General features: G+C 56.7%; 58 protein-coding genes (1 of these 58 only partly in view). 23 read left to right on the plus strand and 35 right to left on the minus strand.

Annotated elements, in window-relative coordinates:
* Window positions 1-816 precede the first annotated feature (816 nt).
* A complete protein-coding gene (locus AC13E3_RS02675; RefSeq protein ID WP_227497828.1) occupies window positions 817-1170 on the plus strand; it encodes a helix-turn-helix domain-containing protein in 354 nt (117 codons plus the stop codon).
* A gap of 495 nt (window positions 1171-1665) precedes the next feature.
* Here AC13E3_RS02675 and AC13E3_RS02680 read toward each other — a convergent pair whose 3' ends face one another.
* From AC13E3_RS02680 to puuE, 7 genes are all read right to left on the minus strand, one after another.
* The gene (locus tag AC13E3_RS02680) at window positions 1666-2493 is read right to left on the minus strand and encodes a metallophosphoesterase family protein (RefSeq protein WP_273084903.1); all 828 of its coding nucleotides are present in this window, start codon (window positions 2491-2493) and stop codon (window positions 1666-1668) included.
* 93 nt (window positions 2494-2586) lie between these two features.
* Entirely contained in the window at window positions 2587-2964 is a 378-nt protein-coding gene (locus tag AC13E3_RS02685; RefSeq protein ID WP_092034452.1) for an antitoxin Xre-like helix-turn-helix domain-containing protein, read from the minus strand.
* Window positions 2964-3203: an AbrB/MazE/SpoVT family DNA-binding domain-containing protein gene (locus tag AC13E3_RS02690; protein WP_008170035.1), complete on the minus strand. Its 240-nt coding sequence runs from the start codon at window positions 3201-3203 to the stop codon at window positions 2964-2966. Before AC13E3_RS02690 ends, AC13E3_RS02685 begins: the two co-directional genes overlap by 1 nt.
* 16 nt (window positions 3204-3219) lie before the next feature.
* Entirely contained in the window at window positions 3220-3456 is a 237-nt protein-coding gene (locus AC13E3_RS02695; RefSeq protein WP_273084905.1) for an HNH endonuclease family protein, read from the minus strand.
* A 136-nt stretch (window positions 3457-3592) separates the two neighbouring features.
* On the minus strand, window positions 3593-4084 hold the full coding sequence (locus tag AC13E3_RS02700; RefSeq protein WP_008170033.1) for an ureidoglycolate lyase: 492 nt from the start codon (window positions 4082-4084) through the stop codon (window positions 3593-3595).
* A 20-nt stretch (window positions 4085-4104) separates the two neighbouring features.
* On the minus strand, window positions 4105-4953 hold the full coding sequence (locus AC13E3_RS02705) for a bifunctional allantoicase/(S)-ureidoglycine aminohydrolase (RefSeq protein WP_273045038.1): 849 nt from the start codon (window positions 4951-4953) through the stop codon (window positions 4105-4107).
* A complete protein-coding gene (puuE, locus tag AC13E3_RS02710; protein WP_008170031.1) occupies window positions 4950-5885 on the minus strand; it encodes an allantoinase PuuE in 936 nt (311 codons plus the stop codon). Before puuE ends, AC13E3_RS02705 begins: the two co-directional genes overlap by 4 nt.
* 285 nt (window positions 5886-6170) lie before the next feature.
* Here puuE and AC13E3_RS02715 point away from each other — a divergent pair, with 285 nt between their 5' ends.
* From AC13E3_RS02715 to AC13E3_RS02725, 3 genes are all read left to right on the plus strand, one after another.
* On the plus strand, window positions 6171-6917 hold the full coding sequence (locus AC13E3_RS02715; RefSeq protein ID WP_008170030.1) for an aspartate/glutamate racemase family protein: 747 nt from the start codon (window positions 6171-6173) through the stop codon (window positions 6915-6917).
* 131 nt (window positions 6918-7048) lie between these two features.
* Complete coding sequence (locus AC13E3_RS02720) at window positions 7049-8419, plus strand: NCS1 family transporter (protein ID WP_273045040.1); 1371 nt, start codon at window positions 7049-7051, stop codon at window positions 8417-8419.
* A 29-nt stretch (window positions 8420-8448) separates the two neighbouring features.
* Window positions 8449-9909, plus strand: coding sequence for an NCS1 family nucleobase:cation symporter-1 (locus tag AC13E3_RS02725; protein WP_008172327.1), 1461 nt, complete (start codon window positions 8449-8451; stop codon window positions 9907-9909).
* A gap of 67 nt (window positions 9910-9976) precedes the next feature.
* Here the strand turns inward: AC13E3_RS02725 and AC13E3_RS02730 are convergent, their stop codons facing one another.
* The 4 genes from AC13E3_RS02730 to AC13E3_RS02745 all read right to left on the minus strand — a co-directional run bounded on the left by AC13E3_RS02730 (window position 9977) and on the right by AC13E3_RS02745 (window position 12792).
* Window positions 9977-10720, minus strand: a complete 744-nt coding sequence (locus AC13E3_RS02730) for a GntR family transcriptional regulator (protein WP_008172329.1) — start codon at window positions 10718-10720, stop codon at window positions 9977-9979.
* 465 nt (window positions 10721-11185) lie between these two features.
* The gene (locus AC13E3_RS02735; RefSeq protein WP_476158812.1) at window positions 11186-11596 is read right to left on the minus strand and encodes a hypothetical protein; all 411 of its coding nucleotides are present in this window, start codon (window positions 11594-11596) and stop codon (window positions 11186-11188) included.
* A 257-nt stretch (window positions 11597-11853) separates the two neighbouring features.
* The gene (trxC, locus tag AC13E3_RS02740) at window positions 11854-12294 is read right to left on the minus strand and encodes a thioredoxin TrxC (RefSeq protein WP_008172333.1); all 441 of its coding nucleotides are present in this window, start codon (window positions 12292-12294) and stop codon (window positions 11854-11856) included.
* Between the two features lie 114 nt (window positions 12295-12408).
* Window positions 12409-12792 (minus strand): DUF2750 domain-containing protein, encoded by a 384-nt coding sequence (locus tag AC13E3_RS02745; RefSeq protein ID WP_008172335.1) that lies wholly within the window; start codon window positions 12790-12792, stop codon window positions 12409-12411.
* Window positions 12793-13321: 529 nt separating this feature from the next.
* Between AC13E3_RS02745 and AC13E3_RS02750 the strand changes: the two genes are divergently transcribed.
* Window positions 13322-13441 carry a DUF2860 family protein gene (locus AC13E3_RS02750; protein ID WP_008172339.1) on the plus strand — a complete coding sequence of 40 codons (120 nt, stop codon included), beginning with the start codon at window positions 13322-13324 and terminating at the stop codon, window positions 13439-13441.
* A 32-nt stretch (window positions 13442-13473) separates the two neighbouring features.
* Here AC13E3_RS02750 and AC13E3_RS02755 read toward each other — a convergent pair whose 3' ends face one another.
* Together AC13E3_RS02755 and AC13E3_RS02760 are read right to left on the minus strand one after the other, a co-directional pair.
* Window positions 13474-14523: a mechanosensitive ion channel family protein gene (locus AC13E3_RS02755; protein ID WP_482901677.1), complete on the minus strand. Its 1050-nt coding sequence runs from the start codon at window positions 14521-14523 to the stop codon at window positions 13474-13476.
* 76 nt (window positions 14524-14599) lie between these two features.
* A complete protein-coding gene (locus AC13E3_RS02760) occupies window positions 14600-16156 on the minus strand; it encodes a BCCT family transporter (protein WP_482901678.1) in 1557 nt (518 codons plus the stop codon).
* A gap of 87 nt (window positions 16157-16243) precedes the next feature.
* Between AC13E3_RS02760 and AC13E3_RS02765 the strand changes: the two genes are divergently transcribed.
* The 3 genes from AC13E3_RS02765 (at window position 16244) to AC13E3_RS02775 (ending at window position 18604) form a co-directional block, all read left to right on the plus strand.
* Window positions 16244-16756, plus strand: coding sequence for an MFS transporter (locus tag AC13E3_RS02765; protein WP_254775558.1), 513 nt, complete (start codon window positions 16244-16246; stop codon window positions 16754-16756).
* A gap of 67 nt (window positions 16757-16823) precedes the next feature.
* Window positions 16824-17888 (plus strand): 5-histidylcysteine sulfoxide synthase, encoded by a 1065-nt coding sequence (gene ovoA / locus AC13E3_RS02770; protein WP_199185495.1) that lies wholly within the window; start codon window positions 16824-16826, stop codon window positions 17886-17888.
* Window positions 17849-18604: a putative 4-mercaptohistidine N1-methyltransferase gene (locus tag AC13E3_RS02775; RefSeq protein ID WP_482901679.1), complete on the plus strand. Its 756-nt coding sequence runs from the start codon at window positions 17849-17851 to the stop codon at window positions 18602-18604. The genes ovoA and AC13E3_RS02775 overlap by 40 nt, the downstream gene beginning before the upstream one ends.
* Window positions 18605-18647: 43 nt before the next feature.
* On the opposite strand, the gene AC13E3_RS02780 is transcribed toward AC13E3_RS02775, so the two are convergent.
* Together AC13E3_RS02780 and AC13E3_RS02785 are read right to left on the minus strand one after the other, a co-directional pair.
* Complete coding sequence (locus tag AC13E3_RS02780; RefSeq protein WP_273083081.1) at window positions 18648-19298, minus strand: dimethylsulfonioproprionate lyase family protein; 651 nt, start codon at window positions 19296-19298, stop codon at window positions 18648-18650.
* A gap of 111 nt (window positions 19299-19409) precedes the next feature.
* The gene (locus tag AC13E3_RS02785; protein WP_092034330.1) at window positions 19410-19667 is read right to left on the minus strand and encodes a cupredoxin domain-containing protein; all 258 of its coding nucleotides are present in this window, start codon (window positions 19665-19667) and stop codon (window positions 19410-19412) included.
* Window positions 19668-19928: 261 nt separating this feature from the next.
* Between AC13E3_RS02785 and AC13E3_RS02790 the strand changes: the two genes are divergently transcribed.
* Entirely contained in the window at window positions 19929-20669 is a 741-nt protein-coding gene (locus tag AC13E3_RS02790) for a DNA-3-methyladenine glycosylase family protein (RefSeq protein ID WP_482901680.1), read from the plus strand.
* Between the two features lie 48 nt (window positions 20670-20717).
* Here AC13E3_RS02790 and AC13E3_RS02795 read toward each other — a convergent pair whose 3' ends face one another.
* Window positions 20718-21584, minus strand: coding sequence for a DMT family transporter (locus AC13E3_RS02795; RefSeq protein ID WP_092034327.1), 867 nt, complete (start codon window positions 21582-21584; stop codon window positions 20718-20720).
* 201 nt (window positions 21585-21785) lie between these two features.
* Here AC13E3_RS02795 and AC13E3_RS02800 point away from each other — a divergent pair, with 201 nt between their 5' ends.
* Both AC13E3_RS02800 and AC13E3_RS02805 read left to right on the plus strand, forming a co-directional pair.
* Entirely contained in the window at window positions 21786-22445 is a 660-nt protein-coding gene (locus AC13E3_RS02800; RefSeq protein ID WP_273156107.1) for a DUF2238 domain-containing protein, read from the plus strand.
* Between the two features lie 114 nt (window positions 22446-22559).
* Window positions 22560-23093: a pilus assembly FimT family protein gene (locus AC13E3_RS02805; RefSeq protein WP_008172356.1), complete on the plus strand. Its 534-nt coding sequence runs from the start codon at window positions 22560-22562 to the stop codon at window positions 23091-23093.
* Between the two features lie 34 nt (window positions 23094-23127).
* Here the strand turns inward: AC13E3_RS02805 and AC13E3_RS02810 are convergent, their stop codons facing one another.
* The gene (locus tag AC13E3_RS02810) at window positions 23128-23541 is read right to left on the minus strand and encodes a hypothetical protein (RefSeq protein ID WP_008172358.1); all 414 of its coding nucleotides are present in this window, start codon (window positions 23539-23541) and stop codon (window positions 23128-23130) included.
* A 125-nt stretch (window positions 23542-23666) separates the two neighbouring features.
* On the opposite strand from AC13E3_RS02810, the gene AC13E3_RS02815 reads away from it, so the two are divergent.
* A complete protein-coding gene (locus tag AC13E3_RS02815) occupies window positions 23667-24236 on the plus strand; it encodes an NnrU family protein (RefSeq protein WP_482901681.1) in 570 nt (189 codons plus the stop codon).
* A 20-nt stretch (window positions 24237-24256) separates the two neighbouring features.
* Here AC13E3_RS02815 and AC13E3_RS02820 read toward each other — a convergent pair whose 3' ends face one another.
* From AC13E3_RS02820 to AC13E3_RS02830, 3 genes are all read right to left on the minus strand, one after another.
* Complete coding sequence (locus AC13E3_RS02820; protein WP_062781481.1) at window positions 24257-25222, minus strand: zinc-binding metallopeptidase family protein; 966 nt, start codon at window positions 25220-25222, stop codon at window positions 24257-24259.
* Window positions 25223-25337: 115 nt separating this feature from the next.
* The gene (locus AC13E3_RS02825) at window positions 25338-25964 is read right to left on the minus strand and encodes an NAD(P)H-dependent oxidoreductase (protein WP_092033325.1); all 627 of its coding nucleotides are present in this window, start codon (window positions 25962-25964) and stop codon (window positions 25338-25340) included.
* Window positions 25965-26088: 124 nt separating this feature from the next.
* Window positions 26089-26985: a LysR family transcriptional regulator gene (locus tag AC13E3_RS02830; RefSeq protein ID WP_008172363.1), complete on the minus strand. Its 897-nt coding sequence runs from the start codon at window positions 26983-26985 to the stop codon at window positions 26089-26091.
* Window positions 26986-27107: 122 nt separating this feature from the next.
* On the opposite strand from AC13E3_RS02830, the gene AC13E3_RS02835 reads away from it, so the two are divergent.
* Both AC13E3_RS02835 and AC13E3_RS02840 read left to right on the plus strand, forming a co-directional pair.
* On the plus strand, window positions 27108-28025 hold the full coding sequence (locus AC13E3_RS02835) for a DMT family transporter (RefSeq protein WP_227497797.1): 918 nt from the start codon (window positions 27108-27110) through the stop codon (window positions 28023-28025).
* Between the two features lie 121 nt (window positions 28026-28146).
* Window positions 28147-31422: a carboxyl transferase domain-containing protein gene (locus AC13E3_RS02840; protein WP_482901682.1), complete on the plus strand. Its 3276-nt coding sequence runs from the start codon at window positions 28147-28149 to the stop codon at window positions 31420-31422.
* A gap of 9 nt (window positions 31423-31431) precedes the next feature.
* Here AC13E3_RS02840 and AC13E3_RS02845 read toward each other — a convergent pair whose 3' ends face one another.
* The 3 genes from AC13E3_RS02845 to AC13E3_RS02855 all read right to left on the minus strand — a co-directional run bounded on the left by AC13E3_RS02845 (window position 31432) and on the right by AC13E3_RS02855 (window position 35997).
* Window positions 31432-33132: a BamA/TamA family outer membrane protein gene (locus AC13E3_RS02845; protein WP_405416916.1), complete on the minus strand. Its 1701-nt coding sequence runs from the start codon at window positions 33130-33132 to the stop codon at window positions 31432-31434.
* A gap of 52 nt (window positions 33133-33184) precedes the next feature.
* A complete protein-coding gene (locus AC13E3_RS02850; protein WP_405416918.1) occupies window positions 33185-35068 on the minus strand; it encodes a monovalent cation:proton antiporter-2 (CPA2) family protein in 1884 nt (627 codons plus the stop codon).
* A gap of 68 nt (window positions 35069-35136) precedes the next feature.
* Complete coding sequence (locus tag AC13E3_RS02855) at window positions 35137-35997, minus strand: LysR family transcriptional regulator (RefSeq protein WP_482901683.1); 861 nt, start codon at window positions 35995-35997, stop codon at window positions 35137-35139.
* 191 nt (window positions 35998-36188) lie between these two features.
* On the opposite strand from AC13E3_RS02855, the gene AC13E3_RS02860 reads away from it, so the two are divergent.
* Window positions 36189-36464 (plus strand): hypothetical protein, encoded by a 276-nt coding sequence (locus AC13E3_RS02860; RefSeq protein WP_227519286.1) that lies wholly within the window; start codon window positions 36189-36191, stop codon window positions 36462-36464.
* Here AC13E3_RS02860 and AC13E3_RS02865 read toward each other — a convergent pair.
* The 4 genes from AC13E3_RS02865 to AC13E3_RS02880 all read right to left on the minus strand — a co-directional run bounded on the left by AC13E3_RS02865 (window position 36461) and on the right by AC13E3_RS02880 (window position 40509).
* On the minus strand, window positions 36461-37366 hold the full coding sequence (locus tag AC13E3_RS02865; protein WP_482901684.1) for a homocysteine S-methyltransferase family protein: 906 nt from the start codon (window positions 37364-37366) through the stop codon (window positions 36461-36463). The two genes, AC13E3_RS02860 and AC13E3_RS02865, sit on opposite strands and share 4 nt — an antisense overlap.
* Window positions 37367-37376: 10 nt before the next feature.
* Complete coding sequence (locus AC13E3_RS02870; RefSeq protein ID WP_482901685.1) at window positions 37377-39407, minus strand: alkyl/aryl-sulfatase; 2031 nt, start codon at window positions 39405-39407, stop codon at window positions 37377-37379.
* A 74-nt stretch (window positions 39408-39481) separates the two neighbouring features.
* On the minus strand, window positions 39482-39805 hold the full coding sequence (locus AC13E3_RS02875) for a hypothetical protein (RefSeq protein WP_062781459.1): 324 nt from the start codon (window positions 39803-39805) through the stop codon (window positions 39482-39484).
* A gap of 101 nt (window positions 39806-39906) precedes the next feature.
* The gene (locus tag AC13E3_RS02880; RefSeq protein WP_273156130.1) at window positions 39907-40509 is read right to left on the minus strand and encodes a pyridoxamine 5'-phosphate oxidase family protein; all 603 of its coding nucleotides are present in this window, start codon (window positions 40507-40509) and stop codon (window positions 39907-39909) included.
* A 107-nt stretch (window positions 40510-40616) separates the two neighbouring features.
* Here AC13E3_RS02880 and pdxR point away from each other — a divergent pair, with 107 nt between their 5' ends.
* Window positions 40617-42050 carry a MocR-like pyridoxine biosynthesis transcription factor PdxR gene (gene pdxR, locus AC13E3_RS02885; protein ID WP_273156133.1) on the plus strand — a complete coding sequence of 478 codons (1434 nt, stop codon included), beginning with the start codon at window positions 40617-40619 and terminating at the stop codon, window positions 42048-42050.
* The gene (locus AC13E3_RS02890) at window positions 42047-42775 is read left to right on the plus strand and encodes a class I SAM-dependent methyltransferase (protein WP_414673561.1); all 729 of its coding nucleotides are present in this window, start codon (window positions 42047-42049) and stop codon (window positions 42773-42775) included. The genes pdxR and AC13E3_RS02890 overlap by 4 nt, the downstream gene beginning before the upstream one ends.
* Here AC13E3_RS02890 and AC13E3_RS02895 read toward each other — a convergent pair.
* A complete protein-coding gene (locus tag AC13E3_RS02895) occupies window positions 42696-43598 on the minus strand; it encodes a LysR family transcriptional regulator (RefSeq protein WP_482901686.1) in 903 nt (300 codons plus the stop codon). The two genes, AC13E3_RS02890 and AC13E3_RS02895, sit on opposite strands and share 80 nt — an antisense overlap.
* A 104-nt stretch (window positions 43599-43702) precedes the next feature.
* On the opposite strand from AC13E3_RS02895, the gene AC13E3_RS02900 reads away from it, so the two are divergent.
* Window positions 43703-44335 carry a class I SAM-dependent methyltransferase gene (locus AC13E3_RS02900; protein ID WP_014578026.1) on the plus strand — a complete coding sequence of 211 codons (633 nt, stop codon included), beginning with the start codon at window positions 43703-43705 and terminating at the stop codon, window positions 44333-44335.
* 112 nt (window positions 44336-44447) lie between these two features.
* Window positions 44448-44651 carry a DUF3185 family protein gene (locus tag AC13E3_RS02905; protein WP_014578027.1) on the plus strand — a complete coding sequence of 68 codons (204 nt, stop codon included), beginning with the start codon at window positions 44448-44450 and terminating at the stop codon, window positions 44649-44651.
* A gap of 13 nt (window positions 44652-44664) precedes the next feature.
* Here AC13E3_RS02905 and AC13E3_RS02910 read toward each other — a convergent pair whose 3' ends face one another.
* The 4 genes from AC13E3_RS02910 to AC13E3_RS02925 form a co-directional block, all read right to left on the minus strand.
* Window positions 44665-45057, minus strand: coding sequence for a DUF2784 domain-containing protein (locus AC13E3_RS02910; protein WP_062781449.1), 393 nt, complete (start codon window positions 45055-45057; stop codon window positions 44665-44667).
* 16 nt (window positions 45058-45073) lie between these two features.
* On the minus strand, window positions 45074-46168 hold the full coding sequence (locus tag AC13E3_RS02915; protein WP_482901687.1) for a GGDEF domain-containing protein: 1095 nt from the start codon (window positions 46166-46168) through the stop codon (window positions 45074-45076).
* Window positions 46169-46276: 108 nt separating this feature from the next.
* Complete coding sequence (locus tag AC13E3_RS02920; protein WP_273156150.1) at window positions 46277-46921, minus strand: OmpA family protein; 645 nt, start codon at window positions 46919-46921, stop codon at window positions 46277-46279.
* 13 nt (window positions 46922-46934) lie between these two features.
* Window positions 46935-49442 carry a hypothetical protein gene (locus tag AC13E3_RS02925; RefSeq protein ID WP_482901688.1) on the minus strand — a complete coding sequence of 836 codons (2508 nt, stop codon included), beginning with the start codon at window positions 49440-49442 and terminating at the stop codon, window positions 46935-46937.
* Between the two features lie 262 nt (window positions 49443-49704).
* Between AC13E3_RS02925 and codB the strand changes: the two genes are divergently transcribed.
* Genes codB through codA form a run of 3 tightly spaced genes read left to right on the plus strand, consistent with a single transcriptional unit; the run spans window position 49705 to window position 52898 of the window.
* Entirely contained in the window at window positions 49705-50988 is a 1284-nt protein-coding gene (gene codB / locus AC13E3_RS02930; RefSeq protein ID WP_219120550.1) for a cytosine permease, read from the plus strand.
* On the plus strand, window positions 50989-51612 hold the full coding sequence (locus AC13E3_RS02935) for a PucR family transcriptional regulator (RefSeq protein WP_273156155.1): 624 nt from the start codon (window positions 50989-50991) through the stop codon (window positions 51610-51612). It abuts the gene before it with no gap.
* A 29-nt stretch (window positions 51613-51641) separates the two neighbouring features.
* Window positions 51642-52898: a cytosine deaminase gene (gene codA, locus AC13E3_RS02940; RefSeq protein WP_286810989.1), complete on the plus strand. Its 1257-nt coding sequence runs from the start codon at window positions 51642-51644 to the stop codon at window positions 52896-52898.
* Window positions 52899-52912: 14 nt separating this feature from the next.
* Here codA and AC13E3_RS02945 read toward each other — a convergent pair whose 3' ends face one another.
* Genes AC13E3_RS02945 through AC13E3_RS02955 form a run of 3 tightly spaced genes read right to left on the minus strand, consistent with a single transcriptional unit; the run spans window position 52913 to window position 54957 of the window.
* Window positions 52913-53368 carry a DUF4112 domain-containing protein gene (locus tag AC13E3_RS02945; RefSeq protein ID WP_108017704.1) on the minus strand — a complete coding sequence of 152 codons (456 nt, stop codon included), beginning with the start codon at window positions 53366-53368 and terminating at the stop codon, window positions 52913-52915.
* A gap of 20 nt (window positions 53369-53388) precedes the next feature.
* A complete protein-coding gene (locus AC13E3_RS02950; protein ID WP_092033346.1) occupies window positions 53389-54036 on the minus strand; it encodes a DsbA family oxidoreductase in 648 nt (215 codons plus the stop codon).
* A gap of 57 nt (window positions 54037-54093) precedes the next feature.
* Window positions 54094-54957, minus strand: coding sequence for a LysR substrate-binding domain-containing protein (locus tag AC13E3_RS02955; protein WP_008172413.1), 864 nt, complete (start codon window positions 54955-54957; stop codon window positions 54094-54096).
* A gap of 112 nt (window positions 54958-55069) precedes the next feature.
* On the opposite strand from AC13E3_RS02955, the gene AC13E3_RS02960 reads away from it, so the two are divergent.
* Window positions 55070-55614, plus strand: the 5' portion of a protein-coding gene (locus tag AC13E3_RS02960) for a DMT family transporter (protein WP_092033349.1). Its footprint extends 358 nt past the window's final position; only the first 545 of its 903 coding nucleotides appear in the window; it begins with the start codon at window positions 55070-55072; the stop codon falls past the right edge of the window.

The raw sequence follows: 55614 nt of genomic DNA on the forward strand, positions 1-55614 counted from the left end.
ATCGGGTCATCCACCATTCACACATCTTTATGCTGGGAGGAGAAAGCTATCGGCTGAAGCAGAAGACAACAAGCTAGACTATGAAAGGTGGGTCAATTTTATTGGCCAAAGGTGGGTCAAAATAAATGGCCATTGACACACCGACAAGAACAACATGCACCACATAGGTGCACAGTCATCGCAAATGATGCCAATGATCAGGCAGGCAACCTTACAGACTGGGAACAGGAGTACGACCAAATAGGGGCGGGGCGTTTTTGCGGACGTATCGACGAGCTGAATTTTGGTGGGCTTCAGTTATTCAATGAACATACTGGCCGCTCCTTACTTCAGCGCTGTAAGGTTTGGCCAGACTCATTTTGGTTCGGGTTTCCAAGTAAGCGCAACGAAACGCGCATCAATGGCCAGAGCGTCGAATCCAGTGATGTTCTCTGTAGGCCTGGGAGCACAGAATTCGAGCTCGTCACTCCAGAAAGCTTCGACATGCTAAGCATTGTTGTTAGCAAAGCCAAGCTTCAGTCCCACAAGGCATCAGAGGATATTGATCTTAAGTTGCTAGATGCCAAGAACTACCCTCGGTTACGCCTTTCACTAAGAACTTTACAGAACTTCCGATACTTATTGCGGCGAATCCTTCAGCCAACAATAAACAAAATCGACTCAGACCTTCACCATGACTTGTTGATCATGGGGTTGCTGGAGTTGTTAGCGGAGGAGATCCCCAATAAGAAGGTGGCTCCAAGTTATCAGCACAGAAAAGCCGTGGTAGAGCGAATCAAGGATTACATGGCAACGGAGAGTATTGCCCCTGTCACCATGACAACTCTATGCGAAGTGGGGTGCGCTAGCCGGCGGACTTTGCAATATAGCTTTGAGACGATTCTTGGCATTAGCCCCATGACCTTCCTGAGGATAAGCAGATTAAACAGGGCGAAAAGAATGCTGTGCCAGCCTTCAACAAGCTCCGTTTCTGAAGCTGCCTCATTCAACGGCTTTTACCATCTAAGCCAGTTCTCCTCAGACTACAGACAACTTTTTGGTGAATTGCCGTCTGAGACATTTGCTAAATCTCACCCAGCAAACAATTCCCAGCTACACAGCAACGCTCTTGAACCTTGCGTGAGGACGGTCCCGGCGTTTCAACATTGTCTGCAGAGGCGTGGAACTTGAGACGAAAATGGTGCCCCCTATCCGCTTCAAAAAACTCAAAAATATGTAGCATGCTACAATTCTTTTGAGTCTCTTCTGTCCTTAACGAGACAGCCAAAACCCGACACATTGACCAAACTCAAAGGCATGAGATAATGCCATACGATCGAAGAAATCCCATGTCAGGCAGCGGTCAAAGTGTCCAATTTCAGTCAATCAATTCAGGACATCTCTGTGCCCAGAAATGGCGTTAATCGTTGAAAACCGCTCAGGACAAGGGTTCCATACAAGCAGGTCTTCTTACTGCATCTGCTTGAACTGGCTCGAATCAGCCCCTACTATACCGCTCAACACCGACCTAAATCTGTGCCCTCCGGAGGCAGAGGTCAGAGGTTCGAATCCTCTCGGGCGCGCCATATTTTTCAAGGGCTTACGTGAAAACGTAGGCCCTTTTTATTTGTCTGTGTCCAAATTGTGTCCATGGTGTGTCCACGGTTTCTAGGACATTTTTTCCGGCTATGGAATTTTGACCTTTGCACTGAAACCGAAAACTCCGTCAACCTCCGGCAAAACCACCACGACCCGCCCATCGACATTCAAAGCCTGACCCTCACCCAGAGAAATCAGCCAGGGCCAGCCCCACCGAGTATGGCCGAACACGGTGAGCCCTTGAAATCCGGTTTCGAGCGACAGCGCTACCCCAGGATCACCCCGTCGATTCGCCCGTTCCGGGTCGGTTGGGCCTTGATGGAGCAGAAGGATCTCAGGGGCTTGATCGGTTACCGATTCCAGTGCGGCCAGAAAATCGTCCTCGGTTCGCCGTTGATTGCGATTCGGATTGCCCACGATACCGCTGACGCCACCGACGTTCAGGTTGCCCAAAACCCTAACCACCCCGCCATCCAGAAGGGTGGTGTTATCTGGAAGCGCTTCGGGATGATCCATCTGGTCGTGGTTCCCCAGGACGCCGACAACTTCGGGCGTGACCTCAGAAAACGCCTGGAACACCTCATCTACCGTTCCAGTACCGCCCCTTTTGTGGCAGTCGGGATAGTCGTACAGGTCGCCGCAAAGAAACACCGCGTCGGGAGCCGGAATGACACCTTCCCGAGACAATGCCGAAAGTGCCTCAGCCACAGGCACGCCGAGCAGCCGATTCTGACTGCCGGCTTCTCGCCCCTGGAGATCAGAGGTCAGCACAAGACTCTTCACATGACTCGGAAGGCCGGTGGCATAGGCTCGATAAAACGGCAGGCGATTATGCAGAGGCACACCGGCAGAGCCGCTGGTGCGGTGCGGCAAGGTGAAAAAGGGGTTCAGGTCGATCCGGGTGATCCTTAGCATGGAAGGCCTCTCGAGCTGGCTCCGTATTTCCTACCGCTCAAGCAAAAAAGGTGACCAAACTGACCGCCCAAAATCTTGGTCGACGGGGGCTGGTCACCCCGCCCGCTTTGCATCAAAGTAGCGTCGAGTTTCCATGAGGTGCTTCATGGAGCCTTGCGCCATAAAGTCCAGGGCTGACGCTCCAAGGTAGGGAGGCTCACTGGTTTCCAGGCGAATCCGACGATTGGCGCGTTCGGCCGTTGGATACATAACCCTCAGGGATTCGTAGATGCCCAGGATGTAGCTGATGCGCTCCAGGGTATCCCGCGAGAGCTTTACGTGTGGCAGCTTCTGATACTTGGCCAGCGTGCTCCGGGATACACCGCCGAGCATCTGCATCATCTCTTCCTGGGTGCAGTCCCACTCGCGACAGATACCAAAGAATCCCTTGAGAGCCACATGCCCTTTGGCCTTTTCATTATCGATAGCCATTATTCTCGTCCTTTCTTGGGCTGCTCTCGATCCTCCATAAAGTCGTCACTAACGCCTTCAGAGTCGAACCACTCGTCCCAAACCGGATCAGTTGGTCGCTCGTAGGCTTTGACTGTCCCCTTTAGGCGTTCCAGAGGTGTAAGCTCCTGAGGGAGCGGCTCGGCCAGCTCGTCAGCATGGGCCGTGTGGGCATCTAGGCCGTCCAGGAGTTCTTTTTCGGTTGGGCGTTTGGTTTTCATGGCACACTCTCCGCAATCACAAGCAGGCCAACTCCGGGGCAGTGGGCTGCAGATAGTATGACTTTACCACCCGAACGAAGCGAGCTACATAGCCGCACTCGCCCAATGGGGGCAGCCATTCGTCGGGGCCTTTGGCTCCCTTGCTCAGGCTCGCCTTGACCGGCAAAAGATTAACCGGATCATTGGCGATGGACCGGCGCTTCTGGCCAAGCCATTCTCTGGCTCCGCGATCCCAAACCCAGGCCAGCGGCACAACATGTTTTGTGCCCTCAAGGAACAAGCTTTTGGTACACGGTATGGTCGCAAAGCGAACATTCGGGGTACTTCCACAGCCGTTTTAAAGCCGTCTGTGGAAACACGGTAGAACCCGATGTCAACCGACGGTTCGATCAATTCAGAGTGATGAGCGCGTGAACTGGGTGCTCATCACAGTTGTGCCCTGGCCCACCCCGGTCAACAACAAGAAACTCACCCTCGCACTCCAAGACCGAATGCACGGCGTGCCAAGTGCCTGCACGGTAATTGATACCCTGCCGTCCGTCGGTTACGAAGGCACGAACCGCTTCCGGATCAATGCCGTCGCCCGGCGGTGCCACGACTATCAGGAAACGCTCGCCGTGCATGGGAACGAACGCCTGGCTTCCCAACGGGTGCCGCTCCAGACAGTCAACCTGCAGTGGAACCTGCACCGGCTGGCTCACGAAAATACTGATCATCGGTCGGCCGCCCTCACCCAGTATCTCAACACCAGCCAGATCATGGTGGCGCTGGGTACGGCCACCGTTGATGGGGAAGAAGTTCGTAGCGCTCCGGCTGTCGATCACATCGCCAAAGGGAGCGAAGGCTTCCGGTGTCAAAGGCTGGGCTGTCAGTTTCAGCATGATGGTTTTCCCTTTGCTTTTCAGCGAGCACCGAAGCCATTGAGCTTCATGTGGCGATTCACGTCTTTGTACAGCAGGTATCGGAAACGGCCCGGGCCGCCGGCATAGCAGGCCTGGGGGCAGAACGCCCTGAGCCACATGTAGTCACCGGCTTCCACCTCCACCCAATCCTTGTTTAGCAGGTAGACGGCCTTGCCTTCGAGCACATACAGCCCGTGCTCCATCACATGGGTTTCTGCAAAGGGAATCACGCCCCCTGGCTGGAAGGTCACGATATTCACGTGCATGTCGTGGCGCATATCGCTCTGGTCCACAAAACGCGTGGTGGCCCAGCAGCCGCTGGTGTCCGGCATCTCGATGGGCTCAATGTCGGCTTCATTTGTGACAAACGGCTCCGGATAGTCGACGCCATCCACCGCTTCGTAGGCCTTTCGAATCCAGTGGAACCGAACCGTTGAGCCAGACTCATTGCGCACCGCCCAATCACTGCCCGGCGGAATAAATGCATAGCCACCCGGCGCCATCTTATGCGTTTCCCCTGCTAGGGTCAGCGTCATCTGGCCTTCCACCACAAACAGAATGCCTTCGGCTCCGGGATCAACCTCCGGTCGCTCGCTACCGCCACCCGGAGACACTTCCATGATGTACTGCGAGAAGGTCTCGGCAAATCCGGAGAGCGGGCGGGACAAAACCCACAAACGCGTTTTTTCCCAGAACGGCAGGTAACTGGCGACGATGTCCCGCATCACGCCTTTCGGGATGACGGCATACGCCTCGGTGAACACGGCGCGATCCGTCAGCAGCTGTGTCTGGGGAGGATGGCCGCCGGTCGGTGCGTAGTAGGGAGAGGGATTTTGCCTGTCGATCATAAGAGTGCTCCGGATTCAAAAGGATGGTGCTTTGCCCAGTGCCGGGCAATATCCGCGCGACGTGTCACCCAGACACGGTCGTGGGACTCAATATGGTCGAGAAAACGCTGCAATCCACGGAAGCGGCCCGGCCGGCCGATTAGCCGGCAATGCAGCCCCACCGAAAGCATCTTCGGCGTTTCCTTGCCCTCTTCATAGAGAACGTCAAAAGCATCACGCAGGTACTCGAAGAAGTGATCCCCGGTATTGAAACCCTGCGGTGTTGCGAATCGCATATCGTTGGTGTCGAGGGTGTACGGCACCACCAGATGATTATGGGACTCGCCAGCGGAATCCTGTTGCTGAACCCAGAATGGCAAATCATCACCGTAATAGTCGGAGTCGTACAGGAAACTGCCCTCGTCCATCAGCAGGCGACGAGTGTTCGGACTGTCCCGGCCGGTATACCAGCCCATGGGCGTTTCGCCGTAAAGTTCCTGGAATATCTCGATAGCACGACGCATGTGCTCACGTTCGATGTCCTCCGGAATGTCCTGGTAGTGAATCCAGCGCCAGCCATGACAGGCCACCTCATGACTCAGCTCACGGAAGGCCTGCGCCACCTCCGGATGACGCTGTAACGCCATCGCAACCCCAAACACCGTTAGCGGAAGGTCACGGCGCTCGAACTCTTTCAACAAACGCCAGACCCCAACCCGGGAGCCATATTCATAGATCGACTCCATGCTCATGTGGCGGTCTTCAAACGGCTCAGCGCCCACAATTTCGGACAGAAAACGCTCGGAGTGGCTATCACCATGCAGCACGCAGTTCTCGCCGCCCTCCTCGTAGTTGAGCACGAACTGTACGGCCACCCTCGCCTGGCCCGGCCAGCGAACCTCCGGAAGATCACGGCCATAGCCGATCAGGTCACGGGGGTAATCCGTTGTCATACTCATAACTACGCGTCCTCAACTTAATACAGGAAATCGATTTCGGGGCTATTGACTTTACGTTGACACAAAATTGTATACAAAAAATCTGTTTTTGTGAAAAATTTACGTCACTCAGAGCGATGAATCGCCTTCAAGGCCGGGCTCATGGCCTGCTAAGCGCCCAGCAGAACCTGAGGATTGCAATTTTTCTGCAACAAAAACTTGCACCCTCCGCAGAAGTCGTTCTAGATTGTGTACAATTACTTATTGTTTTGTTCACCAAAAAATCGAACCGGGGAAACCGTGCATATCCGAATCATCAATCCCAACACCACACGCGGCATGACCGAGACCATCGGCAAAGCGGCCGAAAACGTGGCTGCACCGGGCACCAGAATTACCGCAACCCAGCCGGATAGCGGCCCGGTGTCCATCGAAAGCCACTTCGACGAAGCCATCAGCGCCGTCGGTGTTGCCGAGGAGGTCCTGGCCGGCGAACGGGGTGACGACCCTGTTCATGCCTACATCATCGCCTGCTTTGGGGACCCCGGCCTCCTGGCAGCGCGGGAGCTCACCCGAGCACCCGTTGTCGGCATTGCCGAAGCGGCCTTCCACGTCGCCACCATGATCAGCACGCGCTTTTCCGTTGTCACCACTCTGGGACGTACCGGCATTATTGCCGAGCACCTGTTGGAGAACTACGGCTTCAGTCATCACTGCCGTCGGGTTCGGGCCGCAGAAATCCCCGTGCTGGACCTGGAAGACAACGCGGACGCCGCCCTTCAACGCCTGATCGAAGAGTGCCTGCGGGCAAAAGAAGAAGACAACATCGGCGCCATTGTGCTCGGTTGTGGCGGCATGGCCGACCTCACCGATTACATCTCGGAGGCCGTCGGTCTGCCAATTGTCGAAGGCGTCACGGCCGCTGTGAAATTGTCGGAAGCCCTGGTTGGACTGAACCTGGGCACCAGCAAACACGGTGACCTGGCGTTCCCGCGTCCGAAGCCGTTCGTCGGTCGCTTTGAGAGTTTCTCTCACCTGAATAAATAATAAAAAAGACATCACCGCCAAGAGATCTGATGCAGTCCCAACTATAAATCCCCACCAGAACCACACGGGGCACACACATCTACACCGGTAACGGCGTGGACAACGACACTGCATACACAACGAGGAAGACCATGAGCACCCCTCAAACACAGACCCATTTTGATGCTTCCTACCAGGAAGCACCCGGCACCGCCTCCAAGGCACTCGGGGAAGAATCCCTTGCCCCCCAGAAAACCCGCATCATGGGGCGCACTTCTTATCTGCTGGCGTGGTTCGGTGGCTGCGTTTCCATCGGCACCTTTACCATGGGATCCAGCGTGGTTGGCACACTGAACCTGCTGCAGGCCTCGCTGGCCATCGCCATTGGTTGTTTCATTATTGGCGCAGCACTGGCCCTGAATGGCGCAGCCGGCTACAAATACGGCATTCCTTTTATGGTACAGGCCCGCAGCGCCTTCGGTTTCGGCGGTACCCGCCTGCCGGGGCTGGTTCGGGCGGTCCCTGCCATCGTCTGGTACGGCTTCCAAAGCTGGATTGGTGCCGGGGCGCTGAACATGGTCTCTACCACCCTCTTTGGCTTCGATAACCTGGTCTTTTTCTTCATCGCCTTCCAGCTGCTGCAGATCGCCCTCTCCGTCACCGGCTTCCAGGGCATCAAATGGCTGGAGAACGTGGGCAGCGCTTTCATCCTGGCCTCCCTCGTCTACATGTTCTACAGCACCGTCCAGCGCTACGGCGACACCCTCTCGGCGAACCTGCTGACCATGGAAGGCTCCTGGGGCCTGCCATTCTGGGGTGCCACCATGCTGTTCCTTGGCATCTACAGCACCATGATCCTCAATGTGAGTGACTACGCACGGGAGCATGAATACGGCACCGGCCCCGGACTGCTGACCACCATCTACTCCATGTCGATCCTGCCTTGCACCCTGTTCATGGGCCTGATCGGCTACATGGTTTCAGAAGCCACCGGCATTGCCGACCCGATTCAAGTGTTCGCCAACGCTGTAGATAACCAGCCGCTTCTGATGACCACCCTGATGTTCATTGCTTTTGCGCAGGTCACCACCAACGTGCTGAATAATGTGGTACCGCCCACCTATGTTCTGATGGACGTATTCAAGCTGACCTTCCGCAAGGCCACTATCATTGTTGGCCTGCTGGCATTCGCCACCTTCCCCTGGGAACTGGTGAAAGACGGCTCTGCGGCTGGCCTGCAGATCTTTGTACAGACCTACTCCGCGTTCCTCGGACCGATCTTCGCCATCCTGGTGGTGGACTACTACCTGATCCGTGGTCGTACACTGAATCTGGATCACCTCTACAACCCCGATGGCCCCTATAAGGGCGTGAACTATGCGGCTCTGATTGCAACCGTCCTGGGCGTCATCGTTGCCCTGAGTTTCTCGGCCGTGTCCTGGTACGCCAGCCTGATTCCCGCCGGGCTGAGCTATTACCTGCTCATGAAACACTGGCCGGCCTGTCAGCGCTTCCGCGACTGAATACGCCCTCAGACAAAACGGTGACAATCATGAAAGACAGTGAACTGAACATCCGCCAGATCGATCCCACGCTCTATAACGAGGATCTGGCGCCGATCCCACACACCAAGCGAACCTGGGGCTGGTTTGAAATCTTCAACGTGTGGTCCAACGATATCCAAAGCCTGTTTGGCTACACTCTGGCAGCCTCCCTGTTCCTGACCTATGGGCTGAATGGATGGGCCGTTATGGCCGCAATTATCCTCGCCGGCTTTATTGTGATGGTACTGGTCAACCTGTCGGGACGGCCCAGCGTCAAATACGGTATTCCCTTTCCCGTGCTGAGCCGCGCCAGCATGGGGGTTCGGGGTGCCAACTTTCCGGCCATGCTGCGGGGGATCGTTGGCATCTTCTGGTACGGCGTGCAAACCTACTTCGCCTCCACCGCCGTGACATTGCTGATTACGGCCTTCTACGGCCCGGGCGACGGCACCACGTTCCTCGGGCTGTCGGGCGTGGCCTGGCTTTCCTTCGTGATCGTATGGGTTTTTCAGATCGCCATCTTCTGCAGTGGCCTACGGCACATTCAGCGCTTCCTGAACTGCGCCGGCCCTCTAGTTTACCTGGTGATGATTGGCCTGATGATCGTGGTCTGGACTAAGGCGGGCGATCAACTCCTGCCCGCCGTAGGCTCCATCTTCAGCTCCAGTAGTGGGGAATCGGTGAACCCGATTGGTGCCTTCTTTGCAATCGTCGGCACCATGGTGGCCTACTTCGCAGCCGTGGTTATCAACTTCGGCGACTTCACCCGGTTTGTCCGCAGTGAGAAAGAAATGAAACTAGGCAACCTGCTAGGCCTGCCCCTGAACGTGGCGTTCTTTTCATTCATCGCCCTGATCATCACCGCGGGCACCCTCGTGCTGTTTGGCGAGCCGTTGACCAACCCCACTGAAATCGTGGAACGCGTCGATTCCGTGGCTCTGACCATTATCGCGGCGCTGACCTTCTTCGCCGCAACGGTGGGCATCAATTTGGTAGCCAACTTCATTCCGCCAGCTTACGACTTGGCCAACCTGTTCCCCAGTAAAATCAGCTTCCGGATCGGCGGGCTGATTACCGCAACCATTGCGTTCTTTGTTGGAGCACTGTGGGTGTCGGTGATCAGCCAGATCGGGGTACCCGGCTTCGTGAATGCGCTCGGTGCCATACTCGCACCCTTCTACGGCATCCTGGTGGTGGACTACTACCTGATCAAAAAACAGGACCTGAACATGGAGCAGCTGTTCTCCTCCAGCCCCGACGGCGCCTATCACTACGCCAAGGGATGGAACACCCGTGCTATTGCGGCCTTCGCCCTAGCGGCCCTGTTCTCCATCTCGACGGTTCTGGTACCGGCCCTGAGCAGCCTGGGCGGTTACGGATGGTTGATTGGTGCCGCCCTCGGCGGCCTGTTCTACTGGGTGATCATGCCCGGAAAACAGAGCCTGGCGGCGCTTCAGACCCATAGCTGATCCAACAGCCTGCCAAGGCCTTGCCAGAACGCCCCGCCCTCACAAGCGGGGCGTTCTGGTTTGAGCCTCAAGCATCAACCGCAAAGATATCCCACAAGTCCGGGGTTTCCTCGGGCTCTTCAAAAATCGATAACGACGCTTCGATCGACTTCAGGTGTCGTTCCATGAAATCACTGGCCTTCGCCCCATCGCCTGCGGCAAGGAAATCAATCAGGTTATCGTGGTCGTGGGACTCGCAACCCAGATGACCGGCATTGCCATACACGGCCAGGATTAGCGAGGAGCGGGAGGCCAGTTGGCCAACAAATCCGGCCAACGTACGGTTACCGGAAATTTCGGCAAGACGGGCATGGAAGATCGCTGAGAGCTTGATAGCGATTCGCTGTTCACGATTGCGGAGCGCTTCCCGCTCCTGCTTTGCCATCTCCTGCAGCTCCTGAATGTCTTCCTCGGTGATACGCTTTGCCGCTGCATCCATCATAGCGCACTCAACCAAAAGACGGGCCTCAAACACGTCTCTGGCTTCATCGACCGATGGCCTGGTCACACTGGCCCCTCGCCGTGGCGTGAGAGTGACCAATTGTTCAAGGGCAAGACGCTGGAGCACCTTCCGGATGCCGGTACGGCTGACACCGAAAACATCAGCCAACGCGTCCTCGCGCAGACGTGCACCCGGCTTGAGCCGATGCTCAATAATGGCTTCCGATATTGACCGATAGATAGCATCCAGCCCGTTATCTCCGGGCCCGGAGCCTGATACTTGGCCCCTGCCACTTGAGGTCGTTTTGGCTGTTTGCCGACTATCGCTCATTGTACCCTCACATGATTAATGAACCAATCTCGGCCACCATTGTATACGCTCTTTGTGCACACAGACGAATTGATAAGGCCTTTATGGCCTCCCTGTAATGAGCTTTCCCGGCCCGTCCCTCAATCAGGGCATTTGTTGGAGAGATAACGGCTGGCCGACACCTTCAAGCAAAAGCAGTTAAAGAGCTCCTCGTCCCAATGTTCGCTTCTGTTTAGTAGTGCCCTGGATGCGGCTAGATTGCAAAGCGGACATTCTGGTACGACGCCTGGAAAGCCGCTCGCATGCCTGGCGTATCGACAAACCGACCATCAATCTCTTCAACGGTCCGGCCGTGGCAGTCTGGGTAGCATGGCCTCCACGTCAATCGTGTAGGTAGAGAAAAAAGCTTCCGCCGCTTCAATTAAAGCTGTCTCGTTTTCAAGTATCCCAAGATAGACCGGCCACTCGGCGTCTATCAGTTCCGTGCTATAAGGTTCCGGATCTACGTCCCCCAGCTCTGCAAGAAACCGGAACTCCGTTTCGTTCATGACGATGTAATCGCACCGTTTGCGCGAACACGCGGTCACGCCAGGTTAACAACGGCCCTACGGCGTGCATTTGGTCCGGCAAAGGCATCCATAGCGGGTTGGCGAAAACCGCGTTGGCCAGTCCTCGTTCCAGAGCCCAGGCCTGGCGTTTACGCGCCATCGGGACGAAATCGGCTGCGATACCGGTCTGTTTGGTGAATTCATTGATCACCTCGACCAGAATGCCCTCGCTGAGATCATTGCCGTAATAAAACGGGAGAAAGCTCTCGTCCGAACCCATAATCTTGAGCGTTTGGGACGAAACTGGAAGGAACCAGAATGCCATGATGATAAACAGGACTGCTCTCATTCGGTCCTCGTTGGAGTGATCAACCGGGTAAGGCCGTCGCTTGCCCGACTCTGCCTTTCGAGTTACAGACAGTTTGGCTCGAATTCTGGCTACATACCATAAGAAAGTCGATGTCGCTGCAAAGTCAGCTTTACCCACAAAAACTGTGGATAACTTTGTGGGAACAGCTCGGATAGGTGTCTTCAGCCCTGCAATGGCAGGGCCTCAGCCATTGTGGCGTTTTAATGACCGGCCAGCGAATAAACAGCCTTATCAGGCTAGCGAATACCCTTCGACTGCAGCCATTGGCTGATCTGCGCCTGATTCATGGCGCCGCTCTGGCGGGCCACTTCCCGGCCATTCTGGAACAGGATCATGGTAGGGATGCTGCGAATGCCAAACTGGCTGGCCGGGCCTTGGGCCTGTTCCGTATTTAGCTTGGCAAAACGTACCTTGCCCCGCCAGTCTCTCGCGGCCTGTTCGAACTGGGGCGCCATCATTTTGCAGGGGCCACACCAGCTCGCCCAGAAGTCCACCAGCACCGGCAGATCACTGCGCCCGGTATGATTAGCAAAGCTCTGGTCTGTAAGTTCCAGAACCTGATCCGGCCACAACGGCTGTTTGCAGGCGCCGCAATTGCCGCCAGATGACAATTTATCCGCAGGCACGCGATTTACCTTGTGGCAGTGGGGACAGACCAGGTGTCGGATATCAGTCATGATTGATTGCCCTCAGATTGTGTACTGAGATAAATGATCAGGGCAGACCAGACGAAATCAAGCAGCGCTTCATATTACTCGTCTCGCCAAAGCGGCCAGGCGATGAAAACTGTACTAGAAATCAGACATTACGTCCTGAAGATCCTGCTTGAGCTCTGCCGGTTCGGTGATCCATACCGTTTTATCAGGGCCGGGAAATACACCCACATCGAGGCCATCCTTCGTTAAACCGGGGACCCATTTCCGGAAGAAGTCCGGCAGTGAAATACTGCGGGGCGTCAGCTCATCGCCGCCGTTGGCGTACTCGGCGGCAAACGCCGAAGCCGGCCACACGGGCAGGTATTCCACATCGCCATCGTCCGAGGCGATCTTGAGGAATTGGCTCTGGCCGTTAACCAGGATCCAGATTTCCCGTTCCTCGGCCACTTGGCTCAGGAAGTAGTCGTACCGCTCTTCACCATCCATTTCCATTACTTGATTGAGGTCTTCACTGCTCATGTCAGGTACGCCACTCCAGTCGTTTGCTTTTCGGTATTCGGCGGAGCCTAACACGTATTTGGCGGAGACTGGCGGCCGCTTATCCAAAACATTATCAGCAACGCTGCAAGGGCCAGGTTGCCTAAGAGCATAAAGGGATACATTTCCGGGGAGATTCGCAACCATTCACCAGTAAAGTTCATCTTGGCGTGGAAAATCAGCACCGCTAGAACCATGCTGAACCGCAAGACACTATTCACGCGTAAAAGGAGCATCACTGAGGTCAGACCTCGAAACGGCGTCTAATTCAGAATAATCGGAGCATCCGAATGAAAAAGTACCTCGCCCTCCCGATCCTGTGCATCGCGTTGCCTGTATTCGCGCAACCGGCGCCTCCGCAAAAGGGATTCAGTGGTGAAGTCTCGCTAAATGCGGGGATCATCTCTTCAACGTCCAACTTTAACGTCGATGGCAGCGCCAGCACGTTGTTCAATAAAAGCGTTCTGATGATGAGCTCAGCCTGCTTGCAGCTTACGAGTACCCGCAATTCATGGGCTGGAAGGACTGGTCGTTTATTTCTTTTGCCGGCTTTGGCGACACCCAATCCAACCTGACCTTCTACGATGAATCCTCGTACCTGTTTGCGGTGGGGCTAAATTATAAGTTCTGATCTCGCCTGGCCTTCAAGCGCTCAACCAAGGCTCAGCTTTCAACCACTCGGGCCCGAAGCCTCGGCAGCTGGGCCGGGTAATTTTCCTGGATGAAGGTTACCATGCCCTCCCGGACCGCACATCTCAGGTCCCAGTTCTTGCTGGAGTTGGCGGCGCTCATCAAAAAACGCACCTGAATGGCCTGATCACTGGAATCGGTCACCTGCACCGAGGAAAATTCGCCATCCCAGAGCCCCGATTCATTGAGCAAACGAGTGAATTCCTGCCGGAGCGGTTCAACCGGCATGGTGTAGTCGACCCAGATAAAAACTGTTCCCAGCAACTCTGCGGTATTCCTGGACCAGTTCTGGAACGGGTTCTCGATAAACCATTGCAGTGGCACTACAAGGCGACGCAGATCCCAGACCCGCAAAACCACATAGGTGGCTGTCACTTCCTCTACCCAGCACCACTCGCCCTGCACATACAGCACGTCGTCTATACGGAAAGGTTGGGTCAGAGCGATCTGCATACCGGCCAGCAGGTTGCTCAACACAGGACGGGCCGCGAACCCTAGAATCAGGCCGCCGACACCCGCGGAGGCAAGAAGGCTGGCGCCCATGTGCTGAACCGATTCAAAGGTCATCAGGGCAGCGCCCAGGCCGATGATCACGATGAGAATATTAAGTGCGCGGACCAGGAATCGGGTCTGGGTTTCGACCTTGCGTGCCCGCTTCCACTGCCCTTCCAGCACTGGATTGAGCGCGACAATGACCTCGCCTATGGCCGAGGTCAGTCGAACGGCCGCCCAGGTGATGGCAAGGATGAGCAGAAGGGTGGTGATTTGCTGAATCGCCGCCATCAAAGGCAGATCCGGTGGGGCGGCCGCCAGCGAACCTGCAAGGGTGAGCAGACAGAAAACAACACCGAGCGCCCGGGCAGCCGCATCGAGGAACAGGCGAATGACCGTCCTGGACTCTGAAAAACGCCGGAAGACTGCCAGAGCCAGTCGGTACACGACATAGGTCGCGGCAACCGCGAGAATCGCCGTAAAACCCGGCCACAACCATGCCTTGAAACCGGCTTCAAACGATTCCAGCATCTGCCCTCCCCGAGCTTTCAGTCAGAAAAGTGGGCAGGCGAACACATCCCTGTATTCCGCTCAGCCCCGTAAAAGCCTAGACCAGCCCTTGCTCCCGTGCCATCGCCATGGCAGCTTTCGGTCCGGTCCAGAGCGAGGGGAGGATAACCAGTGAAACCGGAATCGCTGTCAGCACGATGAACTGCTGGAGTACGCCAATCTGGCCGGCGCCCATATACAGAAGAATGGCCGCCATCAATGCCATGGCACCGCCCCAGAACACACGGATCCAAGGGCTTGGTTCGTCGTGGCCAGCTCCGACCATAGCAATCGAATAGCTCATGGAGTCGCCGGTGGTGGCAACGAAAATGGTTGTCAGCAACAGAATCGCCGCCGCCATCCAGGTGCCGCCGGGCAAAGCCTGAGCCACGGTCAGTGTGGCGACATCAAAGCGAAAGTTGTTCAGAGCTTCAGTCAGGTCGAAAGTACCGGCTAGCTGGTGATAGATACCGGAGCCACCGAGCAGGGTGAACCAGATGGTGGTCGCGATGGGGGCCAATACGGCCACCGCCAGAACCATTTCACGAACGGTCCGGCCCCGGGAGATTCTGGCAACAAACACTGCCATCAACGGCGTATAACCAATGAACCAGGCAAAGAAAAACACCGTCCACCATTTCATCCACCAGGCCGGTGCCGTTTCTGCGGTCATGGTTGCCATGGCAAAGAACGAGGTGACGTATTCACCCATCGACTGGGTGTAGGTATTCGCCAGGAACAGCGTGGGGCCGAAGACAAAGATAACCCCGGCAATAACCAACGCCAATATCACGTTGAAACGGCTCAGCAACTGAATGCCCTTATGCAGACCGGTCATGGCAGAAGTCATGTACACCCCGGCCAGAACCACCAGAACGCTCAGCTGGGTACCGTAGCCGTCTGGCACTCCGAACAGCTCATGCAACCCAAAGCTCATCTGGGTGGCGAGAAAACCGATGGGCCCGACGGTGCCGGCCACCACGGCAATCACACAGAAGGCATCGATGACACCACCGAGGCGCCCCTGAATGACTTTCTCACCGAATACCGGGTACAACAGCGTTCTTGGTTGCAAAGGTTTGCCCTGTCCGTAGTGGGCCCGCGTCAGGACCAGGGCTGTCAGGGAGCCGAGCACGGCCCATGCCAGGAATCCCCAGTGCGTGAACGACTGGGCCATGGCGGGAGCGACCGCTGCGGCGGAGCCAGCTTCGGTATTAAAAGCCGGAGGCGTAACAACAAAGTGGTAAACCGGTTCACCAGCGGCAAAAAACACCCCGCCTCCGGCCAACAAGGTACACATGATCATCGACAGCCACCGGAAACGGCCGATTTCTGGTCGATCCAGTCCGCCTATCCGAGCGGCGCCGGCCCGGCTCAGGGCTGTTCCAATGGCGATGAAGAATGTGAGTAGCAGCAGTAACTGGAAAAAGGAGCCCAGATAGGTGGCGGTCCACGCAAACCCGCTACCGATGAGTTCCGCCACGTAGCTACTGTCGAATATTGAGGCCCCTACGAACAGAAGTATGAAGCCGATAGTTAGCACCAGAACAACGGGATCGCTGTCTGTCAGTGGCCCACTTCTGGCTTGCGGGGGAGATTCGGATTGCACGGTCATATGGTCTGCCTCTGGAAGAAAAAGCCGCGCAGGCTACAGGAAGTGAACGACTCATGCACGGGGATTTCTGAAAATACGCATGCTCCGATGAAAACCGCCGCCCGGCTGTTCGGCCTCATTGGGCTGATCATGTTCATAGCGCCCGCTGCAGCACCCTCGCTGGGGTCACTCATGTTGGCGCTTGGCGAGTGGCAGTGGATACTTCTCATGCTGGCGGGCTATGCCGCGTTTCTTGTCCTGACGCTGCAGGTTGCGCTTTTCCCGAAGCTCCAGCCTCGAATCCCGACCACCACACCGATTCGGTCCCTGGTGACCAACTACCTGCTGGTGCTCAGACATAAAACCACCATGCGTTTTATCGGCATTCAGGTTCTGTGTTTCAGCACCATGCTGTTGTTCATCACCCATTCCCCGTTCATCTACCAGGAATGGTCTGGCCTCTCCAACAGCACGTTTGCCATTCTATTCGCCGCCAACATTGCGTTCATGGCTGCCCTGAACCTGATCAACCGTCCGTTACTACGGCGATTCTCCTCGGTGCAGCTGGTGCGCGCCCCGGACAGTCGCCCTGGCGAAAGAAGCTGGCGTGTAACATTTTGACCACAGGGAAGCTCTAAACGGTTTGCAGGGAGAATTGAACCATCCCTGACCATCGAAACGTATGCATGTGGGTAAAAAAACAAAGGACGTGTTCGACAATGACAGTGCCAATACCGGAAACCGCCTTCTCATCCAGAGCGGCGTGCCGCACGACAGGTTTGCTGAGGACGCCGGATACTTCCAGAAGTCGATCCCTCTGAGACACCCCCTCATTTTCTACCTTGGCCACACCGCACCATTCTTCGTTAACAAGCTGGTTCTGGCCAAGCTGCTACCCGAGCGCATCGATCCGCGCATGGAGTCGATTTTTGCAGTGGGTGTCGATGAGATGAGTTGGGACGATCTGGACGAGGACCATTACGACTGGCCTACCGTCGCCGAAGTCATGGATTACCGGGCCAAAGTCCGGGCCACCGTTCTCGAGTTGATCGAAACACTGCCGCTCAGCCTGCCAATCAATTGGGAGAGCCCCTGGTGGCCCATCGTCATGGGCGTCGAGCACGAGCGTATCCATCTGGAGACCTCGTCTGTACTGATCCGCCAGCATGATCTGGCAATGGTCCGCCCGCAGCCGGAAGGGGCCCCGATTCGTGAAACCGGTGAAGCGCCGGAAAACGAGCTGATCACCGTGCCAGCCGGCACAGTTTCAATCGGCAAACCCTACGATGACGCCTACTACGGCTGTGACAATGAATACGGCGAGCATGAAGCCGAGGTCGATGAGTTTAGGGCCAGTCAGTATCTGGTCAGCAATCAGGAATTCCTGGCGTTTGTTGAAGCTGGCGGTTACCAGGAAGACCGGTTCTGGAGTGAAGAAGGTTGCGCCTGGCGCCAATTCGCCAAGGCCAGGCATCCAACGTTCTGGCGCTGGCAGAATGGGTGGCACCTGCGACTGATGACCGAGGAAGTGGAGATGCCGTGGGACTGGCCGGTGGAAGTCAATTACCACGAAGCAAAAGCCTTTTGCGAGTGGAAACGGGAGGAAACCGGTATCAAAGAGGTGGACAACGACCCTGCCAACGCCAACCTGCACCTGGACCATGGAGCATCTTCCTGCCCGGCTTCCGCTACATCGACTCGGAAAGCGAAGCGGTGCAACCCAATGCCTACTACGAAAGCGACCGGTTGCTGACTGAATACGCGGAGCTCCACTTCGGTGACACCTGGTTTGGCGTGGAAAACTTTCCGAAGGCCCTGGCGGATCTGGCCCTGGGTGCCATGAATGGCAAGCCCACCGGCAAAGCAGTGGATCTGGGCTGCGCCTGTGGCCGGTCCAGTTTCGAGCTGGCAAGGCGCTTTGACCAGGTGGAAGGCGTCGATTTCTCAGCCAACTTTATCAGGCTGGGCGTGGAAATGGCCGAGCAAGGCTCCATTCGCTATGCACTTGCAGAGGAAGGCGAACTGGTCAGCTATCACACCCGAACGCTCAAAGAACTTGGCCTCGAGGAATGTTCTGAGAACGTGAGCTTCTACCAGGGGGATGCCTGTAACCTGAAACCGCAGTACTCGGGCTACGACCTTGTTCTGGCGGCCAACCTTATTGATCGCCTCTACCGCCCAAGGCGTTTCCTGGACAGCATTCACGAGCGAATCAACGACGGTGGCTTACTGGTGATTGCCTCTCCTTACACCTGGCTGGAGGAACACACGCCGAAGGAAGAGTGGATTGGCGGTTTCAAAAAAGATGGTGAGAACCACACCACTCTGGATGGCCTGAAAGAACACCTCTCACAGCATTTCCGGCTAGTCAGTGAGCCGAGAAAGGTGCCTTTCGTTATCCGCGAAACCCAGCACAAATTCCAGCATACCCTGTCGGAAGTAACTATCTGGGAGCGGTTGCCGCGCTGATCAGCGCGGTAATCTCTCCTCTGAAAGGGCTGAACCAGGTCGTTTAACTCTTGCGTCCCGCAAAGCTCATTCTCTGGTTCGCGAGCTTTTCAGGTGTCCCCGTCCAGGCGTAGGCCAGGAGCGTAGGCTCAAAGTCCCCGGTGGTCATACGGTGGGCTTTTTCCGGCGGATTGAAGAACAGGGAGCCCGGCGTAAATACGCTGTAGTTGCTGTCAGAGACCGAACCACTCAAACAGATGTAGGACTCGCTGATGCCGTCGTGACTGTGTTCCGGGTAGGTACATTTTGGGCCGAATAGCACCAGGCCCAGTATGACGTTTTTGCTGAGCACAGGTCCGTTAGGGCCCATCAGCTCAGCGTATGCGTATTTACGGGCCAGGCTTTTATGCATTCTTTCATAGCCGTAGCGCCACGTAAGCTGGCCAGAGACTCGCGTCAGGGCTCTAACAACTGGTGCGGTCCGCTCACTCAATCCCTGGTCCAGAGCCCGCCCGAGCCATGCGCATACTGGAAGCTGCACAGGTTGGTCAAACTCAACAACAGGATTGGACTCAAGTTCAGCGTTAAGTCGATTTCGGACATCTTTGAGATGCGAACGAATGACCGGGTTTCCACCCGCAGAACCAAATCTATAGAGGTGCCAATACTCCCGAAACACATATTGCCAATCCACATGATCTGAGAGTCTGGCCATCGCTACTTTCTCCTGCGCATATCTGGACGTGCGGGCTTCAGGATAGGTGATTATAGGTTTCACAAACAACGCCGCGCCCTTCGGGGCGCGGCGAAAACGGCTTCAACCAGATTACTGAACCTGCTCGAAGTAACCCTTCAGCCGATCCTTATTCGTGGCGGCAGCAGCGGTCAGCTTGTCCACCGCGGCTTTGGCAGCGTCGTAGTTGACCGGGTCGCCGGGCTCAGCCTTCACAAATCCTGGCTCAAAGACCATTGCGCCGTCAGCGCCAGAGTTTTTCATTTCAACGACATGCTCTGCTGCCATAGCGAGGCTGGACGCAAGGGTCAGTGCAACTGCGGCTAAACCATTCTTGAAAGTTAATTTCATAGTAACTTCACCTCATTGGTCGGACCTTAAAAGCACTAGGAATTACGCACCCCACTCACATCAGGATTGTTTTCGGAGCTACGGGCATATCCCTATGGGAATGACGGTCGTGTTTCGCCGACTGACAGGCCTGAGAACCAAAGACGGTCTGTGTCGTACACACTTTTATGATGTTTACAGACCTCGTAGGCGTCGTCTCCAAAGCAGCAGTCCAGTTTGCTCGACTGATCTGATAATCCCCATAGAGCCGAACAGGGTTTTATGCAACAAAAGACGATCACTGCCGAAACCTTGAAAATGGGCGTTGACGTCCTCGCTGAGAAAGATCCCGATCTTTACGAGGTGCGAGCCCGACTGGGATACCCTCCAATCTGGACTCGCGAACCGGGGTTTGCATCATTGATCCACATCATCCTTGAACAACAGGTCTCGCTCAAAGCCGCAGCTACGATGTTCCAGCGGCTAGCGTCCCACCTTGGATCGGTAACCCCGGAACTGGTCCAGAGGGCTGGCGAGCCTGAGCTAAGACGAGTCGGGCTTACCCGACAGAAATCCAGGTATTGTGTCGAGCTGGCCAACCGCATAACCGACGGCAAACTCGACCTCGCGCAAGTCGAAAAGCTTGACGATGTGCAGGGCCGAAGCCACCTTTTAGAAGTACCCGGTTTGGGGCCCTGGACCGTCGACATCTATTACATGATGGCGCTACGACGGCCGGATGTCTGGCCCCAAGGCGACCTGGCACTGGCATCCGCAATACAGGACATCAAAAATCTGGATGCCCGACCGACAAAAGAAGAGCAACTGGCCTTTGCCGAACAGTGGGCGCCCTGGCGAGCACTGCCCGATGTGCGCGGCTGCACACGGCTGGGTTGGCCTTGGGCGAATCGTCTATGCAAGCTCGTCAGAGCAACTTTCAGCCTGGCTGGACGAACTGCACGCGGCGCCACCACCCGTGGCAACGCTTCCGATCAACCAGGTCGTTCCGGGTATCCCCACTGAGGGTCCTTTCCCTGCGCTCTCAGATGCCCTGCGCGAACTTCACAAGCGCTATGCTTTGGCCGGTCGGAACAAAACGTAATTTCCCAGCAGTGCCAGCGTGGCACCCAGTACCGCCGTTGTTGTCCACTCAAAACCCTCGAGCCAGGTCGAAACGCTCAGGGCAACCACGGGGAAAAGTACCGTCGCGTAGCCTGCTTTGTCAGCGCCGAGCGTCTGAATCACCGTGATGTAGCAATAGAAAGCGATGATTGAGCCGGGAACGGCCAGAAAGACGGTTGCGCCCCAGAAAGTCGCTGAGGTGGGGACTACCCACTCAACACCAAGCAACAGGCACCAGATGCCAAGAATCACCGCGCCGTAAACCATGGCCCAGGCATTGGCCAGTAACAGCGGCACCTGAGACATCCGCACCTTGATGCTTACCAGGTTACCCATGGAAAACCAGAAGGTGCCGCCAATGGCGAAAAGAATGCTGGTGGCTGTGGCATTCCCCAGTTGCAGATCGTGCCAGAACAGCAGTGCCACACCTGTGATCCCCAGAGAGATCGCCGGATAAAGCCGGGCGGTAGGCCGGAGCCGTAACCAGAGCCAGCCATTCAAAGCGTTAAACAGAGCGGCCAGCGAAAACACCACCGCCAGCAGACCGCTTGTCATCGATTCTGCAGCACGATAAATCAGCAGAAAGTTCAGGCTGTACAGGGTTGCCCCCTGCAGCACCAGCCAACCGTGCTGTTTCAGGGTCAACTTCTCCAGCCTGCGCACCATGGCAAGAACCACCAGTGTCACGACAGAAGCCATAAAGAATCGGTAAAACACGGATATGTCGACCGGCGCCGCTTCAACCTGCAGACGAATCGCTGTCCAGGTGAGACCCCAGATCAGTACCGTCAAACCATAGTGAACAGAGATGGGCATGCCAGTGGGGTCCTGTAGCTATCGGGAACAATGGTTGATCGGGGGTCAGAGTAGAACCAGGACAGCACCAAAACTTGTCAGATCCTGCTGAACCATGGATGATTCTTGAGGCGGCCTCTCGTCCAGACTGATCCTACATCCCTATACCAACGCCGTACAACTCATGCAAAAGTGCCGTTTAACCACTCACTTGGGAGACCTATGCGCATTCGCGTAACGCACCAAAGGATTACCATTGCTCTGCAATTGATACTGCTTGGTGAAGCGCTCTTTGCAGTATGGGGCCAACGATGGTTCACCGCATTTCTGACGGCCATGATTATCGCCATCACCTTCTTCCCGTTGCTGTTTGAGCGCCGCTTCAGAATCCACATTCCGCCGGAGTTGCAACTGGCCGCCATAGGGTTTGTGTTTGCTTCCCTGTTTCTCGGAGAGATCCGTGATTACTACACGCGCTTCTGGTGGTGGGATATGGCGCTCCACACCACGTCGGGGTTCCTGCTGGGTATTCTCGGCTTTCTCCTGGTGCACATAATGAACGAGACTGAAAACATTCACGTGCACATGAAACCCGGCTTTGTTGCATTTTTCGCATTCATGTTTGCACTTGGCGTGGGCGCACTATGGGAAATTTTCGAGTTCACCATGGATTCCCTGTTTGGCATGAACATGCAAAAGCCCATGCTTGGTGATCCTTCCGGGCTGACGGATACCATGTGGGACCTGATCGTCGATGCGACCGGGGCACTGGTCATTTCCGTATTAGGCTGGCGCTATCTTAAGAACCCTGACAAACGCTCCTTTCTGGAGCGCTGGATTGATTCTTTTATTGAACGAAATCCGAGGTTTTTCAAACGCTAATGATTCGAAGGAAGCTACATGCAGGTCTGATGGCCCCGTCAGAGAAGGCATGGCTTCATGCCCTGCCAAATGGGATAATGCCTGCAATTTCAAATCCGCCGAACGAAGTCATTCATGTTTCTATCGTATAAGAGCATCCCAGATTCACACGGATTCACCCTGATAGAGCTGGTTCTCGTCATTCTGATACTTGCGGTATTGGCTGCGTTTGCGCTCCCCCGCTTCTCGGACCTCTCCACCGATGCCCGCCTGGCCGCATTGGACTCATTGGCAGGCACGATGCAAAGCACCATCGGAATTGTAAGAAGCAAGGCCTATGCTCAGGGTCTGTCACCTGCAGCAACCAATCCTGGCGGAAATCAGCAGACTGGCTACGTAATAGAAACTGAAGCGGGCCGTTCAGAGGTGGACTGGCGCAACCTTTGCCCTGAAAGCCGAGCCGAGGCTGCGGATTCGCTAACAATGCTGGATTACATCTCGGTGGACGCCAACGATTCCTCGCTCGAAACTTTCGTCAACAACCAGTACACCCGCGCAGGATTCTCCGTGCCTTCAGGATCGGCCCCAGGTCTTCCGGGTTGCTATGTCGAGTACGATTCCTTCGGCGACCCGGAATGCACGGTGACCCAGATAACTTCGGAATGCTGACACCTATCCTGGCGGAAGGTCGTTGTGATATGGCCTACTTTACCAAAACGGACCGGGGCACCAGACACTCCATGGCCGTGAGCGAAACGTCCCGGAATACCGCCTCTGAGGCAACAACGCTCGGGAATCGATCGTAAAGCATCCGCCGACACGTGGAGGTTCGTGCCTCGGCTTTTTTGACGCAATCAGCATGGGCTCTGGTTTCACTGCCCTCGCCAGTGGCGTCTGAGCAGAAGTCCGGAATCTGGGTAAAAATCCAGTCAACTGCAGCACTCAATTCAACCGGATTGGCCCGCAAATTGGTCAGGCGGCTTGCATCGATGGGATCGGGTTGGTCGCGGGTCTGCTCCCAGAGAACAAACAGCAGGGCAGCAGATACCAGTACAACAGTAACCTTGGGAAACTTCATGGGCGCCTTTTCAATCCGGTGAATCAGATCGCCGATCATAAACGCTCAGGCATCTGCTGTCCCGGTTTCCTATACTAATCAGGATTTCACACAAAAGGGCTTTCGACGCAAAGCGCCCTGCCAATCAGGCAACCCTGTCACTTAAGCCAAAAGGAGTTTTGCAAATGACCACACTGATTGTCGGTCTGGTACTGTTTCTCGGCGTGCACTCGCTTTCCATAATTAACGAGCCGCTGCGTAACCGGCTGAACGCGTCCATGGGCGAGGGAGCCTTCAAAGGACTGTATTCCGTGGTGTCCCTCGTCGGTCTGGTTCTGATCGTTTGGGGTTACGGCGCCGCCCGGATGGATCCGACGGTGATCTACATGCCGCCGGCGTGGCTCAAGCACGTGTCATTCCTGCTTCTGGTGCCTGTATTCCCGCTACTGTTCGCCACCTACCTCCCGGGTAAGATCAAGGCAAAACTGAAGCACCCCATGCTCATTGCCGTCAAACTCTGGGCTCTGGCTCACCTTCTGGCGAACGGGATGCTCCACGACCTTCTGCTGTTCGGCTCCTTCCTTGCCTGGGCGGTAGCCGACCGGATCTCCATGAAGCGCAGAACCCAGCGCGCCATCACCACGTTGCCAGCCACCAAAGCCAATGACGTCATTGCGATCGTTGGCGGCCTTGCCGTGTATGTGGTCATGGTGGTGTGGGCCCACCAGTGGCTCTTTGGCGTGTCGCCGGTCTGATTGACCGGCACTCACCTGGACTAGAGGCCCTGGGCCCCGCGGCGCAACCAGTCGTGCACGAACGCAAGCTTGCGCTGCGCCGTTTCGGACAGGACAAACGGGTAGAGGTCAGACAGTCCCATGGAGCGGTTCACATGGTTAACCCGGATGGCCAGTGACGCAGCAACATTGATCAGCATGGCCGTGTCGGGCTCCGAGTAGGGATCCCAACCCTGTCTCGGCACCTCGGGCGAGGTCAGACCGGATGACACCAGGCTGTCGGTGATGTCCGTAAGGTGCAGCAGGTGTGCCGCAGTCTCCGCCCAGTCCTCGTGCGGGTGTGCCGAGGCGTAGCTGGTCAGGTAAAACAGTCGCCAGTCTTGCGGCGGGCCGTTATGGTAGTGATGCTCAAGGGCCGCCGGATAATCGGCGCGTTCATCACCGAACATCTCCCGGAACGCATCCAGAAAGTCTTTACGCAAGCTCAGGCGCCACCAGAGCATGTGGGCGATTTCATGGCGCATATGGCCGACCATGGTTCGATAGGGTTCGTCCAGGGCCTGCCGTCGGGTGGCACGAACCACGGGATCCGCCTCTGCGACGCTGATGGTTACCACGCCGTTCGCGTGCCCCATGGCAACCGGGGTCAGCCCCTCGGCCAACATGTGGAAAACCGGGCGCGTGCCCGGATCCTCAGGGCGAAACCAGTGCCAACGGCCGAGGTTGTCCAGCACCCAGCGCTTGGAGGCTTCTGTCTCGGCCCAATTGGGCATGGCGTTAGGAATATTGGGGTCGGGCGCCAGAGCAGTCATCGCGCAGGAACGACAGAATGCCCCCTGTTCAGGCGCAATCCAGTTGCAGCCGATGATGTCCCGGTTCGCGCAAAAGGGCGGCATCGGAACGAAAGACCTGGCCTGTGGATCGTACGCGACCGGTGTGCCCTGTGCCGTGGTGAGATTGTCAAACCACAGATTTCCGGAACCAACCGGGTTGGAAAAAACCTTCATAGAGCTGGTGCTCCTCTTGAACGGCAGTAAGCTCGAAAATGTGTTGCCGTTCTTCCGAACCTATACCCTATAGACAAGGAACACCAGCCAGACCACCAAATCGACCGGGTATCACTTACACGCTGATCACCATATCGCCGTAATCAAAGCGCACTTTCGGTAAGCCGGAGGTTCGGTCACGGGCACTACGGTAACCCAAAGCAACGATGGCAGTAGTCTCAAGGCCCAGTTTTGCCAGTCCAAGTACGTCATCGTAGGCTTGGTGATCGAAACCGGTCATCGGGCAGCTATCTACTCGCATTGAAGCTGCAGCAGTGAGCAGGGTCCCCAGGGCAATATAGGCCTGCTGGTGCGCCCACACCCGTTTTTCTTCTCGGGATTTGGCTGCAAGCGCCTCTTTCATGTGCGCCACATAGCCGGAGATATCTTGGGCAGGTACGTCGCGGGTTTTCACAAACTGCGTGACATACCTGTCGACCGTGTGGTCACCAATATCCGTTTGCGCCGCAAAAACGATCAAGTGAGAGCAGTCCAACACTTTCTGTTGGCCAAAAGAGTAGGCCAGCAAATCCTGTCGAACCGACTTGCTTTCGACGACCAGAATTTTATAGGGCTGCAGTCCATAAGAAGAGGCGCTCTTGCGAGCCGCATCAACCAGTGTTTCCACCGTATGGGCACCAAGCTTCTCGGGCGAAAATTCACGGACGGCGTAACGCCAGTCCAGGGCTTCGTGAATGTTCATAAAGTTGTCTCCTTCGCGTTGAGGTAGCAACTCTATGGAACTACGAGACCCTGCAAAACGGACAGAATAGAACTACATATTTTCCAGAATGGAAATAGCCAGCAGAAGATCCACGGGATCAGCGCTATTCCCAATAGGGTTTCTTGCCCAGATGTTGGTCCAGATGGTCAAGCAGCAGGCGAACCTTGGTGGGTTGCTTGCGCCCCGGCGGAAACAGGGCAAATACAGTGTAGGGTTTGGGCGGGAAGTCAGGCAGCAGGGGAATCAGTGCGCCTTTTTCAATATCGCCCTGAACCAGAAACCGCGGCAAGAAACCAACGCCGGCCCCCCTCAACAAACTCTGGCGAATCGCCAGGCTGCTGTCCGTTCGATAGTTGCCGCTGACCCTTACCTCCCGATCGCCCAGCTCCCAGACTCTCGGTCTGTCATGCAGTGAAAACGTCAGGCAGTTGTGCTGTGTCAGGTCTTCCGGACCGTGAATCTCCGGGGCACTTTCCAGATACCTCGGCGATGCGCAAACAATGTTTCTGGACGTTCTCAGTGGCCTGGCCATGAGGCTCGAATCGGCCAGGGAGCTTCGAATCCGAATAGCGATGTCTACGCCCTGCTCCACCAGATCGACCATCCGATCGCTGAGCTGCAAATCGATATCGATCTCGGGAAAGCGGTTCAGAAAACTGTCGATAGCCTCTGAGATGTGGGTCAGCCCGAAAGACATTGGCACATTCAGCCTTATTGTCCCCTTTGGCTCCGCCTGAAACCCTCTTGCCTCCAGTTCTGCGTCTTCCAGTTCATCCAAAAGGGCTTGGGTACGCTTGAGAAAGGCAAACCCCGCATCGGTCAGGTTCATTCGGCGAGTGGTTCGGTTGATCAGCCTCGTATCGAGGTCCCGTTCCAGAAAAGCGATGTGTTTGCTGACCGTCGCCGCAGTGATCTCCAGGTCATCCGCAGCCCGGGTAAAACTGCCCAGCTCCGCCACTCGCCTGAAGATGTTCATCGCTACCAGCTTGTCGGTGGCCACTGAACGCTCCTGATTATTTCCGATTTGGAAGAAGTATTGTTCGAATGCGCCCAGTTATCAACTTAATCAATTACGGCAAACTGGCTCACGGTAATGCCCCTCACAACCCGGAGCACTTAGTGATGATAGCCTCTATGCAGCGTTCGCTTTTCCCGCCCCAGGCCGCAGTTTGGGGCCTCCTGCTGGCCAATGGATTCCTGATCGCCTTGATGCTGGCGCTGGCAAAAGCCGCAACATCCCAGGGTATGCCGGCCGTCACTTATGCTTTCTGGCAAACGCTTATTGCAGGATCCGTTCTGCTGGTATTCTCCCAGAAACGCCGCTCTCTGTTGGAACGTCGCCTGAGCCGCTATTTTCTTATCAGCGGTCTGACCGGCATCGCGGTCCCGAATGTCATCGGGTTTTATCTGGTGACAAAACTGGGGGCAGGATTCACGGGCATCATGTATGCCCTGCCACCAATATTTACGTTTCTGATCGCCACTGGCATGGGGCTCGAAAAACGCAGCTGGATCAAACTGGCCGGGCTATCGATTGCGGTCATTGCCTGCGCCTGGATCGTGCTGCAACGTCATTCTGAGATCAGCAGCCCGAACCTTCTCTGGTTCGCCATGGGCCTGATCATCCCAGCCATGCTGTCTATCGGTAACGTCTACCGTTCAGTGGCATGGCCTGATGCAGTAAAGCCCATGGTCCTCGCAGCAGGCACATTGCTGGCTTCAGCTATGACACTTGGTCTGTTTGCAGGTCTGGCTGGGACGCCCATTTTTCCCGTAGGCACAGGATCTTACCTTCTTGGTATTGTCATTCTGCAGGGCCTTTTAACTGCGCTGACCTACCTCTGCGCCTTTGAACTACAGCGTCGCTCCAATCCGGTTTTCTACAGTCAGCTCGGCGCAGTCGCCGCCATGTTCGGGTTACTGATTGGCGTAATCTGGTTCAACGAGCGCTACTCAGTTGGCATCTGGCTTGGCGCCCTCGTGGTTATCCTGGGGCTCCGGATAAGCAACAGAACGAAACCAACGAGCCCTGAAACCTGAGTCATCAAGCGCATTCATAACCAACCCTCAAACAAATTCATTTGCCTGATCCGGATGCCGTTTCTAGGATGGTGGCTTCTGTCGCCCAAAATAAAAATCACACCCCGGGGAACAAGGCACCATGACTTTTCGCTCCGTACTGATTGCCAATCGCGGCGAAATCGCGATCCGCATTGCCCGAGCCTGCAGCGAACTGGGATTGCGGTCTGTGGCCGTATTCTCTGAAGACGACGACGCCAGCCTGCATACCCGTATGGCCGATGAGGCGGTGGCTTTAACGGGCCATGGCGTAAAGGCTTACCTGGATGGAGCGCAACTGATAGAGGTCGCAAAGGCCCATGGCTGCGAGGCGATCCATCCTGGCTACGGATTCCTGGCGGAAAACGCCGGTTTTGCCCGCGCATGCGAACAGGCCGGGCTGATCTTTATTGGCCCTTCGCCCGACGTGTTGGAGGGGTTTGGTGACAAGTCGGCTGCCAGGGCCCTGGCAGAACGCTGCGAGGTTCCCCTGATAAAGGGAATCAACAGATCGGTGAGCCTCACCGAGGCCCGCGCCTTCCTGGACGAGCACGGTCCTCTGATGATCAAAGCGATTGCCGGTGGCGGCGGCCGCGGCATGCGGGCGGTTCACGCCGAAACAGAACTCGAGCAGGCCTTCCAGCGCTGCCAGTCCGAGGCTCAGGCAGCGTTCGGCAACGGCTCACTTTACGTTGAGCAGTTGATCGCTCGGGCAAGGCACATCGAAATCCAGATAGTCGGCGACGGTACCGGAGCCGTCAGTCACCTCTGGGAGCGCGACTGCAGCCTGCAACGGCGAAATCAGAAGCTGATCGAGATTGCACCGAGTCCTTTACTGGACGCCTCGATCCGGGATGACATGATCGACAGCGCCCTGAAACTGGCCGGCGCCGTTAACTACCGTGGTCTCGGCACCTTTGAGTTTCTGGTGGACGAGGACCACCCCGGCCGTTTCTATTTCATGGAAGCCAATCCCCGCATCCAGGTAGAGCACACCATCACCGAGGAGATTACCGGCGTTGATCTCGTTCAAACCCAGCTGCAATTGTTTGGCGGCCAAAGCCTCACTGATCTGGCTCTTGAGTCGCCACCCACCAAGCGGGGCTTCGCGATTCAGGCGCGAATCAACAGCGAAACACTCTACGCCGATGGTCATGCCACCGCCGCTACCGGCACATTGAGCACCTACGAGCCACCGTCTGGCCCGGGTTTACGGGTCGATGGCTACGGTTACGCCGGTTACACCATCAGTCCTTCGTTTGACTCCCTGCTCGCCAAGCTGGTTGCCCATGGCGGCGATTACCCTTCAACACTTCGGCGGCTTTATCGCGCCCTGTGCGAATTCCGGCTAACCGGTGTCAGCAGCAATATTGGTCTGCTGCAAAATCTGGTCCGCCATTCCGGCGTGGAAACCTGGGCTGTTACCACCCGCTTTGTCGAAGACAACCTGAAACACCTGATCCCGGAAGCGACCAAAACCGCTCACCCGCACCTGCACTTTGGCAACGCATCTGCCTCGGCGGTCGACGAAAGCCCGGGCGCCATCGCCGCACCGGCGGGCACCATCGGCATTGAGGCGCCCAGTTCAGGCACGGTTGTCAGTATCGATGTGACACCAGGAGATTCCGTCGCCATCGGCGACCCGGTGGCGGTGCTTGAAGCCATGAAAATGGAGTTTGTGGTCAAGGCAACCAACTCCGGCATCATCCACGCTATTGCCGCAGAACCAGGGACAACGGTGAACGACGGGCAGGCACTGGTCTACCTGGAACCAGCCGACGTCGAGGCCGGCGGCATTCAGAATGAAGAGACGGTTGATTTGGAGTACATCCGGGCCGATCTCGCCGAGGTTCTGGAGCGTCATGACCTGCTGACTGACCAGCGCCGACCGGAGGCGGTCGCAAAGCGGCGTAAAACTGCTCAGCGAACCGCTCGTGAGAACGTTGAAGACCTGCTCGACCCCGACAGCTTCAATGAATACGGAGCTCTTGCACTGGCGGCACAGCGACGCCGACGTTCGGCGGACAAGCTGGCTGAAATGAGCCCGGCGGATGGCCTGATTACCGCCATTGGCACCGTGAACGCGCCGGCATTTGGCCCCGAAGCCGGGCGTTGCGCCACCATGGCCTACGATTACACGGTGTTCGCAGGCACACAGGGGCTGACGAATCACAGCAAGGCAGACCGAATTCTCGCTCTGGCCGAGCAATGGCGAATCCCCCTGGTTCTATTCGCAGAAGGCGGTGGGGGTCGCCCATCCGACACCGACGCCAACGGCGTTTCGTTTCTGGACTGTCATACCTTTGTCGGCATGGCACGGCTCTCCGGCGTCGTGCCCACGCTCGGTATTGTGTCCGGCCGTTGCTATGCGGGCAACGCGGCACTGCTTGGCTGCTGCGACACCATCATTGCCACCAGAGACGCCAATCTGGGGATGGCGGGACCTGCCATGATCGAAGGCGGCGGGCTTGGGCGGTTCAGCCCGGAACAAGTGGGGCCGGTGTCCGTCATGGGGCCCAACGGTGTGATTGATGTCCTGGTCGAGGACGAAACTGAAGCGGTCAGTGTGGCGAAGAAATATTTGTCTTACTTTCAGGGCACGTTGGAAGGCTGGCAGTGCGACGATCAACGACGGCTACGCCACCTGATTCCGGAAAACCGCATGCGGGTCTACGATATCCGTCAGGTTATCGAAACCCTGGCCGATCAGGACAGTGTCCTGGAACTCCGCAGCCAATTTGCGCCAGGCCTGATCACGGCTCTGGTCCGTATTGAAGGTCGTCCCATGGGCCTGATCGCCAACAACCCGGCCCACCTGGGCGGAGCGGTCGATGCCAGCGCAGGTGACAAGGCTGCCCGCTTCATGCAGCTCTGTAATGCCCACAGCCTTCCGATCCTGTCACTGTGTGACACACCGGGCTTCATGGTGGGGCCTGACGCCGAAAAACAGGCCACCATTCGCCACATCTCGCGTATGTTCGTGGCGGCAGCCAAGCTCAGTGTGCCTTTCTTCACCGTGATTCTGCGTAAGGCGTACGGTCTTGGCGCCCAGGCCATGGCAGCGGGCAGCATGCTCACCCCCTTCTTCACGGCCGCCTGGCCCAGCGGTGAGTTCGGGCCCATGGGCTGGGAAGGCGCCGTGCGCCTGGGCTTTGCCAAAGAACTGGCCGCCCAGCCTGATGAGGAATCAAGGCAGAAGATGTTCGATACTCTGGTCGCCAAAGCCTATGAGCAAGGTAAGGCGCTCAACGTGGCCAGTTATCTGGAGATTGATGCGGTGATCGACCCGCAGGAAACGCGGGCGTGGTTGATACGCGGGCTCAGTTCCACTTCCGGCATTCAGTCTGGGGAAGGCGGGAAATTCGTCGATACCTGGTGAGCGGGGGCTCTAGAATTGGCTTCTGCCCCGCAACAGAACCTGAAAATCATCAATACTGTCGTCGCCATCCAGGGGAAAGGCGAAGTCGAGGTGCAGCATACGCTGCACCTCAATGCGGCTGGACGCCAGCCGCATGCCGAAGCCAACATCCTTCAGAACACCTTCGTCCGGCCCACTGTTCCGTTCGTCAGTGAACCAGGCCCGGCCGACGTCGGTGAAGATTACACCACCAACCCGAAACAGCTTGAACGGATGCCAGTCCGGGAAATAGCGCCGCTCCAGGGTCCATAGCAGCCTGCGGTCACCCTGCTGGTATTCGCTGGGATAGCCACGCAGGCCGTTCTCCCCGCCAATCAGCAGTTGCTGATCGGCTGTCAGATTGTGTGCTGCGGTGAACGCGAGATTGGTGTACCAGCTGTTCCAGCGCTCCGAGCCGCCATGGAAGTACTGAACGCTCACTGTGCCCAGCAGGTTTTCCACCCGATCTTCGTCGAGACGGTAGGTGCCGCTCTGGCTGAGGGAATAGCTGGCGTAGTTGGTCTCCGAGGCATGCAGCGCATCCTGGAAATCCATGTTGAGAACCACCCGATCTTCCGTGGCACCCAACCCGCTGCCCGAGTAGCCCAGCTCGGTCCGCCAAACGAAACCGTCCCGCACATCTTCCACCCGCTGGAGCCGGGTCAGGTTGGTCATTTCACGGAAACGGTTCTGGCGGTAATCAAAGCCAATCCAGGGGTAACTCAGGGTCCTGTCTTCCGGGAGAATGTCGAGATCGGGTTCGTTGGGCAAACGGTCGAACATGAGTGCATTGTAGCGGTAGCCGGCGAGCAGCCGCAGTTGCCGATCGTTCCTCTCGGCCAGGCGCTTGCCTCCATCGATACTGAAGAACTCCTGGCTGCGCCGATAATCGGCAATAGCCTCTGCGCCGACATAGCGGGATTCTTCCCTTACGTCATCGATGCCGCTCAACCCAAAACGCCAGTTGGTGGTCTCGCTGAAGAAAGGCCTCTCAAGGTAGGCGCCTCGGCCCCGGCCGTCGCTTCTCTCATCGAACGAGAACCCCGCCTGCCAATGCGAACCCAGTACGTTCGGGTCATCAAAATACAGACTGGTTTCGGTGCGGTCCGGGTCCTTCGCATAGCCGATGCCGAGGCTCTTGCCTGACCCGGCAAAATTGGGATCAGACAACCCGAAGTTGGTGGTATTTTCGCCCCCGGATCGGGATACCCCAACGCTCGGGAACAATGTCCAGGTATCCCTGGTAAGCACGCTTACCTCAACCTCGTTGCCACAAACCCGGGTTACGCCTACCCAGGCAGCGGTCAAATACTCACGCTGGCGCAGCACCCGCTCGGATTCGGAGATAAGCTCGGGCTTGAAGACATCTCCTTCTTCAAACACCAACTGGGCACGCAGGGCGGACTCCCAGGTAGGCGTGTTGAGCGCGTTCAGAGTTCGATAGAGCGCGTTGTCCTGCTCAGGGTCGGTGGTATCAAAGATGGGACGGCGAAGAACTCGGATGCTGGCGATGCGTGCATCCTCGGGAATCACCAGATCGCTCTGGCGGGCCAGCTGATCTCTCGGCTTGTCCAGATCAATGGCTTCCGGCTGGATACTGCTGGCAATACAATCGCCCTGGTCCGATTCGGCGGCCAGGCAGGATCCGGCAAAAACCATTCCCGAGACAACGAGCGTTTTCCTGGAAACCATACTGACCTCACGAGGCGCCCAGACAATAATTTAGCCCAGCGATGCCTCCATGTCAGCGTTCAGGCGGTCTCCAGACAGGGACATCCTCCTGCTTTGGCTCATCCCAATCACTCTGCATGGCACTGCTGAGTGCTTCTTCCAGCTTCATGAATAACTCACCGTAGCGGGGGCTGAACCGGATGCCCTCCTCGATTTCCTTCCAGGCGTCGAACAGCTCATCCTCGTGGGCTTTTTCATTGTCGAGGAAGGCCCAGGTCATCTGACGGGCACGCATCGGGTGCACACCCATGGCGGTCAGGGCATGACCACCGAGCTCAAGTGCCGGATGATAGGTTTCACTCACCACATCATCGGCCCCGGCCTCGCGCAGTCGGTATCCGTGGCCTCTGTCGAAAGCGCGGGCCAGCACCCAGACACCGGGGAAGAACTGCTTCACATGCTCCACCATCTGCACCGAACGGTCACGGTCGTCGATCGCCACGACCAGCAGCCGGGCCTGTTCGATGCCTGCGGTTTCCAGCAAATCCGGGCGACTCGAATCCCCGAAAAAACTTTTGATATTGATCTGCCGTAGGTTCTCGATCTGTTCGATCTCATGGTCCAATGCAACGATGGGAACATTATTGGCCCGCAATAGCCGGCAGACAATCTGGCCGAAACGACCAACACCAGCGACGATAACCGGCGCCTGTTCATCGATGGTATCCGCCTCGCGCTCGTCGTTTTGTGAACGACGATAACGGGGCAACACAATCCGGTCGTACACGATAAACAGCAACGGCGTCAGGAACATCGACAGCGCCACCACCAGTGAGAGGACCTGTGACGTTTCCATGGGAATCACGTTGTTCTGGACACTGTAGGTCAGAAGCACAAAGCCAAACTCACCGGCCTGTGCCAGGGACAACGTAAACAGCCAGCCATTACTGCCATGAACCCGGAACAGCAACGCCAGGCCGAGCAGAATCGCGGCCTTGACTGCGATCACCGCAACCGCAAGTGACACCACCGTACTCCATTGCTCGGACAACACATCGAAGTTGATGCCCGCGCCAACGGTGATGAAGAACAGGCCCAGCAACAGTCCCTTGAACGGTTCGATGTTCGCTTCCAGCTCATGCCGGAATTCACTGTTAGCCAGAACGACACCAGCCAAGAAGGCCCCAAGCGCCGGGGACAGATTTACCAGACTCATCAGGGCCGCAATCCCGATGACCAGCATCAGCGCCGTGGCGGTGAATACTTCACGCAAGCCCGACTGCACCACATAACGAAACAAGGGCCGGCTCAGATAATGGCCGCCAACAATCACGGCACCAACGGCCGCCACCACAACCAGCCCATGAGCCCATCCCGAGAGACTATCGACCATGCTGAGGTGACCTTGCTGGGCGTCGGAACCTGCCGTGGCGTCCATGAGTTCCGGCAGGGCCAGCAAGGGGATAAGGGCGAGCATCGGAATAACAGCGATGTCCTGAAACAGCAAGACGGAGAAAGCACTGCGACCACCTTCGGTTTTGACCAATCCCTTTTCGTTGAGGGTTTGAAGAACAATCGCCGTGGACGACAGAGCAAAGATCAGACCGACCGCAATGGCTGTCTGCCACTGCAGTCCCAACCATGCGGCCACTGCCATGCCTGCAGCCGCCGTCAGCACCACCTGCAGCCCGCCCAGCCCGACCAGGCGCACACGCATGGCCCAGAGCGCCCTGGGGTCGAGTTCCATACCCACCAGGAAGAGCATCATGACCACACCAAACTCGGCAAAATGCTGAATGGTATTGGCTTCCTGCCCTACCAGCCCCGTGACAGGACCAATAACCACACCGGCCACGAGATACCCGAGGATAGAGCCCAGCCCCAGGCGTTTTGCAAGGGGCACAGCGATGACCGCTGCCACCAGGTAGATAAAGGCCTGGACGAAATAAACTGTCATCGATTATTTCCTTGATTCAAAGTCGGGCGGCTAGGGGATATGCGCAATACTATTACCTGCAGCTCCGTTTAGCGTAGACCGAGGAATGCCTCTTTGACATGCGAGGCAAGCGCATCATTAAGGGGATTTGAACCCCGGCGCACCAACGCCAACTGATAGAAGCCGATTTCCGGCAGGCTATCACCGGCAACCTCTTTCAGAGGCGGGCGAATCAGGCTTTGCGGAAACGGGGCCACGGCGAGATCCGCCAGCATAGCGGCCTCCTGACCGGAACAATGCTCACAGGTGTAGGCAATCCTGTAAGGTATACCCGCCTTGTCCAGTGTCCGAAGGGTCATACGCCGCCAGGCACATCCCTCATGGGCCATGGCAATTGGCAGGGGCGAACGCTGGAAGGCTGATGACCCTTCCCGCCCGGCCCAGACCAGCGGTTCCTCGTGCACCACCTCACCGCGGGGAATACGCCCCTCATCGGCCACAGTTACCAGGGTCATATCCAGTTCCCCGGCGTCCAGGCGAGCGAGATTCTGTTTGCTCGAACCAACGACGACATCCACCAGCACGGCGGGATAGGATCTGGCAAATTCTGCCAGAACTTCCGGCAGAATCCGGGTACCCACATCGTCAGACGTGCCAATACCCACTTTCCCCTCAAGGGTTGGCGAAACGAAATACTGCACGGCCTCTTCATTCAGGCGCAGCAATCGGCGCCCATAATCAAGAAGAACCTCACCTTCTGCCGTCAACGTGACGCGCCTGGGTTCGCGAACAAACAGGGTTTTCCCGAGGTTCCGCTCAAGCTGTTTGATCTGCATGCTCAGGGCGGAAGGTGTTCGGTGAACGGCTTTGGCGGCACTGGTAAACGTGCCATGTTCCGCAATGGCAACGAAACTCCGGAGCACATCGTTATCAAGCAGAGGCATGTTCATGGGCGGACCCTACGGATAGATTTATGGCCGGCAACTGCTTTAAGCATAACTGAACAAGATCTTAAATTCTTTTCGTTTGATTGAAGGCAGAGAGAATACCAGAATAGCGGCTGTAGGCACCCGTAGGCGAGTTACAAGACGTCTCCAAACGAGCTGCTGCAAGTCATTTACCAACAGTCGGGGCCGTAGACATGTTGAAGAGCACAGAGCATCAGGCACACTCCGCAATGCAGCCGATCACCTCCTGGATTGAGGGATATTCCAGACGCCAGCAATTCCGCCGTATGGCAGAGTCATTGCTGAAAGAAAAAGATGATACGCTTTCGGATCTTGGCTACGACCGCCATGATCTGGAAGGCGCCTTGCACCTTCCCATCCGGAACGATGCAATGCAATACATCGAGGCACGTCGTTCCAGACGTGCTGTGGAAGCGCGCAGAGCCAAAACTCCTCGGCTCGCAGGCTAAGCGCGCGGCAATTCCGAGAACCGTATCAGGTTATACTCGCCTGTCAGCACATCGGCCAGATGGCTGATGTGCTCGGGCGTGATTTCACAGCAGCCGCCAACAACACCTGCGCCGTCATCCAACCACTGTTTCACCTGAAGCCCATACACCCCGGGTGACACGTCCTGCCTGGCTTCCAGTTCATCCACCAGCGCTCCGCCGGCCATTGGCTCAACTGTTTTGAACGCGTTTGCGTAGCCACCCGTGCAGGGGTAAAGGCCGGCCAGTTCAGCCATTGCCTGCGAAATCACTTCCGGGTCGCAGCAATTGAGCATAATCGCCGTTGGCCCTGACGCCCTCACCGCTTCAACAGCCTCGGGGAGGGCCTCCCCTGACCGGAGCTTGCCATCTGCTTCCAGTCTGAATGCCACTCCAAAGGGTTTGCCTGATTCACTGGCGGCAGCACAGGCGGCTTTCGCCTCCAGCGAGTTGGTCATGGTTTCGATGAGGAAGACGTCCGCCCCACTCTGCAGTTTAACGAGGATGTCGAATTCCGATTTCAGATCCTCGAACGTACGGTCAGGCTGGCTCCGATAGCTTCCGACCAAGGGCGGCAGGCAGCCGGCGATATCAACGTCGGCACCCGTTAACGCGATGGCGCGCTCCAACACCTCGAAAGCCCGTTGATGGATTGCACCAATCTCGTCACCAAGGCCTTCTCTGGCCAGTCGCGTGGGCGTTGCAGCATAGGTGTTCAGTGTCAGGGTACGGGCGCCGGCCCTGATAAAGTCAGCATGGACATCGGTAACCACGTCCGGCTGCTCCCTCATTACCGCCACTGACCAGAGCAGTGACGTAACATTCATGGCCCTGCGGTAGATTTCCTGGCCCAGGCCGCCATCGAGAAGTGCAACAGATTTCATAAAGTACTCATCAGGGTGTAACGATATTGAACCGGCCCTGAGGCTTGTCCAGCATACTGAAAAAGCCTATCAGGTCGAGCCGGCTTCCCTCAAAGCTGATCTCGTCGCTGAACAGAAGTTCCTTCAGCCCCGCACGGCCGATCAACAGATCCACAAACAAAGACCGCGTCAGATTCAATGTGGCGTCAGCGGGAGTGTCCTCATTAACCAGTCGGTTGTGAAGCACGGAATGTTTCAGAGTCAGCAGATAACTTTCCTTGAGATCCGTGAAGGTAATCTTGATGACGGCGCTCTCCCCTTCTGCGTCTTCGGCCTTCAGCCGCACCGCCATGCTGTCGAAGAACAGGGATACCGGCGTGTTCAGCAGCACTTCTCTCATCATCGCCGGTTTGATGCCCTCTTCCGGCGAACCATGGCGCAGCTCGTATGCCCCCGTCAGGTAGAAGTCCCGCCAGGGGGCGGATTCCGCCTGATAGCCAAGCTGGTCATAGACGTTGGCCAGAAGCTGTTTTGCATCGTCATTCCCCGGCTCGGCAAAGACCACCTGATTGAGCAATTCCGCCAGCCACCGGTAGGTGTCGCGCCCTTCGCTAGCCCCCATGGCAGAGGCCGCCTCGAAATCCTCGCGGGCTCTTTCCAGAACCTTTTCAGCGCCCCCCATCATCTGGACATAACGCTGGGCCGAATCACTTTCCGGGAGTGGGTCTAGCTGAGCCGGGTTCGCTGTAAACCACCCCAGGTAGTGCTGATACACCGCTTTGGTGTTGTGAGACACGGTGCCGTAGTACCCCTGGTTATGGAACGCCCGATTCAGCTCCGGCGGTAGCTTGAGCTGATCGGCGATCTCCCGGGGCGTCGCACCCTGGTTCATCAAACGCACCGTCTGATCGTGAATGAACTTGTAGGTATCCCGCTGAACAGCCAGGAAGTCCTGGATATTCTCTTGCCCCCACAGGGGCCAGTGGTGGCTGCCGAAGTAGATATCGGCGTCGGCAAACAGAGTCTTTGCTTCGTCGATAAAGCTGCTCCATAGACGGGCATCCCGAACCTTGGCGCCCCTCAGGGTGTAGATGTTGTGCATATTGCGGCTGACCAGCTCGGCACCGCAAAAGGCCTTTTGTTCGGGGAGGTAGAAGGTGAACTCTGCAGGCGCTTCGGAACCGGAGACAATCTGGAAAATCATCGGAACGCCGTCCACCTCCAGCTCCGTACCGGTTTCGCTGATCAGATCCGTCGCCGGGGCAAAGCCAAAGGTGCCAAAAGCCGGGCCTTTGCCCAGACCGGTGCCTACATGGCCGCGTTCGTCCCGATCCAGACGCTTGCCATACATGAACATGGCCCGGCGTGTCATGGCAGGGCCGGCGATGATGTTCTCGCTGGTTGCCTCCTCCTCAAAGCCCTCTGGCGCGATAATCCGCAGGTTGGTTTTTTCCTCGTCCGAAAGGTGCTGGAGAATGCCCTGCACGCCGCCAAAGTGATCAATGTGGCTGTGGGTAAAGAGAATCGCCCGCACCGGCTTTTCGCCCAGATGTTCTCGAGCAAACAGGAAGGCTTTGCTGGCGGTCTCCCGGGCGGTCAGAGGATCCACCAGGATCCACCCGGTTTCGCCTTCGATGATCGACATGTTCGCCAGGTCGTAACCCCGGATCTGGTAGAGCCCGTCGGTGACCTTGAACAACCCGTGAATGTTGTTGAGGGCAGCCTGGCGCCAGAGGCTTGGATTGACCGAGGCCGGGGCGCTTTCTCCATCCTCGTCGATAAATCCGTAGGCCGGCATGTTCCAGACTTCACCGCCTTCCAGATGATCAATGACCAGTTCAGGGTCCTGGGCAATCAGTCCGCGTCGCGCGTTCTCGAAATCGTCACGGTTATCGAAGGGTCGCTGGTCCAACACATCCCGATTGGCCTGCTCGGTCGTGGCGGTCGGCGCAGTGTGTCCGGCGCTGTTGGCTGCGGAAGAATCAGGACCGGAATCGCAACCCGTCATGACCAGGGTAATGCCCAGCAAAGGAGCGAAAAGAAGCTTTCGGGGTAGTGGCATATGGGGAAACCTTGTCGGTCTATTGTTATTGGTTACTCCAAGTTTACTTCAGGGTGGGCCCGGATCTGTGCAAATTAGCCAAAATACTCCTGAATCCACTCGAACAGTTTGGTGGTTGTCATGTCGTTGAGCGCCATCTGCTGAAAGTCGTTCCCCACTTCGTCTTCAATGGTCACGAACTGGTACAGAAGAGTGCCCGGCTGTTCATCGTGAAGGATCAGCGTAATCCTTCGGCGGGTACGCAGGCAGTCAATGGTCATCACATCCGCCGGTATGCCGGCATCACGCATACCACGGCGCACCTCTACCACCGGATTGATGTGCTGATGGGTTGCCTGGATGCGGGCATGGGCATCGCTGGCAAGGTCGGACAGGGTTTTCAGGGGATCTTCAGACATCGGAAACCTTTTGATGAGACAAACACTCAGTTCTTCCTGATCTCAGAGTAGCACTCAGCCAGGTAGTCTATGAAGGCTCTCACCGCCGGGCACTATCAAAATCAGCCCCCGGCAGGCAGGGTCCCATGCCACACCGGCAACCCCAGATCCTCCGGATCGTCATTCGGACCGCCAGTCCGGCTTTTGAAGGCTCCCTCATCAATTGGGATCCGGAACAGCGCCGTTGCCTTTCTTTCCTTGTTGTTCGGCGCCCTTACCTGCTCCCACCGCCCTGGCTCGATCTGGTTGATGATGGCACGGAACGCGGCATCAAAGGCGGCATGGTCCGTGACCGGCACAGCATGGCCATACAACACCAATGACTCGTAGTTGGCACTGTGGTTGAACGCCGATTTTGTCATCACCCATTCATTTGTCACGGCGAAGGAAATGCAGAGCAATACGCCCGATTCCAGACGCCGGGACAATCGTCCACCATTAAGCGTGTGCACATAGAGGTCGTCGCCCAGTCGCCAGGCCGTGATCGGAATGATGCGAGGCTCGCCATCTTCCACAAATCCGAGATGCGCCGTTTTGAGCCGATCAATCAGCCGGTAGGCTGTTTCCCTGTCATAGCTGGCTCGCTTTACCGCCCTCTGCACCCTGCTGCGTGGACAGGAAGTCAGCGGGGAGGCGTTGGGCCCGGCCAAATCAGTCGTTGTCATCAGAAGCTCCTTTCCGGTCTTGCACTTCACAAAATGTACTTCTATTGAAAGGCACTTCTGATACCATTTAAAGATCCAGATTGTGACTTTTGATAGGACCAGTTGATGTGATTGATGATATTCGCCTGGACAGCGCGCATCCGCTGCAGCATCAGCTGTATCAACGGTTGTCCGAACGGATACTCGACCAGCGCTACCCACCCGGGCGCCAGCTTCCGCCCAGCCGCCAGATGGCGAAGGATCTTGGCATCAGCCGCAATACGGTGAACGCCGTTTATGAGCAGCTCAAGGCAGAGGGCTTTCTTCAAAGCCGAGCGGGCAAGGGTATCTTTGTCCATGAAGACATCAAATCAGCGATAAACCCCGCAGGACCGGGCCTGAAGAAACCCGGTGGCGTTTCCATGAACTTTCCACCGCTGCCGGCACTTCCAGCGGGAACACCGAAGCCTGTTGAAGACGCCAATTTGCCATTCCAGCCGGGCTTGCCAGACCTGGATGCGTTTCCCATCCGCAGCTGGAACCGGATCATGCACCATCAGGAAAGCCGCCGGTCTCTCCGGGGCTATGACAGCATCCAGGGGTATCAGCCCCTGAGACACGCCATCGCCGCCTACCTGAGAACCTCCCGCGGTGTTCGCTGCGAAGAACACCAAGTCATAATCACCAATGGCGCGCAGCAAGCGCTCTCGCTTATTGCCGACGTTTTCCTGCAACGGGGCGACAGTATCCTGTGTGAAAATCCGGGATACCGGGGCGCCCGGAACGCGCTGGGCCGGCTGGGCAATCCCGCGATTCCAATCCCCCTCAGGAACCACGTCCTGGATGTGGAAGCGTTGCAGGGCCTTGAACCTGCCAGGGCCAGGCTCCTGTTCTGCACGCCCACTCACCAATACCCCATGGGCGGCATCCTCGACCTTTCCCAGCGAATGGCTCTGGTGCAATGGGCCCAGCAAAACGGATGCTGGATCATCGAGGACGACTACGACAGCGAGTTCCACTTCTACAACAAACCCTTCGCCGCCATCCAGGGCCTGTTCGAGAATGCACCCGTGCTCTACATGGGCAGTTTCAGCAAAACTCTGCTGCCGGCATTACGGGTGGGCTATCTGGTGGTCCCGGAGGCGGTGGTCGAGCCCTTGCTCTGGGCTAAGCAGATTAGCGGTGGAGAGACCCCTCTTCTTGTCCAGGCAACCATCGCCGAATTCATTGAGAGTGGTCAGTTCACACGCCATCTGCGGCGAATGCGTCAGCTGTACCGGGACAAATGGCAACTCTTCCAGAGCGAGGTTACGAAAAAGCTCGGCGGACTTGCTCAACCGGTGGCGGAAAGCGCGGGGATGCACCTGGTACTTGAAGGAGATTTTGACGACCTGGCGCTCAGCCAATGGTTGAAAGCCAGGGGATTTGGCAGTACACCGCTGAGCGCGCACTTTCTGGGAGATTCCTCCAGAACCGGCCTCGTAATGGGATTTGCGAGCGCCAACGAGCGCGAGATCAGAGAATGCGTCAACACCCTGCGATCGGGGCTCACCAAACCATGACATCAAAGTACGAAAAACAGATTCTTACCGCATGGAAATCAAATGCCTCGCCCTGGATCAGGGCCGTGGAACAAGCGGGCATTCGAGCGCCGGGCAATCTCTCCAGCAGCAGTGTTTTAAGAGTGATCGAAGATTACGCCCCCTCGGGTGGCTCAATTCTCGACGCAGGATGTGGCGAGGGCTGGTTGATCAGAGAAGTAACGCGCCTTGGCTACCGAGGTACCGGAACAGATGCCGTGCCGGAATTGATCGAATACGCCCGGCAACAGGGAGAGGAAAACTTCAGGGCCCTCAACTACGAACAACTGGAAAATGCCGATCTGGGCACGTTTGATCTTGTTGTGAACAACTTTGCCTTGCTGGGAGACACCTCGGTGAACGCGTTTCTCAAGGCCCTGCCCAAACTTCTCAATCCCGGTTGTGCGTGCGTCATCCAGACTCTCCACCCTGTCGCCTTTTTCCATGAAGGAGAATACGCCACTGGCTGGAAGCCTGGAACCTGGGCTGGCCTTCCCGGCGATTTCGGCGATCCGGCTCCCTGGTACTTCCGAACGCTCGCCGGTTGGCTCAATCTGTTCAGGACATCCGGATTGACGTTGGGAGAAATCAGGGAACCTGCGAACGAGGGCCAACCGCCCCAATCGATTATTTTTGTGGTTCAAAATACTCGGAAAGCTCAGCGGCCAGAAAATCGAAAACCGTCCGAACCCGAAGGTTCATCCTGAGTTCCCGATGTGATACCAGCCAGACATCGCTGCCAAAAACCCTATCCTCGAAGACTCTCTCTACTTCAGGCTCTGCATCACCCAACTCAACGGGCATCATGCCAATACCGATACCCGTCCGAGCCATTTGCCAATGCACCAGATGGCTGTCCGTCCTGGCAACGAATTGCTCTTCCCGCAGCTTGAGGCCACGCTGCGCCAGGGCTCCCACGTATCTCTCATTGTTTGAAAGAAAGCCTATAAATGGAGCCTTACAAAGATCGTCGGTCAACGGCGATGGCAGATCAGCCAGGATTTCGGGTCTGGCGTAGAGAGTCGCGGAGAATTCCCCCACCTTGCGGGCAATCAGATCGGGTTCTGTGGGTCGAAAGTTCCGGATGGCAATGTCCGCAGCACGGCGGCGAAGATCGCTGGCCTCATTGGAGGCAACAAGGTTGATACGTACTCCGGGATACTGGTACCGGAGCCTTTGAAGAATAGGAGGCAGAATGTAAGCGGCGGTGATTTCAGATGCCGAAATTGCAATCTCGCCCTCAATGGACTTCGCCTGACCCGTTGCCGCAAGTGAGAGGCTGCTTGCGGCCTCTCCCATCGCTCGGACATAGGCAAGCAGTTCGAGGCCATTCCGAGTCAATTCCAGCCCACGACCTCCCCGCTCAAACAGCGCCGTAGAAAGTTCCTCTTCCAACGCCGCAACCTGCCTTCCGAGGGTCGGCTGCGAAACCCCCAGAGCCTTTGCTGCAGCAGAGAGGGATCCTTCCTCGGCTGTCACCAGGAACGCACGGGCTCGGTTCCAATCGAAGTTAACGGTTCGCCAATTCATTCAAATATGCATATCTGCAATAAATTTCTGTCGATACTACCAACAGAAGTGAAGAGATAGAATCTGTTCCCGGAATTAAATCAACCGCCCTGAGAGACGAACTCATGAATTCATCCATCCGTTTCTGGAACCGCAGCGCTGCTCGATACGCCCGCCGTCCGATCGCGGACCAGAACGCCTATCTGAGAAAGATCGCCCTGACCCAGAAATATCTCAATCCGGAAATGGATGTTCTGGAGTTCGGCTGTGGTACGGGATCAACGGCCCTCATTCACGCGCCCAGAGTACGCAGCTACCTGGCAACCGATGCCTCCTCCCGAATGATAGACATCGCCCGAGAGCGAAAGGCAGGAAAAGACGCCGACAACCTTCGCTTTGTGGTTGCCACACTTGAGGATATGCAACATCGGCAGCAAGCGTTCGACGCGATCCTGGGGTTGAACATCCTGCACCTCCTCCGACACCCCGAAGTTGCGATACAACGGGTTTTCAGTATGTTGAAACCTGGCGGAGTGTTCATCAGCAACACCGCCTGCCTTCAAGATACTTGCCCCTATTTGAAACCAGTCGCTTCCCTGGCCCGAAGTCTGCGACTCGCGCCCTATGTAAATTTCTTGTCCCGTTGTCAGCTGGAGACGCATCTGGAGTGCGCCGGATTCCAGATTGATTATCGGTGGGTGCCCGAAACCTCAAAAGACGTTTACTTCCTGATCGCCAGAAAACCAGAATCATCATGAGAAGAGCAATGTCGATCGATTGAAACAGCTGTTGGAAAACCCGCACTGGGATGGCAAGCTTCCCTGAATCCAAGGCTCGCTGAATGGCGGCCTCAATCTGAAGGAGAATTCAATGGGAAGTTCAAAGCTGGTCGGTATCGTTTTGCTCGTGGTTGGCGTCGGCCTGCTGTATTTCGGCTACCAATCAACCCAGTCACTGGGGAACCAGTTGTCCGAAACGGTCACGGGGCGTTTTACAGACCAGACCATGTGGTATCTGATCGGCGGGGCGGCCGCGGCTGCAGCCGGCGCTTTTCTGACATTTTTCAAGAAATAATCCTGCCTGTTTTTCACCGCTCGGGCCTGACCACAAACCAGCTGGCCAGGACGAGCGCTCCGAAAACCGTGTAGGCCAGAATAAACACCCAGTCCGGCGCACTGTAATACAGAATGGACTGCAGCCAGTGCTGGATAAACGATCCCTCATAGCCCGCCTCCCCGGCCTTTGCCCGAAGCGCCATTTCCCAGGTCGTAAGCGGGCATAGCACACCGAGCCAGGATTGCAGAACCACTACACCAATCACAATCAGGTGGCTGAGACGGAACCAGAAATTGCGAACCCAGCGCCACTGGCAGAAATAGCCGGCAAAGGTTGCCACCAGCCCAAGGATGACAAAAACTACCAGCATCGTGTGCAGGATCAGGAGCGTATCAGCAAAGATCAGTAACCAGCGGCTATCCATCGCTACTCGACGTCCACTAGGCCATTACGTATCTGGCGCGACCCTGTTTTTTCGCGCGGTACGATGCCTCATCGGCCCTTCGAATCATTTCATCGATGGAATCAAACTCGGTGGCCAGGCCCTGACAGATTCCAATGGAACAGCTAAGTTCCTTGCTATCGGGGCTATCCTCATTTGGAACCGCGCGGTCCTGCCATTGTTTCAGAACCTCTGCAGCAAGAAGTTCAAACCGGTCGGCATCTTCGCCCTCAATCACGGCCATGAATTCCTCGCCGCCGTATCGCCCGAGGATATCGGTCTGTCTTTTGAATACCTGCCTCATGATGTCAGCCTGCTGTCGAATAGCCTGATCACCCTGCTGGTGGCCGTAGTGGTCGTTGAACTGCTTGAAATGATCAAGATCCATCATGAGTACAGCGAGTCTCTGATTGGAGCGCCGCTGCCGGGCAAACAAACGCCCGGATTCACTCATCAATGCCCGGCGATTGAAGAGATCGGTCAGTTCATCGATGGTGCTCAGCCCAACCAACTGCTCGTTGGCCTCCTGAAGCTGCCCCAGCAATCGATCAATCCTGTGCCGGCCGATCACACCGACAAACAGTGAGCCGGCCACGAACCCGGCGTTCATCCAGGTTCGCTCGCCGTAAACGGAATCCATGAGCATCAAGCCGACAAAGCCCAGAGAACTGAGCACCATCGCGGTCAGCGCGTAATGGAATTTCATTCCAAAAACAAAGAAACCGAAGAAGGCGTACAGCAACGTCCCTTCGTAAGGAAAGCTGAATGCTGCCTGCTCCCATGCCACGTGGATCAGGTAGTAATTGGCGTAGGTAATGCTCAGAACAGTCGCCAAAAACGCGGTCTGGGCAAAGGGAAGAAATTGCGGGACGAAGGTGAAGGCGAGCAAGCCAGCAAGAATTGGAAGTTGAATGAGGGCTCTGCTGGTGATGTAAGAGCCCGCCAGTTCAGGCGGAATCAACTGAAGGTCACCAATCATGAACAAAGAGATCAGAATGCCACCCACCACGATGGAGAGTCGCAGCATGAGCATGTCGCGGGGGGATACCGTATTCGCTTCAACCGAGGGAGTCGGCATAAAAATGGAGCTCACAACGCACTTTATTCCCTGTACCTGCCGAGTCTAAACAAATTCTCGCCCTGACCACCAGCAAATAAACGAATCAAACGAGGTACGACCTGTACAATTTTCCCACACACCTCACTCAAAAATCAGGATTTCCACCATTCGACGGGCCGGGTTTTCGGATTCGTCGGATCCTCCCGAAAGGGCCTCCCCTGTGCCATCAATCGTAATAAGAAGATCACCAGTTTGCCCCGACTCCGCCAGCAGAGTATCGAGATAGTGCTTAACCGCCGCTGCACGGCGTAGCGAAAGCAGGTAATTGTAGGTTTCATCCCCTACGGCGTCTGCCTGCCCCCTGAGCGAGATGAGAGCACCTTCCTTGACGCCTTCCATGAGACGATTAATCCGGTCTTTGGCCTGCTCACTGAGCGTACTGTCATTGAGGGCAAACAAAACCGTTTCCCGGATCAGCATTCTGCGACCACAGTCGTCACCGCGGCAGATGGCAGCCTCGAAGCGGTCGAGGCGTTCAGACAGACTTTTTATTGCGTCTGCATTTTGCTTCTGCAACGCCTCCAGGTTAGCCAGCCTGGCATTCAACGCGCCCATATCCGGGCCTTGAACCGACCGGTCGATCACGTCGGCACTATCCGGTTCGCTATAGATATAACTGCCAGTATCAGACTCAATCGCGATAATGCGCGCGCTCAGGTTGGTCCAGAGTATGTAAAAAACGATCGCCACCAGTATGAATCCGATCGCGGTTAGAGCACTTCTCATGGCGGCTACCCCGTTATACCGGCAGGAAAAAACAAGTTAGAAACCGTGCGGCCCCTGATCGCTGACGCTGCACGTTGGAATGCATGACAGCCAGATCTTTGTTGAGCGCACGGATCTGGACCCCGCTGCGGTAAACGTTCCGGAAACTCAAATTGGCGTGCATCCCGAATCGGGTGGTGGTCTGCCATGCGAGCAGCTGGTCCGGACTGTTGCTGGGACTCTCCTCGCCATCTGTGCCGTCACTGCCGCGGGCAGAAAGCAACAGGGTGCCATCGCCCACGGCATCAGAGGGTACAAAAGCAACCACATAAAACATCCGCCCGAATATTAAAGAGGCCAGCTGCCAGCTATACCGGGTGCGAAGACCGATACGCTCACTCATCCCCACGAACTGCCTCCAGGAAAAGATCACAGCATCACCTGGCTTGAGGGTCCAGACCACAATCCGTTCATCGGCGGGTAACCGACGATATGGTGCGGCCCCGCCAACGCGGGCGCCTGTCCATACCCGGTTCATGTGCCAGGCCCCGCGCAAGAAGCGGGAGAAGAAGGCCTTTTGGGCCTGCGGAGTCACCTCATCAGGCGGCGCATTGGCGAAATCATAGCGTTTGCTAACGTATATCAGCTCTCCCATATCTGGCGTGAGATCGAGACGGTCTGACACCTCTCGCACCCCGCCGGACTGTCCGGGCTCTGACTGTGGCTCAAACTGAATCACACGCTCGCCATCAACCTTCGCTCCAAAAAATACCCGCGCAAAAATGTACATCAGACTCTTGATGACAACGAGGATCAACACGAACCATGAAACCCAGGAATAGATATCAACAACAGCGTAGATCACGCTCAACTGCGTCTTTATGGCCGTTTCCATATCATGGAAAGTCGCACTCAAATCCTCGCGGGCAACATCAACAAGGTTGCCGGCACCGCTTGTGGCAAGCTCCGCATAGCCCTGCGTTGCGCGATCAAGGCTCTGGCGCTGCGACTCGCGCTTTTCAGCATAGGCCTCGTTCAGCGGTTCCTTGACCGACGTTTCTGCGCATGACGCCGTCTGGAAAACCCAGGGCAGGAAACCACTACAACCCGGTGGTGCCATTTCTGGCTCTACATCAGGCAAGGTCTTGGGCACCTCTTGCTCATAGAACGACATCATTGCGGCACCCACGGCTTTCGGGGACGATTTTGCCCTCGCGTCAAGGTCATCAAGCATTCTGAAAGCGGCCTCTTCCTGATCATCGAAATAGGCGCTGATCGCACGATCGATGTTCTGCCTCCGGTTTGCTTTCGGGTCGGAGTCCGCCATGAATTCCAGACTGTAAAGTTGGTTATCGACCCATCGATCAACCTGCCAGGAGGCTGCCAGGCCAAGCGCCAGCAACGTCAGGAACGGCAGGTAGAAGACCAGTGTTTTGCGGCAAGTCTGCAATAGAAAAGGTCCCGACTGCCTGCGAAGCAACGGGAAATTCTCCCGTACCAACAAGCGCGCAATGCGCAGCGCGAAGCAAAGCATCAAGAACTGAACAATCAACCAGAGCCTGTAGCCCAGGGCGCCTTCTGAATAAAACACTGCGGCGAACAGCGAAACACCCAGAAGCGACAGGTAAACCGTAGATCCCATAGGAAAGACCCAGAGCAGAGCCACCAACACTGCCAGACACAGCAGTTTGTAAGTCATGGAAATCTGCCAGGCCCTGTAAGCATCACTTGCCCAGAGATAGGTGCTGATTCGTGCATCAAGGTCCCGCAGCTGTGTTAGAGCCTGCTCAGTATCCGATCGTGCTGTTTGGATCGATGTCAGCTCCACTCTCAATGCCCGGCGAGTGGTTTCCAGGGCATTACGGTGACGGATAACCTTGTTTCGCCCTTGCCTGAGCTTCTCCCCCAACACCTTGTTCGCCAGTCCAAGGCTGAAACGCGAGACTATGGCCAGATCACGCAGCGACTTATCAATCATACTCAGGTGCGAGTTAGCCTGAGCGATCTTCAGCCTCAATGCCGTTATCTGAACAGCAATCTTGGCAGCCCGCTGGCTGACGTTCGTGTCCCAGGCACCACTCCGTTCTGAAAGCTGGTCCAACTCGCTCAGTAGTTCGGCGCGCTCGAAACGGAACAGCCCCGTGTCCGTATGATCTATGTCACCAATCCTGCTTCGGAGTGAGTCCAGGTCCGGTAGCTCAGCACTTTCTCTGGCGAGCTTTTCATTTTCGTAGAGCCTCTCCTGGGCATCCCAGGCGCTTGGAAACGGTTCAGTCAGCTTCTCAGGAGGGAAAAAGACCAGCGCCAACCAGGGCAAAAGCAGTGGCATCAGGACAAAGCGTCGCAGAACAACGCACGCCGCGATTCCAACAACGAAAACGACAAGGCAGAGCTCTGGGGGAAGGAACATCAGGCTTTCAACCTCAAGCCCAAAGCGCTCGTCAAACATGGAAAAAGGAGAAATGTGGCCAGTAACCACAGCCGGAGCGATGCCAAGTGCGATGGCAACCCACAGGGTGTAGCTGGCAACGCGCCTGGTCATTGAGTGAATTCCTTCTCGCCAAAGGAGTAATTGGAAGTGTAGTCCAGTTTGCTGCCGTCGCCCGACGCACCAAAGGAGTAACTCCGGCTCCAGATCGCACCGTATTGAAGCAGAGAGGTTCCTGCCAACGGCTCTTCAACAGTGCCTTTGTGCACTATACACAATATCTGGCGGACTGCGCCGCAAGATTCGACCCGATAAGCCTCCATGGCACAAACGTTGCCAACTCCCTTGGTGTTACCCAAGACACGGAGAGATCGTCATGACCACTGAACCTACACCCAAAGAACAGGATTATCCCTTAAGCCCGGTTCCCATGGATCAGCGCAAAAGCGTCTGGTCCATGGGGTTGGTGCTCCTTGGCTTTACTTTCTTTACCGCCACCATGTGGGCTGGTGGCAGCGTTGGTGTTGCCTTCGACTTTTCCACAATGCTGATGGTTCTGGCGGTCGGCAATCTGCTGCTGGGGCTGTACGCAGCAGGGCTGGGTTATATCGCCGCGAAGACTGGCCTGAACACAGCCCTGATGAGCCGGTTCACCTTTGGCGAGCTGGGCAGCAAGCTGTCCGACTTTATTCTGGGTTTCACCCAGATTGGCTGGTACGCCTGGGGCACGGCCACTATGGCAATTCTGCTGGTCAAACTCACCGGGATGCCGGAAGGGATGACAACACCGCTGATGGTGCTGTTCGGGTTCGCCTTCTGTGTTACTGCGTTTATCGGTTACCAAGGACTGGAGTGGCTATCGAGGGTTGCCGTCCCCGCCATGATTATTCTGGTCGCCGTCAGTATGTCCATCGCCACATCCGATGCCGGCGGCCTGTCCGGGCTGCTGGCTATTACCCCGACCAATGAGATGAGCGTTGCAGCTGCAATCACGCTGGTCTTCGGCACCTTTGTCAGTGGCGGCACCCAGGCCACCAACTGGACCCGCTTCGCGAAATCCGGCAAAACCGCTGTGATCGCCACATTGCTTGCGTTCTTCCTTGGCAACGGTCTGATGACCTTGATCGGCGCCTTTGGTGCCCTCGTTTACCAGCAAGCCGACATCGTCGACATCATGGTCGCCCAGGGCCTCGCCACACTCGGTATCCTGATGCTGTTCCTGAATCTCTGGACCACCCAGGACAACACGGTTTACAACTTTGCGGTCGCGGGCTGCAACCTGATCCGTACCCGCCGCCGAAAATCGGTGACCATTGCTGGTGCCGCGATCGGGACAGTTCTGGCGGTACTGGGCATGTACGAATGGCTGATCCCGTTCCTTGTTCTGCTTGGCACCTTTATCCCGCCGATCGGTGGAGTCATCATGGCAAGCTACTTTGTCGGCTATAAACGCCAGTATCCGGACCTGACCACGGTTACGCTGCCAGCCTTCAACTTCCCTGGGCTCGCGGCCTACGCCATCGGCTCCGCAGCCGCCTATACTTCTCCCTGGATTGCGCCCATTGTGGGTGTTCTCGTCGCGGCCCTGAGCTACAGCATTATTCTGGTTGTCAGCGAAGCGGTCCGTGAGCGTAAAGCCCAGGTGATGGGAGCGATCTGAGTGACCCTGCGATGCCGGAACGTGCCACACCTCCCCGGCCTGGATGCCATTCGGCTCCGGGGCGGGGAGTCCGCCGGGGATAACCCGGTACGCTGGCCCTATGTAGCGGAAAACCGTTCGTTCAAGAGCTGGGTCAAAGGTGGCGAACTGGTTTTTGTTACCGGCATCAGCCGACATCGCAGCCCCCAGAATCTGGCGGAATGCCTGTATGAGGGCAAGGAATGCAATGTCTCCGGACTCGTTGTCCTGACCGGAGATGCTTACATCGGTCAACTGCCCAACACGTTATGCCGGCTGGCCGACGAGCTTGCGATACCTCTGTTCGAACAGCCCTATTCTCTGCCCATGGTGGAAGTCACGGAAGCCATCGGCAGGGCCATTGTCTGGTCCGAACACACATCGATTGAGCAGATGGATCAAGCCATCCTGGCCGATTATGCAGACTTGCTCGATGCCTGGATTACCTGCCGGGGCAACCAGAGCGCGATGGCAGAAGCATTGGGCTGTCACAGGAACACAGTACGCAACAGAATGAACCAGCTCAGTGAATCAATGCCTGGCCAGGGCACCCCGACAGAACAATTCAGAACACTGTTACTGGCACACCTGCTACTGAGACCATAGATGCGGGTTAGCCACTGACCGGAGATAAAATGACTAAACCATTGAACGCAATAGCGAACGCACGTCTACAGGGCCGGGATGGGCTATTCCGGCTTGAGATCAGCAACGGACGATTTTCAGGTATCACCGCCCAAGCCGAAAATACCACCGTCAATGAAGGCGAACTGGATGCCGGAGAAAATCTGGTCACAGCCCCTTTCGTGGAGCCACACATCCATCTCGACGCTGCCATGACCGCCGGGGAGCCGCGCTGGAACAAGAGCGGCACCCTGTTTGAAGGCATTGAATGCTGGTCCGAGCGCAAGACAACCCTGAGCCACGACGATGTGATCAGCCGCGCCAGTCAGACGCTGAAGCTCTTTGCCGCCCATGGCATCCAGTACGTGCGTACCCACGTGGATGTGACCGATCCGAACCTGACTGCCCTCAAGGCCATGCTTGAGGTTCGCGAACAGACCGCAGCCTTCATTGACCTGCAGATCGTCGCGTTTCCCCAGGAGGGCATCTGGTCTTTCAAAAACGGGCGTGAGCTCATGGAGGAAGCCGTGCGTCTCGGTGCTGATGTGGTGGGTGGCATTCCCCACTTCGAGTTTACCCGGGATTACGGTGCAGAGTCGGTTCGCTGGCTGATGGAGCTTGCCCATAAAAACGACCGACTGGTGGATGTTCACTGCGACGAAATTGATGATCCGGAATCCCGGTTCCTCGAAGTTCTGGCCGCCGAGGCCCTGAGACTCGACTACGGTTCCAGGGTATCCGCCAGCCATACCTGTGCAATGGGCTCCTATAACGATGCCTACTGCAGCCGCCTGTTTCGATTGCTGAAAAAGTCAGGCCTGCGCTTTCTTTCCATGCCCACTGAAAGCCTGCATTTGCAGGGCCGATTCGATAGCTATCCCAAACGCCGAGGCATCACCCGGGTCCCCGAGCTGCTTGATGCCGGACTGAAAGTCGCCTTTGGCCAGGACTCCATTCGCGACCCCTGGTATCCAATGGGCAATGGCAACATGCTCCGGACCCTTGATGTCGGCCTGCACGCCTGCCATATGCTGGGCATGAGCTGGATCGACCGTTCACTGGAGCTGATCACCGAGAATGGCGCGGCTGCGCTTGACCTTAATGAGTATGGCCTTGACGAAGGGATGCCAGCACGATGCGTGGTTCTTCAGGGGGCCACGCCCTATGAAGTACTACTCGGGCAGCGACCGGTGCTGGCGTCTGTAAGGGACGGGCAGGTGCTGGTCCGGCGGGAGGCCTCCCATCCGGAAACCGGCCTGATGCTTTAAGAGCAGTGTGCGGCTCAGAATAAAAGCGTGAGGCCACCGGTCACCACAGCGAACAGCACGGATAAACCAATCACGGTCCGCCAGGGGAAAGGCGGAGGCGGTGGTTCAATCGCCAACTCCTTTTCCAGGTAGTTACGAAGCAGACGGGTGTTGCGGGTGTTGGCTTTATAAACCGCGTCGAAGGCATCGCCTACCACTGGCAACAGCCCGCCGAGAAAGTCGATGCCCATATTCCGCAACATGCGCATCTTCACCGCCTTGGTGGCGCCTGCTCGCTGCGCTTCCACCAGTACGTATCCGGCCAGGACCAGGCCCACGGCGTCCCCGACCACGGGCAGCAGGCCAATTACGGCCTCCGCGCCAATCCGTACATTGGTGAAAGGAATAGCGATGTTGCTATCGGTAAAGCGGCTGAACTTATCCAGCCGTGCCAGAATGGCCCGTTGCCGGGCTTCGGATGGTTTCTGCATTCTATCTCCAACGAAGGCGCTCACTCAGGCTTTGCGCTGATTTCTTCGAATGCCTGAACCAGGGTGTCGGGTTCTTGGGCGCCGGAGATCAGGTATTTACCGTTCACGATGAAGGCCGGCACCGCAGAAACACCGGCCTGTTGATAGGTTGCTTCATCCTCGCGTACCACGTTGGCGAATTCATCGGAATCCAGAATCTGCTTTGCCCTCCCGCGGTCCAGCCCCAGGCTCTCGACACAGGCCAGCAACACGTCCTGGTCTGAAACGTCTTCCGCCTTTCCAAAGTAAGCCTCGAAGAGCGCCTGCTTCATCTCCGTCTGCTTGCCCCGCTCAGCCGCCCACTTCACCAGCCGATGGGCGTCGAAGGTATTGCAGGTGAAGCGCTCCTGCATTTTCTCAAAGTTGAGGCCCAGATCTTTCGCAATCGTCATCATCTGATCCTGGGTCGCGCGCATTTCCTGCTCACTTCGACCGTACTTGCGGGCCAGGGCCGGCAGGATGGGCTCGCCCGTGCCAGAGTGGTCCGGGTTCAGCTCAAACGCGTGCCATTGCAGGCCGAATTCATACTCCGACGCCAACTGTTTCATAGCCTGTTCCAGGCGGGCATAACCAATCGCGCACCATGGGCAGGCGATGTCGGAAACAATGTCGATGTTGATCGTTTTCATGGGGTATCCCGTTAATTGCGTTTAGACACGATACTGCCAGCCTAACACGGAGACAGATCAGCCATCTCCCGCCAGATGTTCCCGGATCAGCTCTGCCATCTGCCGGGCCGGTTCAGTCGGACGGCCCGACGGCCGATGCAGGGCCATCTCGATGGATTGCAGGGCCGGCATACCGCTTCGTTCGTCCAGAACCCGCAGCTGGGGTGTGAGCATATCGCGGGTTACGGGCACCACCGCCAATCCGGCCACGACAACGGGCATCAATCCTGTCATCGACTGGCTTGAGTAAGCCAGGCGCCATTGCCGACCCGCAGAAAACAGCGCCTGTTCTGCCACCTCTCTGAACACATCAGCGCCCGGTGAGTAAAGCGCGAGAGGAATGGGATCTGTCAGGGACGGCTGTTTCTCGGCGCCAACCGCCCACACCAATGGCTCCCGGCGAATCACTTCGCCCCCGGGAGAGCGGGTCTGACGGGTCACAACCGCCAGGTCCAGCTCACCAGCCTGCACCTGCTCCAGCAGCCTGACGCTTGATCCGCAGATAACCTGCAGCTGAACCGACTGGAACAGCTGGCTGAAATGGGAGAGAACGGAGGTCAGCAAAAACGCATAGTCTTCCGGGATACCCAGGCTCAGTTGCCCCGATACCTGCCGCTGCCTGAGCGAATCCAGTGCCTCGTTGTTAAGGGCCAGCATCTTCCGGGCGTAACCGATCAGTTGCTCGCCCTCAGCGGTAAACCGAATACGCCGGCCCTCTCGCTCGTGAAGAGACACTTCCAACAGGGCTTCCAGGCGATGCAACTGCATGCTGACAGTTGACTGGGTATAGGCAAGCCGGTCAGCCGCCGCGGTTACCGTTCCGGTGTCGGCAATGGCCACCAGTGTTTGCAGCACGTTCAGATCCAGAATACGGGGACGCAATTCATCAACTCCTGTGATGCTTTTAATCACTAAACGTTGTTTTTGTGATATCTCAAGCAAGTATATCCTCCCGCTGTCAGATCACAACACACCAGCTAAAGGAGGACTGCCCATGAGGATTGTCAACGCGCCCATACGTCTGCCCAACATCCTGAGCATCATCGCGGCTCTGGTTGCCGTCGTTCTTTGGGCTGTTGCCCCTTTGCTGGTCGATGCAGCGCGTTCCATCCCGCCCTTCCAGCTTACGACCATCGCCCTGATCAGTGGCGCACTGGCCGTGCTGCCCATGAGTTTCCGGGGCCGCGAAGCGCGTAAACCTGTGAAAGTGTCCTGGCAATGGAAACTGGTGATTTTCGGTCTTGTGCCTTTGCTGGTTCTGGGGGCGGTCGGCGCCTACCTGGCCGGGCTTGGCATGGCACCCACCGCAGAGGCGTCATTGATCACCTATACCTGGCCGGTCATGTTCATCCTGATCAGCCAGTGGGCCTTCCATCGGCGGATCGCCCTCCCGGTTATTGCGGGGGCACTGATTGCCTTTTCCGGCGCGGCTTTGCTGCTGGGCCCGGAGGCCCTGAATAATGGTTTTTCAGGCAACCTGACCGGTTACGGGCTGGCTCTTCTGGCTGGGGGTTGCTGGGCTCTTTACTCCTGGATCTG

The sequence above is a fragment of the Marinobacter sp. L-80 genome, from assembly GCF_056859395.1.

Bases quoted from the DNA above. Each gene is read 5' to 3' on its own strand.
- AC13E3_RS02675 (WP_227497828.1), top strand. From the start codon at position 817: ATGACAACTCTATGCGAAGTGGGGTGCGCTAGCCGGCGGACTTTGCAA.
- AC13E3_RS02680 (WP_273084903.1), bottom strand. From the start codon at position 2,493: ATGCTAAGGATCACCCGGATCGACCTGAACCCCTTTTTCACCTTGCCG.
- AC13E3_RS02685 (WP_092034452.1), bottom strand. From the start codon at position 2,964: ATGGCTATCGATAATGAAAAGGCCAAAGGGCATGTGGCTCTCAAGGGA.
- AC13E3_RS02690 (WP_008170035.1), bottom strand. From the start codon at position 3,203: ATGAAAACCAAACGCCCAACCGAAAAAGAACTCCTGGACGGCCTAGAT.
- AC13E3_RS02700 (WP_008170033.1), bottom strand. From the start codon at position 4,084: ATGCTGAAACTGACAGCCCAGCCTTTGACACCGGAAGCCTTCGCTCCC.
- AC13E3_RS02705 (WP_273045038.1), bottom strand. From the start codon at position 4,953: ATGATCGACAGGCAAAATCCCTCTCCCTACTACGCACCGACCGGCGGC.
- puuE (WP_008170031.1), bottom strand. From the start codon at position 5,885: ATGACAACGGATTACCCCCGTGACCTGATCGGCTATGGCCGTGATCTT.
- AC13E3_RS02720 (WP_273045040.1), top strand. From the start codon at position 7,049: ATGAGCACCCCTCAAACACAGACCCATTTTGATGCTTCCTACCAGGAA.
- AC13E3_RS02725 (WP_008172327.1), top strand. From the start codon at position 8,449: ATGAAAGACAGTGAACTGAACATCCGCCAGATCGATCCCACGCTCTAT.
- AC13E3_RS02730 (WP_008172329.1), bottom strand. From the start codon at position 10,720: ATGAGCGATAGTCGGCAAACAGCCAAAACGACCTCAAGTGGCAGGGGC.
- AC13E3_RS02735 (WP_476158812.1), bottom strand. From the start codon at position 11,596: ATGAGAGCAGTCCTGTTTATCATCATGGCATTCTGGTTCCTTCCAGTT.
- trxC (WP_008172333.1), bottom strand. From the start codon at position 12,294: ATGACTGATATCCGACACCTGGTCTGTCCCCACTGCCACAAGGTAAAT.
- AC13E3_RS02745 (WP_008172335.1), bottom strand. From the start codon at position 12,792: ATGAGCAGTGAAGACCTCAATCAAGTAATGGAAATGGATGGTGAAGAG.
- AC13E3_RS02750 (WP_008172339.1), top strand. From the start codon at position 13,322: ATGGGCTGGAAGGACTGGTCGTTTATTTCTTTTGCCGGCTTTGGCGAC.
- AC13E3_RS02755 (WP_482901677.1), bottom strand. From the start codon at position 14,523: ATGCTGGAATCGTTTGAAGCCGGTTTCAAGGCATGGTTGTGGCCGGGT.
- AC13E3_RS02760 (WP_482901678.1), bottom strand. From the start codon at position 16,156: ATGACCGTGCAATCCGAATCTCCCCCGCAAGCCAGAAGTGGGCCACTG.
- AC13E3_RS02765 (WP_254775558.1), top strand. From the start codon at position 16,244: ATGAAAACCGCCGCCCGGCTGTTCGGCCTCATTGGGCTGATCATGTTC.
- AC13E3_RS02780 (WP_273083081.1), bottom strand. From the start codon at position 19,298: ATGGCCAGACTCTCAGATCATGTGGATTGGCAATATGTGTTTCGGGAG.
- AC13E3_RS02785 (WP_092034330.1), bottom strand. From the start codon at position 19,667: ATGAAATTAACTTTCAAGAATGGTTTAGCCGCAGTTGCACTGACCCTT.
- AC13E3_RS02790 (WP_482901680.1), top strand. From the start codon at position 19,929: ATGCAACAAAAGACGATCACTGCCGAAACCTTGAAAATGGGCGTTGAC.
- AC13E3_RS02795 (WP_092034327.1), bottom strand. From the start codon at position 21,584: ATGCCCATCTCTGTTCACTATGGTTTGACGGTACTGATCTGGGGTCTC.
- AC13E3_RS02800 (WP_273156107.1), top strand. From the start codon at position 21,786: ATGCGCATTCGCGTAACGCACCAAAGGATTACCATTGCTCTGCAATTG.
- AC13E3_RS02805 (WP_008172356.1), top strand. From the start codon at position 22,560: ATGTTTCTATCGTATAAGAGCATCCCAGATTCACACGGATTCACCCTG.
- AC13E3_RS02810 (WP_008172358.1), bottom strand. From the start codon at position 23,541: ATGATCGGCGATCTGATTCACCGGATTGAAAAGGCGCCCATGAAGTTT.
- AC13E3_RS02815 (WP_482901681.1), top strand. From the start codon at position 23,667: ATGACCACACTGATTGTCGGTCTGGTACTGTTTCTCGGCGTGCACTCG.
- AC13E3_RS02820 (WP_062781481.1), bottom strand. From the start codon at position 25,222: ATGAAGGTTTTTTCCAACCCGGTTGGTTCCGGAAATCTGTGGTTTGAC.
- AC13E3_RS02825 (WP_092033325.1), bottom strand. From the start codon at position 25,964: ATGAACATTCACGAAGCCCTGGACTGGCGTTACGCCGTCCGTGAATTT.
- AC13E3_RS02835 (WP_227497797.1), top strand. From the start codon at position 27,108: ATGATAGCCTCTATGCAGCGTTCGCTTTTCCCGCCCCAGGCCGCAGTT.
- AC13E3_RS02840 (WP_482901682.1), top strand. From the start codon at position 28,147: ATGACTTTTCGCTCCGTACTGATTGCCAATCGCGGCGAAATCGCGATC.
- AC13E3_RS02845 (WP_405416916.1), bottom strand. From the start codon at position 33,132: ATGGTTTCCAGGAAAACGCTCGTTGTCTCGGGAATGGTTTTTGCCGGA.
- AC13E3_RS02850 (WP_405416918.1), bottom strand. From the start codon at position 35,068: ATGACAGTTTATTTCGTCCAGGCCTTTATCTACCTGGTGGCAGCGGTC.
- AC13E3_RS02855 (WP_482901683.1), bottom strand. From the start codon at position 35,997: ATGAACATGCCTCTGCTTGATAACGATGTGCTCCGGAGTTTCGTTGCC.
- AC13E3_RS02860 (WP_227519286.1), top strand. From the start codon at position 36,189: ATGTTGAAGAGCACAGAGCATCAGGCACACTCCGCAATGCAGCCGATC.
- AC13E3_RS02865 (WP_482901684.1), bottom strand. From the start codon at position 37,366: ATGAAATCTGTTGCACTTCTCGATGGCGGCCTGGGCCAGGAAATCTAC.
- AC13E3_RS02870 (WP_482901685.1), bottom strand. From the start codon at position 39,407: ATGCCACTACCCCGAAAGCTTCTTTTCGCTCCTTTGCTGGGCATTACC.
- AC13E3_RS02875 (WP_062781459.1), bottom strand. From the start codon at position 39,805: ATGTCTGAAGATCCCCTGAAAACCCTGTCCGACCTTGCCAGCGATGCC.
- AC13E3_RS02880 (WP_273156130.1), bottom strand. From the start codon at position 40,509: ATGACAACGACTGATTTGGCCGGGCCCAACGCCTCCCCGCTGACTTCC.
- AC13E3_RS02890 (WP_414673561.1), top strand. From the start codon at position 42,047: ATGACATCAAAGTACGAAAAACAGATTCTTACCGCATGGAAATCAAAT.
- AC13E3_RS02895 (WP_482901686.1), bottom strand. From the start codon at position 43,598: ATGAATTGGCGAACCGTTAACTTCGATTGGAACCGAGCCCGTGCGTTC.
- AC13E3_RS02900 (WP_014578026.1), top strand. From the start codon at position 43,703: ATGAATTCATCCATCCGTTTCTGGAACCGCAGCGCTGCTCGATACGCC.
- AC13E3_RS02905 (WP_014578027.1), top strand. From the start codon at position 44,448: ATGGGAAGTTCAAAGCTGGTCGGTATCGTTTTGCTCGTGGTTGGCGTC.
- AC13E3_RS02910 (WP_062781449.1), bottom strand. From the start codon at position 45,057: ATGGATAGCCGCTGGTTACTGATCTTTGCTGATACGCTCCTGATCCTG.
- AC13E3_RS02920 (WP_273156150.1), bottom strand. From the start codon at position 46,921: ATGAGAAGTGCTCTAACCGCGATCGGATTCATACTGGTGGCGATCGTT.
- AC13E3_RS02925 (WP_482901688.1), bottom strand. From the start codon at position 49,442: ATGACCAGGCGCGTTGCCAGCTACACCCTGTGGGTTGCCATCGCACTT.
- codB (WP_219120550.1), top strand. From the start codon at position 49,705: ATGACCACTGAACCTACACCCAAAGAACAGGATTATCCCTTAAGCCCG.
- codA (WP_286810989.1), top strand. From the start codon at position 51,642: ATGACTAAACCATTGAACGCAATAGCGAACGCACGTCTACAGGGCCGG.
- AC13E3_RS02945 (WP_108017704.1), bottom strand. From the start codon at position 53,368: ATGCAGAAACCATCCGAAGCCCGGCAACGGGCCATTCTGGCACGGCTG.
- AC13E3_RS02950 (WP_092033346.1), bottom strand. From the start codon at position 54,036: ATGAAAACGATCAACATCGACATTGTTTCCGACATCGCCTGCCCATGG.